Source organism: Gilliamella sp. W8123, assembly GCF_016101085.1.
GTDB lineage: Bacteria > Pseudomonadota > Gammaproteobacteria > Enterobacterales > Orbaceae > Gilliamella > Gilliamella apis.
Genome location: NZ_JACFRE010000001.1, coordinates 230,686 through 288,356, shown reverse-complemented (window position 1 = coordinate 288,356; position 57,671 = coordinate 230,686). Strand labels below are relative to the sequence as shown.

Sequence of the window (57,671 nt, the reverse complement as noted above, 5' to 3'; positions counted from 1 at the left end):
CTAGAAATAGATCCATCTTATGCTTTTGGTTATTTGAATCGTGCAATTACTTTATATCGTACAGGACATTATCAAGCTGCACAGCTTGATGCACAAAAATTCTATCAATATGACGTCAACGAACCTGTTCGCGTTTTATGGCTTTATTTGATTGAAAAAGAAATAGATAAACAAGCTGCCTTAACTCAGTTACAAAATCGTTACGATAAACTAAGCGATAAAATGAGTTATGGTGGTGATATCATTGCATTTTATTTAGGTAATATTAGTGAATCTAAATTAATGCAAAACCTTCAACAAGGTGTTGAAAATGACCGGCAATTAGCCGAACGCCTATGTGAAGCGTACTTTTATTTAGGTAAATATTACCAAGGTAAAGGTAACAATGAGCGTGCCAAAATATTATTTAAATATGCTTTAGCTAATAATATTTATAACTTTGTTGAACATCAACAGGCACTCTACGAAATTAAGTTACTTGAAGAAAAGTAACAAGGGTCATGCCAGTTTTAAAAGTGAAAATATTGTTATAGCGTAGTTCTGATTTGCCCATAATATTCTCAATTATTTTTATGCTATCTATCTTTTGTATTAAATAAAGTAATTATTTAAGCAACAGTTATGCATGTTTGATTGTGTGATTATTGGCAGTTAGTTATTGGGGTGAGTTGTAAATTTTCAATTTAGTGAGCTGGCATAAATTTATATAGTGTTTTATTTAGGTAATGTAATATTTTATGAGCAATATTGTAATCCTCATAAATTATCTTGATTAGTAATTATCAGGTGTGTTGCTAACTTAAAAGTAAGCCTATATATCCAATTTGCAAGCGAGTTTACATGACAACAGAAATATCTTTTATTGACCTTGGTTTATCTGAGGAAATCCTTAACTCATTAAATGATCTTGGTTTTACTAAACCATCGCCAATCCAAGCAGAATGCATTCCTTTACTTTTACAAGGGAACGATGTGTTGGGTATGGCACAAACGGGTAGTGGTAAAACTGCTGCTTTTTCCATTCCTTTTTTGATGAATATTGATGCTAATTTAAAAGCACCACAATTATTGGTTTTAGCACCAACTCGTGAATTGGCAATTCAAGTTGCTGATGCCTGTGCTGAATATGCAAAATATGTGAAAGGAGTAAAAGTTTTACCACTGTATGGTGGTCAACGTTATGACGTGCAATTACGTGCATTAAAACAAGGTCCACAAATTGTAGTGGGTACTCCAGGTCGATTATTAGATCATTTAAATCGTAAAACGTTAGATCTTTCAAACCTTAAAGGTTTAGTTTTAGATGAAGCCGACGAAATGTTAAGAATGGGCTTTATTGATGATGTTGAAAGTATTATGGCTACGATCCCAGAAGATCATCAAACAGCACTGTTTTCAGCAACAATGCCGGCACCAATTCGTCGTATTACTAAACGTTTTATGCATAATCCGAAAGAAGTGCAAATCAAAGGGACTAAGCAAACTGCACCAGATATCGATCAGAGTTATTGGTTAGTACGTGGTATGCGTAAAAACGAAGCAATTGTACGCTTTTTAGAAGCTGAAGATTTTGATGCAGCAATTATTTTTGTTCGTACCAAAACAGCAACATTAGATGTCGCCGAAGTATTAGAAAAAAATGGTTATAGTTGTGCTGCATTGAATGGTGATATGACTCAGCAACTTCGTGAGCAAACGCTTGATCGTTTGCGTAATGGCCGATTAGATATCCTAATTGCAACTGATGTGGCTGCTCGAGGTTTAGATGTTGAGCGTATCAGTTTAGTTATTAATTATGATATCACTCTTGATTCAGAATCTTATGTTCACCGTATTGGGCGAACTGGTCGTGCTGGTCGTGCAGGACGAGCAATTTTATTTGTTGATAGTCGTGAACGTCGTTTACTTAAGAATATTGAACAAACAATTAAAAAGCCGATTCCTGAAGTAGCATTACCATCTAAAGAGTTGCTTGAAAAACGTCGTTTAGCGAAATTTACTCAGCAAGTTCAGCAACAATTAGAAAGTGCCGATTTAGATCAATATCAAGCGTTATTAGAGCAAATCCAAGCAGATAGTGGCGCAGATCTTGAAACGATTGCAACAGCATTATTGAGATTAGCTCAGAGTGATCGTCCGTTGATTCTTCCGCCTGATCCGGTATTTAAACCATCAAGAGAATTTCGTGATCGTGATAATCGAAATGGTGAACGTCGCTTACGTGGTGATAATCGTGAATCATCAAAACGTCGTGAACGCCGAGATGTGGGTGAAATGGATATGTATCGTATCGAAATTGGTAAAGAAAACGGTGTTGAAGTGCGTCATATTGTTGGTGCAATTGCTAATGAAGCCGATATTAGTAGTCGCTATATTGGTAATATCAAACTTTATGAAACTTATTCAACCGTTGAGTTACCAAAAGGCATGCCGAAAGATATCCTTAAGCATTTTGAACGGGTTAGAGTACTTAATCAACCAATGAAAATGAGCTTGGTAGCAGGTAAGCCATCTGAAGCTAAACGTGGACGTAAAAGTAGTAAACCAGAATCTAATGATAAAGGTTTTGCGAAAAAACGTGGCCGTCCTAGTGCACCTAAGTTCTAATACTTTTTAGGTTAGATTCTTAAGAACCTCTGCCAAATGGCAGGGGTTTTTTATTGCTTATCTTTTAGATTGTTACCTGCATTTTTTGGCAAGGTAATAAAGTCAATCATTGCTAACAAGGTCATTCCAGCTACCATTAATAGTGCTAAGCTAAAATCTTCCACCATTAAACCCGTTTGGCTATGGCCATTATAGCTAGATGCAATAAATAGAAATAAAGCACTTAACACAATGCCGAGTACGTTATTTAGCTGCTGGAAAATGGTAGATAAAATGTTAGCGCTCTGTATTTCTGTTTTATCAATTTCTGAAAAACTAAGCGTGGTGATGGTAGTAAATTGAATAGAACGAGCACCACCGGAAAAGAATAGAACTAATATAATCCAGATGATAGGTGTTTGTGGCGTGAAAAGGGCACATAACACAAAACTTGAAGATAATAACAGTCCATTGATAATCAGAATTTTGCGGAAGCCAAACTTATGAATTAAAGGTGTATTTACTGTTTTAAGCAGGATATTGCCGGCAAATAATGATAGCAGTAGTGAACCTGCAGTTAACGGTGACCAACCAAAACCGACTTGAAACATTAGCGGTAAGATAAACGGAGCACTATTTAAGCCAATACGTATTAATGAACCACCAAAAAAGGTCATTCTAAATGTGCGTTTAGAAAAAGCATATAGACTAATTAATGGATGTTGAGTATGAGCTAAATGATAGTAGGCAAAGATTAATATTAGGCTACCAACCAAAGATACTGTTACGCCTATCCAGAGACTACTATTTGAATGAGAAATCATTTCAAGCCCATAAACAAATAGTAGTAGGCCTAAACCACAAGTGATAAATCCAACACTGTCAAATGTACGTTTTTCAGGTAATTCTTTGGGTAATAATCGATGAGCGTAAAATAGGGCGATAAAACCTAATGGAATATTAAGAAGAAATATCCAGTGCCATGTTAGATATTGAGCAAAGAAGCCACCAATAATCGGTCCCATTAATGGCGCAATTAAGCCTGGCCAAACTAAAATAGAAATAGTGCTGACTAAATGTTGTTTTTCCGTTCGACTTAATACCACCGTTCTGCCTACCGGTACCATTAATGATCCACCTAAACCTTGAATTAATCTTGCGATGGTAAACATGGTCAGATTAGTCGATATGGCACACAATATTGATGCTAACATAAATAAAATAATCGAAATCGAAAAGACTCGATAGGCGGTGAAACGGTTGGCGATCCAGCCACTGGCCGGTAAACCAATTGTAAGTGCTAGCATATAGGCGCTAATCCCAATAGATAAATCTTGAGGATTGGTTAGAAATGACTTTGCCATAGCTGGAATTGCCGTGGTGATCACTGTAGCATCTAGATTTTCCATGAAAAACGTTGCAGCGACTAAAATCGCCATTTTTCGGACGTGACTATTCTGTTGCATCATGTAATTTGATTAATTCGGAAAAATAACAATAAAACTTTAATATACGCCAAAAATTTGTGTTGTGGTAAAGGTTTTTAACATTTTGCCCTTAATAGTGATTAAGAGTATACTAATGCCATATTAATCGGTAAAACAGAGGTAGAGGTACACAATGACAGATTCTTTAAATAAATGTAAAGCTAACGAAACACCAGTATGTTGTTGCGTTGATGTAGGTACAATTATAGACAATGAAGATTGTAGTGCAGAATATGAGCATGTTTTTACATCTGAATCAGAAGCAAATGCCAAATTAGCTACATTAACTCAAGCTGCAAAAGCTGTTGAAACAGAGCCTTGTGAAATTAACAGCAGCATCGATAAAGTTGAAAATGGCTATAAATTAACGGCCAAATTTACTTTCTGTTGTGGCGCTGAATGTATGATTTTCCAATTGAAATTACGTTAATCATTCTTTTATGAAAGTTTGTATTATGAGACATGGTGAGGCAGGTTTTGCTGCTTCATCTGATGCAAGTCGTACTTTAACTAATTATGGTTTAAAACAAGCCTGTCAGGCTGGACTATGGCTTAATCAACATAATTTTAAATTTGATTTAGGGTTAGTTAGTCCTTATTTAAGAGCCCAACAGACTTTCACTGAATTATCCTCACACTGCCGAGTTTCTCAATTCGAAACTGATAATCTTTTGGTGCCTGGCGGTAGCCCTTCTCATATTGCTGATTTATTAATGACACTACCCGATCGTGGTATCGAAAATGTGATTATTGTTTCGCATCTACCTCTAGTTGGTTATTTGGTTAATGAGTTATGTCCAGATGTTTCACCGCCAATGTTTCCTACAGCTGCTATTGCTTGTGTTGATTTATCCGCCAATACGGCAGGAAAGCTAGAATGGTTTCATGTAGTGGAATAAAAAAGCTTAACTTATTTGATTTACCTTTAACTGGTCGAACGCTAATCGAAGCGTCAGCAGGAACAGGTAAAACCTATTCGCTCGCATTTATTTATCTGCGATTATTATTGGGGATTGGTAAAAACAGTTATCCCACACCTCTTGATGTTAATCAGATTTTAGTGGTGACCTTTACTAAAGCCGCTACTCAAGAACTGCGATCTCGTATCAGGCAAAATATTCAAGAATTACGATTAGGGTTGTTACAAGGTCATCATGATGATCCAATTTATCAACAATTAATTGATTTAGTTGATGATAGCAACCAAGCAATACAGAAATTAACCCAAGCACAACAATCAATGGATGATGCGGCGATTTATACGATTCATGGTTTTTGTCAACGTATATTGACTAGTCATGCTTTCGAATCAGGTGTACTGTTTGAACAAACATTGATAACTGATGAACAAGATCTAAAGTTACAAGTTGTGCAAGATTTTTGGCGTAACTATTTTGTTCCTCTCGATAAAGCATTAGCCTACCTGATTCTTGACTATTGGCAGGATCCAGAAAGATTGCTATCCGACATCAGACCTTATTTAAATTTTGAATTTGATGAGCAGCAAGAAGAATATATTGATATCAGTGGCAAGATTCAGCAATTTTATCAAAAATATTTTCAGCAGATCAGTCTGATCAAAAAACAGTGGTTAGATTCAATTGCCGATCTGCCAGAAATAATTGCTCAATCAGGCGTTAATAAACAATCCTATAGTAGCCGTAATTTACCTAATTGGTTGGCTAAAGTTACTGCTTGGGCGCAGATGCCAATCCGTTCATTTAAACTGCCTAGTGAGTTAACTAAATTTAGTCAGTCGATTTTAATTGAAAAAACTAAGCAAGGTAAAAATCCTCCGACTCATGCCGTTTTTGAGAGTATTGAAGCGCTATGTAATAGTTCTATTGATTTACGCGGCGAAGTTCTAATGGATATCGTTAGAATCATTCAAAAGCGTATTTATATTCAGAAGGTAAAACGTGGTGAAATGAGTTTTGATGATCTCTTAAGCCAGTTGAACCGAGCTTTGCGCGCTAGAAATGGAAATCGATTAGCTGAGAGTATTGCGAAAAAATACTGTGTAGCGCTGATTGATGAATTTCAAGATACCGATCCGGTGCAGTATAAAATTTTTGATCGTATCTATAATCGTTATCCGAAAGAGACTGGGTTACTGTTTATTGGAGATCCTAAACAAGCGATTTATAGCTTCCGTGGTGCAGATATTTTTACTTATCTAAAAGCAAAATCATCAACTGGTGAAAATAATTTTACTATGCAGGTTAACCACCGTTCTTCATCATTGATGGTGAATGCAGTTAATTCGTTATTTAATCATCATGATAATCCGTTTATTTTTGAAAATATTCCATTTTTACCAATGGAAAGTGCCGAACGTAATCAACAAAAAGGTTTGATTATCAATAATCAAGAGGTTAATGCTTTAGCGGCATACTTATTACCTGATGAAGTTAGCACAAAAACCGATTATCAAGAGCATATCGCCAACTGCTGTGCTAAGCAGATTGTGACGTGGTTGATGGATCCGACCATTTTATTGAAGGATAAAGATGGTCAACGACCAATTACAACTGCTGATATTGCCATTTTAGTCCGTACCGGATACGAAGCAGAGATCATCCAACAAAAGTTAACCTGTGTTGGGGTTAAAAGCGTTTATTTATCTAATCGGAGTAGTGTCTTTCTAGCTAAAGAGGCACAGGAGGTCCTGTGTTTGTTACAAGCAGTGCTTATGCCAGAAAATGAAACCGCTTTGCGCTTAGCTTTAATGACGACACTGTTAGGACAAACCATGACCGAACTTGAGCAAATAACTGATGATCAAGATAAATGGGAAGGTTTGATAGAGGAGTTTAAACAGTATCAGATTATCTGGCAATATTATGGTGTGTTAGTCATGTTGCGCCGGATGATGAAAAAACGTCAGTTAGCTGAAAATATATTAGCTAGCCCAAATGGTGAACGGACTTTAACTAATTTGATGCATCTAGGTGAATTATTGCAAGAAGCGGCCGACGAACTTGATAGCCCACATGCTTTGGTTCGTTGGTTATCAAGGCAAATTGTCAGTCCTGATGCAAATTTAGAAAATCATGAACAACGATTGGAAAGTGATGAAAATTTAGTAAAAATTATCACTATTCATAAATCTAAAGGTTTAGAGTTTCCTATTGTTTGGTTACCATTTGCTGCTCAATTTCGAAATTCAGATAGTCAGTTTTATCATGACAAAAATAATGACTATCAACCAACTTATGCTTGGCTATTAACCGATGAAATAAAACAACAGATTGAAGATGAACGTTTAGCCGAAGATTTACGTTTACTTTATGTTGCTATGACACGTTCAATCTTTCATTGTAGCGTTGGTTTAGCATCATTAAAAAACAGTCAGTCTGCGATTGATTATTTATTAAAAGGTGACTTGCGTTCAATTGCTAAATTTGCTGATTTGGTTGAATTACAATTACCTATTTTAGGTGAGCTGTATAATGCTGAATTAGCTGCCAATCTTTCACTTACCGCCAATGTATTTAAACGTAAATTATCTAATAGTTGGCGTGTAACCAGTTATACCGAATTACAAAAGCATAATAATATGGTTGGTCTTAATTCAACTATGCTTAGTGATTGGCGTGAAAATAATCTCGAATCCGCCGATTCATTATCAACTGAAGAGCAATATGATATCCATCATTTTCCAAAAGGTGCATATGTTGGTACATTGTTGCATTCCATTATGGAAAATTTAACACCAACTAATGCCGAGGATTTGTGCGCTAGTACGATTAAAAAATTGAGTTTACCACCGCATTGGTTAACAGTGCTAATTGATTGGTTACAACAGGTTTTAGCAACGAACCTAAATAAAAGACAAGATCAAGATGGGCCGTTATTAGCCGATGTTTTAAATAGCCAATGTATTAATGAATTACAATTTTATTTTCCCATTCGCAGTGCTGTGACCAGTAAACAATTAGATAGTTTATGTAAAGAGTATGATGATTTATCCAAACAATGTCCTCCTTTAGATTTTGAAACTGTACAAGGCATGTTAAAAGGATTTATCGATTTAGTGTTTGAGTACCAGGGTAAATATTATATTGTAGATTATAAATCAAATTGGTTAGGTGATGGGGTAGAGGCTTATACCGAGTCAGCATTAAATCAAGTTATGTGTGAGCATCGTTATGAGCTGCAGTATCAAATTTATTGCTTAGCCCTGCATCGATTTTTACGCAGCCGTTTAGCAGATTATCGATATGAAACGCATTTTGGTGGTGTTTATTATCTATTTTTACGGGGACTTCCTAAACAAGGGATCTTTTATCATCTACCAAAGCAACAGTTTATAGAGAAACTCGATAAATTATTTGATGGGAAAGATTTAACTTAATCAACTAGGCACAAATACTTGTGATTTTGCGATATCTGGACAACATAATGGCAAAGAAAATCAAATTAGTTTTGGTGTGCAAACTGAAGTTTGGTTTTAGGTAGTCTTATTTGGGTAAATAGGTCAATGTCGAAAACTGTTATTATAAAGTTTTCGACATTTCTTAGGGCCTTGTTCGTTTTAAGTTTAATATTAATTAGCGAATATTATTAACTGAGTATCGTTTAGTTAACGTTGGAATAAATACATTAATTAAGTTAGCTGGTGGAGGTTCTCCTTTTGCTAATTGTAATGCAAGTTCAGCTGCTTGTTCGGCCATTGTGTGTAATGGATAACGAATAGTTGTTAGCTTTGGATGTAAATATCTAGCAATTAAAAGATCATCAAAGCCAATGATCGAAATATCATCCGGAATTTTTATATCATTATCGTATAATACTGACATAGCACCAGCAGCCATTGAATCATTGTAACAGGCAATCGCCGTAATTTGTCGATTTCGTTCTAAAAGAGACATCATTGCTTGTTCTCCTCCTTCTTCATTAGGAGAACCGAAGGCAATAAAATTATCATTAATATCAATGTGATGCTCGATTAATGCATCTTTATAGCCTTGTAATCTATCTGCTGAGTCAGAGATGCTGTGATTGGAACATAAATATCCAATATTAGTATGACCATGCTGAATTAAATGTTTAACGGCTAGGTAGGAACCATAACGACTATCAAGAGCAATACAGCGTTTTTCAAAACCTTCCAATATTCGATTAATTAGAACCATACCAGGAATTTGCTGCATCAGCTTTATTAATTGATAATCCTCTAGCATTTTTGCATGCACAACTAAAGAAGAACAACGATGTTCTATAAGATTAGTTATAGCATTATATTCTTGTTTTTTATTGTGGTAACCATTACCAATCAGCAAAAAATGGCCGTTTTTCGCTGCAACTTTTTCAACAGTACTAATCATCGCGCCAGAAAATGGATCGGATAGGTCTGCCACCACAATGCCAATAGTCTTAGAGTTTTGTTGGGATAACGCTCGGGCGTTAGCATCAGGGTAATAATTTAATTTTTCCATGGATTTTTTTACTGTTTCACGTGTTTTATTACTGACATTGTCAGCGTTATTAATTACCCGTGATACCGTTGCAACGGAAACCTTTGCTAATTTTGCAACATCTTTTATTGTCGCCATAAAAAATCCTTTTAACTTTTTTTAACTTATTGCCAATATAGAGTTTTAGATTATTGATCGGTTAGAATAAATAGCTCGTAAATTGGCTGAAAACCTAAGATTCAAATATTACTATTACATTTGCTATTGTTGTTGCCCGTAATATTCTGAATATCAACTTAACTGGTTATAATAGAACAAAATTTTTAGTTTGCCAATAAGCTCATTTTTATATGAATCGTTTCAGTAAAAATATATTAATGATGAAGATTGAAAATATTTAGCTGTAAAATTTAACGAAAAAAGTAAACATTTTGGTTTGTTACTACTTCTATTCACATGGCGTAACTGGGGGGTAGTTCTTGTAAATAAATATTCATTAACCAATGGTGTTGGATAATAAATTGCATAGCATAATGATTGACTATTAACTCTATATTTTGCTGAATCCTAAAATTTTAATCTATCCTAGTACATCAGTAACCATATTAGTGACGCCAAATTTACCTTTTTAAAAATCAGTTTGTTATATGAATGTTGTGACGATAAATATAACTACTTTTTGATGCTGATTTGCTACCGAATAATTTATATTACTAGGCTTCCATCAATATTTAATTGGATACGCTTGCTATTTAAAAAGAACATTATTTCAGTGTTAATTAGTGAATTAAGTACCGTTACTATCAGTACAAGTATCGTATTTACACTCATTAATTGTAATTGATTACTTAATGAATGATGTTTAGAACAGGTTTAAATGGTTAAATTGATTCTTATATTAAGGTTATTTAAGATAGTTAGATATATTTATAATTATATTTTTTTGATATTAATGTGATGATTTTTTTGATTTATTAACAATTATTGGATTATTGTTTTTTGATTTATATTTTTAATGAATGTAATCGGTTTCATTTACTATTGATAAAATTTGAGATTATCAAATTTTTATTATAAATGGTTGTGCGAAAAGGCTACTTTTTGTGTTATCATGTTTTTATTGTGGGTAAAAATTTAAAATATCATGAAAAAACAGAATATTATTACTTTACTTTCTTTTATTGCTGTAGCTTTTAGTGCAAATGCAGTTGATAAATATGTTACTGAAAATGTTGATATTTATCTACGCCGAGGCCCTAGCTCTCAATATGCTTATTCAAACGCAGTTAAAGCCGGTCAAAAAGTAATTGAACTTGAAAAAAGTGCTGATGGTAAATATACACGAATACAGCTTCCTAATGGTAGTTCAGCTTGGATTGAGTCTAATAAATTAAAAGATCAACCTAGTTTTAAAGAGCTTGTACCATTATTAGAAGCACAACTTGCTGAGTATAAAGATAAAGTTGATAATGCAGAAAAAAATCAACAAAATGCCATCCAAGATTATGCCGAAAAACTACAAAAAGCTGAACAATCGATTGAAAGCTTACAAGCTAAGAATAATGAGTTAGAACAACTTAATAAACAGCAAGAGATGAAGCTTGAGTCTATGTTAAATCAAGTTGATGATAAGCGCCGTGATCTGATTGTAACTTGGTTTACTTATGGTGGATTAGTTGCTGGTGGTGGTTTCCTTCTAGGTCTTATTTTGCCGGCTATTATGCCTGGCCGTCGTAAAAAAGATCGTTGGATGCGTTAAATGAGTAAAATCTATCTTGTTGGCGGTTCAGTTAGAGATAGATTGTTACATCTCCCTGTTGTTGATCGAGACTGGGTTGTGGTTGGTGCAACCCCAGATGAACTTTTAGCATTAGGTTATCAACAGGTTGGTAAAGATTTTCCTGTTTTTTTACATCCCAAAACTAAAGAAGAGTATGCTCTAGCTCGAACAGAGCGGAAATCAGGTAAAGGCTATACAGGCTTTATTTGTGACTTTAGTAAAGATATTACTTTAGAGCAAGATCTTATTCGACGAGATCTTACTATAAATGCGATTGCCATGGATCAAGAAGGCAATATAGTCGATCCTTATCATGGTGTTAATGATATTAAGCTTAAATTATTACGCCATGTTTCTCCTGCATTCAGAGAAGATCCCCTACGAGTTTTGCGAGTGGCCCGTTTCGCTGCCCGTTATCACCATTTAGGTTTCAGAATTGTTGCTGAAACGAATAATTTAATGAAAGAGATGGTCTCTGCTGGTGAAATAAATACCCTTACAGCAGAACGGGTATGGAAAGAGACTGAAAAAGCGCTAGCGACTGAGGATCCGCAAGTTTATTTTCAAGTACTGGAACAATGTGGTGCTTTAGCGTTATTATTTCCATCACTCAAACTTTCCAGCACTATTACTGATGCATTAAAAAAATCGACTTTACTGACGAATGATCTGACCGTGCGCTTTGCAGTCTTGTGTGGTGAATTTGTATCCAAAACTGAGCTAGAAAAACTTTGTTTACAAATTAAAGCCCCCAATCAATATACGAAATTAGCAATTATGGTGCAGCAATTTCATAATAGTGTTACTAACGTGATACAATTAACTGCGGAACAAATTATCGAATTGTTCAATAAAATAGATGTATGGCGCAACCCAGCCCATCTTAATCAATTGATAATTGCTAGCCAATCTTATGCTAAAACGGAATTATTTCCTCAAGCTCAATACCTTGAACAAGCATATAAATTAGCTCAAGCAGTCGATGTTCAAAATATAATTGCTGAAGGTTATACTGGAAAGTTAATTCATAATGAGTTACAAAAAAGGCGAATTGAAGTGATATTAAACGGTATTTGATTGCATCTTAATCAATCGTCACTTTTTTTTAAAATATCTAAAAAAAAGGGTTGACGATTTGCCGTAACACAAGCATAATGCGCCTCGCAGTGTTGGTTATGACGTTGCGAATGAAATGGCTACGTAGCTCAGCTGGTTAGAGCACATCACTCATAATGATGGGGTCACAGGTTCGAATCCCGTCGTAGCCACCATTAAGATTAGTTTGTACTTTTACCGAAAGTATACAGTGCGGGTGTGGCGAAATTGGTAGACGCACCAGATTTAGGTTCTGGCGCCGCAAGGTGTGTGAGTTCAAGTCTCTCCACCCGCACCATTTTAATCTTAATGTCTATCCTTTATTGGGGTATAGCCAAGCGGTAAGGCAGCGGGTTTTGATCCCGCCACGCCCAGGTTCGAATCCTGGTACCCCAGCCATTCCAATCTGCTCATATTTTTATATCCGACTTTTAGTCTATTTTTATATTGGAACTTTTCCTCTATAATCAATTCTATAAAATATGCGGAATTAGTATATTTATCAGATATCTAATCTCCATTCATATTGGGGTATAGCCAAGCGGTAAGGCAGCGGGTTTTGATCCCGCCATGCCCAGGTTCGAATCCTGGTACCCCAGCCATTTAATTTTCAAACATTATCTATGTATCACTCTTTTGAGTGAATTGATTAATGTCAATTGATAGTCATAGTTAAAAAAATCAGCCACTAGTTATTTTTTGGATTAAGTTTATTTATATTATTTAATATATAAATGATGAGTTGCTTTTAACAGTAAATACTAAAGTGGATTATCTGCTTTTTAAAAGCGAAATTAAAATTATTTTAGCTATAATAACAATGAAAATTGCGTTATATCATCTTATAACGCAATTTATGAATATATTTTCTATTTCAGCACACAAACAAAATATAATTCATTATCTTTCAACTGCCATTCAATAGCCCCTTTTGTTGAACCTACTGCATATTGGTTATTACTATCTCTTTCGTCTGAAGTCCAATATAAATGTCCTTTAGGGAAATGGTTACCGGGATAGGTGTGATGATAATAGTTTTCTTCGTTAGTTACATCACCCCATTCAGCTAAAAGATTGTTTCCAACCTGACGATAATAGTGATTTGTTGTAATGGCTAGGCAATTATCTGAGTTATTATCAGATTGGCAAGCACCGCCACTAGTTATAAGACCTTGGTCACTGTTGGTTAAATCTTCAATAGATGGAACGATATAGTTTCCCTGACAAACACTTCTACTTTGATTATAAGGATAAAAATCTTGGCTGGGTGCGGAGAACCATTTCTTAATAGTAAACGAATAAATATCTTCACCGTTGGATTTTATAGAAAATGTAGGATTTGCTTCAGTGGCTTCTCCTAGCAATTTAACTTGAACAGCCGTGTTAGCCAGGTGGCTATCTACATCATTATCACTAATTGTGTTTATTTGAACATTTACTCCTTTTGAACTATTTGATGATGTTATTGTCGATAAATCAAAAGGTGCACCAGCTATAAACATGAGAAATCGTGCTTGATCAAATCCAGTAGTTGGAAAACCACCAGCACTGACTTTATTGACGAAGCCAGAATCAACTATGTATTGATTGTTATCACCCCAAGTTAAATGAGCCCAGTCACCAGTGTAATCTCGATTTTCGAAAGGGAATGAATATACAATTGATGGTCGATTTGCACAAACGGTAGGTTTGATCGCATTGTAAATCAAAAAGTCACTTTTAGGCGTAGAATAAATTGTATAATTTGGCATGCCATATTCAGAAACTAAAGCGATAGTGCCTGAAATTCTGATATATGGGTTCCACCCCAACCGTGCTAGCTCACAAAAGGTTCTATTTCTATCTGGCTCCAATAACAAATAGGATATATTGGCAGCTCGATAGAACCAATCTATTTTAAAACCGCCATCAGGTGGGGTTATTGTAGTTATAACATCGCCGTCATCATCAGAGACGTTCTGGCTATCAATTGGATTAGTAGGTGAAAATGGCATTATTATAGGTTCAAAACCATAATCAGACTTTAACATAGTTAACAATTGATTTGGTGTGGTTGTATTAGGATCAACTTGAGGGAAATTTATGGACTTTATTGTGTCGTTTAAACTATTTAATTCAGAGTTTATTGTAGTTTGTAATTTTACTCCAAAATAGTGAAAGTTTTGTTGATTATATTCTCGAGATCCATTTATGCCTATCGCATCTGGGTTAATAAAATAGGGAGCGGAACCATGAATAACCTCTACTGTTTTTGTATCCAATGCCAAAGCTAATCCGCTCATTAAAAACACTGAAATTAAAAAGAATATGATAAATCGTGTTAAGCATTGAAATTGAGAACACAGAATAAAATTAAATCCTTTCAATAACATCATCTTACCTTACCTTTTAATTCTTAAATTTAAATAAAAAAGATATATTTATTGTGTTTAAATTATGCTGATACTTATTACTACAAACTTAAATCGTGAAAAGCTTAATTCTTGGATAAAAATCTTTTTTATGAATTGCATTGTTAGGTAGAGCTTGAAACTAAAAGTTAATTTTTGTAAAAAATCCATGTGTAAAAATATGATATTTAACACATGGATAATTATGTAGTGGATCGTTATTTATATAAATTTACATAAACTGTTTGAGCGGTGCCGGCACGATTGGCAGAGACTTCTTTGACATAATAGAAATGAGCATCATTAGCGATAGCATATTTTTGTGCAGCAGCACTAATTTCGCTAGTATCATTAAATGTGCCATGGAACACAATAGTTTGATAAGGTTTCATCACTTTGAATGCATCACTAGTGATTTCATAAGCATCTTGACCTGCAATGGCTTTAGAGATAATAAAGTCACGGACTGGTGCATCTTTTTTAAATAAAGCAACATCAATTTCCTGCTCATTATTTTTAACATCATCGGCAGTAATTGAATACACATAAAATGCATAAGCATTTTTTTCCGCAGCTATTTTACTTGCTGAATCCATTATTTCAGCGGTATTGTTATAGCTACCTTTGTATTTAACTATTTCAAATGGTAAATAATAAAGTGCTTTAGATCGAGGATAAAGCACAATGCCATTATGGGTAGCTTCATCTTTGCTGACAGCAATTGGCGCATTTGATAAATAAATATCAGCATAAACAGTAGCACGATCGGTTGAAGTACCAGTAGCTGGTTGTTCAATACCAGTGATATGATAATATTTTGCTCCAGCTTCATCAGCAGCTTTAGATATATCATCTGCTGCATTTTGTGCTTGTAAATAGCTACCAGTTACTGAAATTTCTTTATAAGGAATGAGGTTATTACTTTCCTCAGCTGTTAATGGTAATGCCGCATAAATATTGGCAACAGGTAGAGATAATAGTAAAGCTAATGCAATAGATGATTTATTAAAACGTTTCATAATAATGTCCTTCATATTTATGTTATAAAAATTAAAAAACAATTTGTAACGCTTATTTTATGGGGGTATTGCATGAGAGTTTTGAAAAACGAATAACGCTCTCGAAATAAATCTTTTACTAATTCTTTCAGACAGCTAGATAAAACAGGGTAGAAATGATAGAAATGAGAAATAACCGATTAATAGTATATATTAATCAAAATATTTGTGTAGGTACCACTTGGTTTTTTTTGAAAAAATTTTTCTTAAAGCATTTTATGTTAAAGTCAGAACTGAAGCATATTTAATTTAACTGTAATTTATAATTGAGTATTACTTTTGATGGTACTTATAAAACTATTAATAATTTGTGCAGTCAATCCCCAAATAACAAAATTATCATATTGATAAAAATGAACATTATGTTGAGATTTTTGTTGCCAATTTGCGGTTCGATTAGGTACCAATTCAAATGGAAAATTGTCATCAGGCTTGAAACCGACTAACATGTTAGCTTGTTTCGGTGGATGGTTAATAAACCAGTCAAGTGGAACCGTAAAAACAGATTCAACTTCATCTTGATTAAGTAGCAAGTTATCTAAAGATTCAATTTTTGCGACAAATGGATAAATCATCATACCTAACGAAGCAATAAATTTCGGCAATTGCCCCAAAATAGTTATTTGATCAATGGTAATGCCTAATTCTTCAAAGGTTTCACGTTTAGCTGTATATTCAGGGCTATCATCAGTTACTTCAACTCGACCACCAGGAAAACAAATATCCCCGGGTTGCCATTTAAGTTTCTTTGAACGTACTTGAAAAAGTAGGTGTAATTGATTTTTGATAGAGATAATGGGTATTAATACTGCTGCTTTATTAATGGTGTGAAATTGTTTTTTGGTTTTTTTTAAAGATTGTGATATTTTTTCGATTGTGGTCATAATATTTATTTCGTTTTATTTTTAGGTTTACATTCTTTTTACGTTATAATATAAAATTATTGGAGAAATTGTTCGTCAATAGTACATCTGTTTCACCTGAATAATACTATGCAATACGATATTAATAACATAAAAAAAGAACTTGATGATCTTGCTATTCTGAAACATGAGCGAGCTCGAAGTGGAATGCCTTTGGAATTCCAACGAGTTTTTACCTTGTTACCAGTGCTTTTTCATTTTCATCATCCAGATCTTCCCGGTTATCAAAATATAGATACCCCATCAGGTATTGCATACTATCAACCTTCAAATGAGATTATTGAACAACTACAACATTGTTTCAATTTTAACAACGCTACACAGACAAAATATTCTGACATATCTGCACTATATTCAATGGGGAGTACCTGCTCTATAGGACAGGCGGTTACCTCTGATCTTGATATATGGGTTTGTATCGAAAATAATTTATCTACAGTTAAAAAGCAAGCTTTAATAACGAAGTGTCGATTGATTGAAGAGTGGGCTGAGGAACTAGGTGTAAAACTTACATTATTTGTCGTTGATGTCGATCGATTTATCAACCAACATCATGAATGTTTGATGGGTGAAAACTGTGGTTCAGCACAACATATTTTATTGCTGGAAGAGTTCTATCGTTCCGCCAATCTTTTAGCTGGTAAACGACTACTATGGTTTGCAGTTCCAGCTGATTTTACTATTAATGATGTTACTTACCCAACTTATGAAAAATGTGTTCAAGCATTAGTGGTCGCTAATATAATCAAACGTGAAGAATGGATCGATTTTGGACCACTCACTGGATTGTCTGCCGAAGAGTATTTTGGCGCAAGTTTATGGCAACTCTATAAAAGTATTGATTCGCCATTTAAAGCTGTATTAAAAACATTACTACTTGAAGCTTATTCTTCTATCTATCCTGAAAATAGACCAATTGCTTATGAAATGCGCGAGTATATTCAAAAAGGTGAAATTCACGTTCATCATTATCTTGATTCATACTCTATGTTATTAGATCGGATTTCTAATTATCTAATTGAAATTAGAGATTTTCAACGTCTTGAATTGGTAAGGCATTGTTTTTATTTAAAAGTAAATGAAAAATTATCAGATAGTGATCAACCATCGTCATGGCGTCGTAAAATATTAAATGAATTAGTACAACAATGGGGATGGAAGCATAAGTTATTGGTAAAATTGGACGCCAGTAAAACATGGAAAATAGAACAAGTACGTGAAATACACGAAATATTGCTCCATACCATGATGACAGGTTATCGTAATTTACTCAATTTTGGTCGTCGTAATAACTTAGATTCACTTATTAGTCCACAAGACTTGGCTATACTGACTCGTAAATTATATGCCTCTTTTGAAGTTCTACCGGGTAAAATTTCAACATTAAAACTTAATATTTCGGATAATCTGCAAGAAGATGTATTAACTTTTATCCATGTCAAAGAAGATCGTATCAATCGAGCCGGTTGGTATGTTTACAATCAAACACCTAAACTAAATTCTATTATTGGTCACCAATACTTAGAATATAGTAAATACTTGGTTAAATTAGTTGGTTGGTGTTACTTTAATGGTTTAATTTCTGATTCAACCAATTTTTATTATTACGATGGTGATGAGCGAGATAATCAAAAAATAACCAAGCTCATCGAAGATCTGAAAAATTATTTTCCGATAGATGTACCTACCGCAACGGAGGAACAGTTATATGGGCCTTGCGAAATACGCCATTTGGCGATTATCTTGAATTTAGAAGATGATCCAACTATTAATTTAGAACTTGAGGATGAAATTAGTACTAATGTTTTAAATTATGGCAAGCAAGAGGTAAGTTTAGTTGGTTCTATAGATTTACTTTATCGTAACTCATGGAATGAAATTCGGGTATTACATTTTAGTGGTTCTTTATGTGTGCTGGAAGCCATAAAAGCGTTACTTAATCGTATGCATAAAGATGCTGATTTACCTAATTCGGTCGAAATTTTTTGTTATAGTAAACATCTTAGTCATGAAGTCTGTAAACAAATGAAAAAACTGATGGATGACTGTGTTGATTTACGATTGACGACTACTAAAAATAACTTAACCCAAGTCAAACCACTTAGAATAGATGGTGCTTCATGGTATCTATTTTTTGAACGATTTGGCGTTTCATTTCATCAATTCGAAAATGCTATTGATTTTTATGGAGCGGTATCGAATAATAAAGTTCAAGGTAGGCCGTTAAATATCTTAGATGAAAGTAATGAATTACCTAAAGAGATAGATAGCGTCGCTTATGAAGGTATTATTCAATTCTTCTTTGAAGATACCACTACAGGATTTGATTTATATATTTTAAATGAACATAATCAAATAGAAATATACCGTAATTGTAATGGTACTAAAGAAAATATGGTTAAAGATATCAATGATTTTTATGTATTATCTGATGACCGTTTTACTTTCACTACCAGTAGTTCAGTTAATTTTAATTTACCGCAATTTTATCAAATCACATATAACGATGCGGGCGAGCGCGAAATCTTCTTATTGAATTAATTATCTAAAAAATTTTTTATCTAAAAATTTAATAAAATCATTGTCTTTTAGTATATAAATAATTAAAAATGAAAATGATTGATTAAAAAAATGAAATTTCTATTAAAATAATGGGAACTTTTTTTAAATTTACGAATCTAACTGTTAGAGTGCACAGTTTTGGGCCAACTAATAGTTATTAACATAATGAGGAATGGCCTTTAATGGGGGAGCAAATAACAGACCAAGTTTTAGTTGATCGCGTTTTAAACGGAGATAAAAATGCGTTTAATTTACTTGTCGTTCGTTATCAAAATAAGCTAGCTCATTTGGTATCACGTTATGTTTTACCTTCTGAGGTCCCTGATGTTGTGCAAGAAACCTTTATCAAAGCTTATCGTTCGTTAAGCTCTTTTAAAGGGGAAAGTATTTTTTATACTTGGTTGTACCGAATTGCGGTTAATACAGCAAAAAATTATTTAATTTCGCAAGGTCGACGACCGCCATCTTCGGATATTGATGCTAGTGAAGCTGAAAGTTACGAAGGTGCCGACTCATTGAGAGATGTCGATAACCCAGAAAGTTTAGTTCTTTCTAAAGAAGTTGAAAAAGTTGTATTTGAAGCAATTGAAGCATTAACTGATGATTTGAGAACTGCTATCACATTACGTGAAATTGACGGTCTAAGTTATGAGGAAATTGCCGAAATTATGGGAACACCGGTTGGAACAGTTAGATCACGTATTTTTAGAGCTCGTGATGCTATTGATGAAAAAATTAAACCTTTAATTGGTTAAATAAATTAAGTAGCAAGAAATTTAAGGTATCTACTATGCAAATAGAACAGAAACAGCAACTTTCATTATTAATGGACGGTGAGTTAACTGATCAACACTTTGTTGAGATGGTTAGCCATGATGAAAGTTTGCAATCCTGCTGGCATCGTTATCATATTGCAAGAGACGCAATGCGAGGAGAATTGCACGGTAGTTCATTAACATTAGATATTACCAATCAAGTTGCTATGGCGATTGCTGATGATGACTTATATCCACAATTAACTGAGCAGCCATCCCAAAGTGAAATTTCAATTCCAAAAGCCGAAAATTTATTCTGGATTCGAATGAAAGATATTATGGCTAAAGTTAGTCAAATTGGATTAGCTGCTTGTGTTACCTTAGCTATTATTGCTGGAGTCCAATATCATCAAGGTCAATCAGATGATGTTAGTGGTGCGCCTACGCTAAATACTATCCCTATGGGGGTAAACGTTGCGCCTGTTGGTGGTATACAACAACATAATGATCAGCAACTTCTTGAAAAAAGACAATATGATAAGATTAGGTTGTTGGTTCAAGATTATGAATTACAAAAAAGGTTAAATGCCCGTTAACTAAAAATGAATTTTCTTTATTCTTTGATAAAATTTATGTTAAAACAGAGTAATAATTTTTTTATTACTCTGTTTTTTATATTTTTTTCCGCATCTGTTATGGCGGAAGAAACGCATGATGCTTTGAGTTTACTCAATAAAATGACCAAAGCTGTGCAGACGCGTGACTATCAAATTCATTTTATTGCGCAAGATAAAGATCAATATGCAACTACCTTTGAATATAATCATTTAGGTGCTGACAAAAAAGAAAATATCAATGCTCAACTGCTTTATCTTGAAGGTCCAGCTAAAGAGATAATTTTACATAATAATACCACTAGTTATTTTCAACCTGATAGTCCTTCTTTTTCGATTTCAAGTTCCCGCATTACAGAGGCTTTTCCTGACGTTATTTATAATGATTTTAATTCATTAGCTAATATTTATGACTTTATTTTATTAGGTAAGACTAGAACGGCTAATCGAGGTGCTCAATTAGTCAAAGTCATTGCTAAAGATAAAGATCGTTATAGTTATGTTATATGGATCGATGATGAAAATTTTTTACCACTACGCATTGATTTGTTAGATGAAGATAATGATATTATTAATCAATTAAAAGTGGTTGATCTTGATAGAGATTTTGATGCAAAAAAATTTAAAAATTATATTGATAATCGAACCTATCCAATTTTATTATCAATTGATAAACAGAATAATCTTCTTGATGCTTGGCGTTTAGCATGGTTACCTAAAGGGTTTAAAGAGATTGCTGCTTATAATGTTAACTTTTATAGTTCTGATATAGCGACTAAGCTGTTTTCTGATGGTGTATTTTCATTTACTGTAAATGTTTCTTTAGAGCAGGCCAGTCAATTAAATCAAATTATTCAGCAAGGTGGCCGAACGATTTTCTCAACTAACATGGGTAATAAAAATATCATAATTATTGGTAATTTACCTCAAGTAACAATAGAAAAAATTGCACAAAATATTGTTGAGAAATCACAGGAAAACTCTCGATAACACTATGCTTACTCACTATTAATGTGTAGAATGTCTGCTTTCAAATTCGTGATTATTTGACTTGTTATTTATAGCCGATAACATTAATGATAATTAACAGTACATAACTAAAATATAACTTATTGATATGAATAAAAATATCCGCAATTTTTCAATTATTGCTCATATTGACCATGGTAAATCAACGCTTTCTGATCGTATTATCCAAATTTGTGGTGGACTTTCTGATCGCGAAATGGAAGCTCAAGTTCTAGACTCGATGGATTTGGAACGTGAACGAGGGATTACGATTAAAGCTCAAAGTGTTACTTTAGATTTTCATGCTAAAGATGGCCAAACATATCAGCTGAATTTTATTGATACTCCTGGGCATGTTGACTTCTCTTATGAAGTATCACGTTCGTTAGCAGCATGTGAAGGAGCATTATTGGTAGTCGATGCTGGACAAGGTGTTGAAGCGCAAACACTTGCCAATTGTTATACGGCACTTGATATGGATCTAGAAGTTGTACCAGTACTTAATAAAATCGATTTACCTGCGGCTGAACCTGAACGAGTGGCAGAAGAGATTGAAGACATTGTTGGTATAGATGCCAGCAATGCAGTCAGATGTTCAGCTAAAACCGGTGTTGGCGTGGTTGATGTACTTGAACAACTTGTTCATGATATTCCTGCTCCCGAAGGTGATTCCAATGCACCATTACAAGCGCTAATTATTGACTCATGGTTTGATAACTACCTAGGTGTTGTATCACTAATTCGTATTAAAAATGGTGAACTGCGCAAAGGTGAGAAAATCAAAGTTATGAGTACCGGAATGACTTATAATGTTGATCGTTTAGGTATCTTTACACCAAAACAAGTTGATAAAGACTGTTTACATTGCGGTGAAGTAGGTTGGGTGGTGTGTGCTATTAAAGATATTTTAGGTGCACCAGTCGGTGATACCTTAACATCAGCTAGAGCACCTGCTGAGAAAGCATTACCGGGTTTTAAGAAAGTAAAACCACAAGTCTATGCAGGTTTATTTCCAACTAGCTCAGATGATTACGAAGCATTTCGTGATGCATTAGGTAAATTAAGTCTTAATGATGCTTCACTTTTTTATGAGCCAGAAAATTCAGGCGCATTAGGATTTGGTTTCCGTTGCGGTTTCCTTGGCTTGTTGCATATGGAAATCATTCAAGAACGGTTAGAACGCGAATATAACCTTGATCTTATTACTACAGCTCCAACGGTAGTTTATGAGGTTTTAACTACTCAAAATGAGATCATTTATGTTGATAGCCCTGCTAAACTACCGGCCGTAAACAATATTCAAGAACTACGTGAGCCGATAGCTGAATGTAACATTTTAGTACCACAAACTTACTTAGGTAATGTAATAACATTATGTGCTGAAAAACGTGGTGTACAAGTTAATATGGTTTATCATGGCAATCAAGTTGCATTAACTTATGAAATACCAATGACCGAAGTTGTATTGGATTTCTTTGATAAACTTAAATCGACTTCACGTGGCTATGCATCTTTAGATTATAGTTTTAAGCGTTTCCAAGTTGCTGATATGGTAAGACTTGATGTATTAATCAATGGTGAACGAGTTGATGCATTAGCGCTTATCACGCACAAAGATAATGCACCTTACCGTGGCCGAGAACTAGTGGAAAAGATGAAAGATCTTATCCCTCGTCAACAGTTTGATATAGCAATTCAAGCGGCAATTGGTAATCATGTAATAGCACGTTCTACAGTAAAACAATTACGTAAAAACGTATTAGCCAAATGTTATGGCGGTGACGTTAGTCGTAAAAAGAAACTTTTACAGAAGCAAAAAGAGGGTAAAAAACGTATGAAGCAAGTAGGTAATGTTGAACTACCTCAAGAAGCGTTTTTAGCAATTTTGCATGTAGGAAAAGATTAATCAGTTAAAGAGGAAAACAAATGGCTGGAACATTTGCCATCATATTAACATTAGCAACTTTTATTACCGCTATCTTCTGGTTTTTAGAAAAATTTAGATGGAAACCAGCTAGACAACGTAAAGTAGAAGAAGTGCGTAAAGCCCATAATGGTGAGGTTGATGGGCGAGTCCTTGCTGAGGTTGGAAAACCAAAAGGTTGGGTTGAAAGCTTAGCATCTTTTTTTCCGGTTTTGTTCGTGGTTTTTGTTATTCGTTCATTTATCTATGAACCCTTTCAGATTCCTTCAGGATCGATGATGCAAACTTTATTAATTGGTGATTTTATTGCGGTTGAAAAATTTTCTTATGGCTTAAAAAATCCAATTAACAATAAAGTACTAATTGCTACAGGAAAACCCCAAAGAGGGGATGTTGCTGTATTTAAGCATCCTAACATACCGCAAATGGATCTAATTAAACGTGTGGTTGGTTTACCTGGTGATAAGATTGTTTATCTGGTTAATGAAAAGAAAATAGTTATTTATCCTGCTTGTCAAACAACGGATAGTAATTGTGTTGGTCAACGATCTGAGCCATTAGATTTGCACTATACTCAACCACAGCCAAGCAATTGGAAACAAGTACACGAAAAAGATAAATCTAACCCAAGTTTTTATACCTTGGAACAATATAAGGACAAAGGTATTGTTGATTCTCAATCCATAAGAACGTTTGATATAAAAATTCAACAAGAAACGTTGGGTAACAAGTCGCATGATATTTTAACCACGTCAGGAATAGAGGAAGATCCGAGTTATTATTATCATCAAAAAGGTCAACCTGTTGCTACTTGGGTAGTACCACAAGGTAATTACTTTATGATGGGCGATAATCGTGATAATAGTGGTGATAGCCGATATTTTGGTTTTGTTCCCGAAGAAAACTTTGTTGGTCGTGCAACCGCTATTTGGATTAGCTTTGAAAAACAACCTGATGAATGGCCTACAGGAATTCGATTCAGCCGTATCGGTGGGCTCCATTAACTGTGATAACTATGAAAAATTTGAATCAAATACAACAATCGATTGGTTATCAGTTTAAAGATACATCTTTACTACAACTCGCACTGACTCATCGCAGTGCGAATAAAATGCACAATGAGCGGCTAGAGTTTTTAGGTGATTCAATCCTTAGTTTTGTTATTGCTGATGAGCTTTATCATCGATTTAGTAAGCAAGATGAAGGTGATCTTAGCCAAATGAGAGCAAGTTTAGTTTGTGGTCAAACTCTTGCTGAAATGGGCAAAGAGTTTAAATTAGGTGATTATCTTATTTTAGGTCAAGGCGAATTAAAAAGTGGTGGTTATCGCCGTGAGTCGATTATTTCTGATGCCGTGGAAGCTATCATCGGTGCTGTTTATTTAGATAGCGATATTGAAAATATTCGTCAGTTAATTTTAGCTTGGTATACAACTCGTTTAAATGAAATTAAACCCGGCATTAAGCAAAAAGATGCTAAAACACGATTACAGGAATATTTGCAAGGTATTCGACATGAACGACCATGCTATTTAATTCTTGAAGTTACTGGTGATAATCATGAGCAAGAGTTTCTCATTCAATGTAAAATTGACAATGATGATCATCAATATTTAGGACGAGGTTTAAGCCGTCGTAAGGCTGAACAAGCCGCAGCTCAAGAAGCACTAAACCAATTAGGTATAAAATGACAGAATCAAAACAACATTGTGGATTTGTTGCCATCGTCGGTAGACCGAATGTCGGCAAATCAACTTTATTAAATCAACTACTTGGCCAAAAAGTATCAATCACTTCACGCAAGGCACAAACTACACGCCACCGTATTGTAGGTATTGATACTCAAGGTGATGATCAGATTATCTATATTGATACTCCCGGTCTTCATATTGAAGAAAAAAGAGCAATTAACCGTTTAATGAATCGTGCAGCTAGCAGTTCAATTGGCGATGTTGAATTGGTTATCTTTGTTGTTGAAGGTACACACTGGACTGATGATGATGAAATGGTTGCAGGCAAACTTAAAGATTGTAAAGCGCCTGTATTACTGGTGATTAATAAAATTGATAATGTGACAGATAAAACCGAGCTATTGCCTCATATTCAAGAAATCAGCCAAAAAATCAAATTCTTGGATGTTGTGCCCATTAGTGCTGAAAAAGGTGAAGGCGTTGATATCATCAAAGACATTGTAAAAAAACATTTACCTGTTGGTGAACATCATTTCCCCGAAGATTATATTACTGATCGTTCTCAACGGTTTATGGCTTCAGAAATCATCCGTGAAAAACTAATGCGCTTTTTAGGTGATGAACTACCTTATTCTGTCACGGTTGAAATAGAACAATTTAAAGTCGATGAACGTACCGGCATGTACCGTATCAATGGGTTAATTTTGGTTGAACGTGATGGTCAAAAGAAAATGGTCATTGGTAATAAAGGTGAAAAAATCAAAAAAATTGGCATAGAAGCACGTAAAGATATGCAATTATTTTTTGATAATAAAGTTCATTTAGAATTATGGGTAAAAGTTAAAGCTGGCTGGGCTGATGATGAGCGAGCTCTTCGAAGCTTAGGCTATAGTGACGATTAATCCAAATCCTTTTGTATAAATATCAGGCAAAGATTTTGCCTGATGATTACTTTCTAATTTATCAACTCCTGTTCCGATTTATTTTTCAAAAGTTAATGCTAAACATCTACTCTGGTTTTATATATAATAGCCTTTCACTGACTTGGATTTAGAATTTTAATTTCGGAGCTTTTTCATGCAGCAGTTTCGTCCTATCCGTCGTGCTCTACTTAGTGTTTCTGATAAAACAGGAATTATTGAATTTGCCAAAGCTTTATCAGATCGTAATGTAGAACTCCTTTCCACTGGTGGTACCGCCAAACTATTAATCGACAACCATATTCCTGTTACTGAAGTATCTAATTATACAGGTTTTCCTGAAATGATGGATGGTCGAGTTAAAACCTTACATCCTAAAATACATGGTGGTATTTTAGGCCGTCGAGGTGTTGATGATGACGTTATGCAACAACATAAGATCGACCCAATTGATATGGTCGTTGTGAACTTATACCCTTTTGCAAAAACTGTTGCTGATCCAAACTGTAGTTTAGAAGATGCGATAGAAAATATCGATATTGGTGGGCCAACTATGGTACGTTCTGCCGCCAAAAATAATAAAGATGTTGCGATTGTGGTTGATTGTCAGGACTATAACACAATCATTGATATGTTGGATAACCAACAAAATTGCCTTTCTTTTAAATATCGTTTTAGTCTAGCAATAAAAGCTTTTGAACATACTGCTCAATATGACGGTATGATTGCTAACTATTTTGGTAAACTTGTCCCACCATATTATGGCGATACTGATAAGCCTGCTGGAGAGTTTCCTCGAACTTTAAATCTACAGTTTATTAAAAAACAAGATATGCGATATGGTGAAAATGCTCATCAACAAGCTGCATTTTATGTTGAAGAACAGCTTGAGCAAGCCTCTATTGCAACTGCTAAACAGTTACAAGGTAAGGAATTATCTTATAATAATATTGCCGATACTGATGCCGCATTGGAATGTGTAAAATCCTTTGATGAACCTGCTTGCGTAATTGTTAAACACGCCAATCCATGTGGTGTTGCAGTGAGTGATAATATTTTAACTGCATATTTAAATGCTTTTAAAACTGACCCAACCTCTGCATTTGGTGGCATTATTGCTTTTAATCGACCTTTAGATGCTAAGACCGCTCAAACTATTGTCGATAAACAATTTGTTGAAGTGATTATTGCACCTTCAATTGACCAAGATGCTTTAGCTATCACACAAACTAAAAAGAATGTTCGTGTACTTGAATGTGGTAGTTGGTCAAATAATTCTACAACTAGTTTAGATTTTAAACGTGTTAATGGTGGGGTTCTTGTACAAGAAAGAGATTTAGGTATGGTTACTAAAGATCAGTTAAAAGTTGTTACCAAACGTCAACCAACTGAAAAAGAACTATCCGATGCACTATTTTGCTGGAAGGTAGCAAAATTTGTTAAATCTAACGCCATTGTTTATGCCAAAGATAATATGACAATTGGTATTGGTGCAGGGCAAATGAGCCGTGTTTATTCAGCGAAAATTGCCGGTATTAAAGCAAAAGATGAGAACCTAGAAGTTGCTGGTTCAGTAGTTGCTTCTGATGCATTCTTTCCATTTAGAGATGGCGTAGATGCAGCCGCTGCGGTGGGCGTTACTTGCGTTATTCAACCGGGTGGATCGATTCGTGATGATGAAGTGATTCAAGCCGCAAACGAGCATAATATTGCGATGATTTTTACCAATATGCGTCATTTTAGGCATTAATCTTTAAAAGTATTGAAAGGACCTTGTATGAAAGTTTTAGTTATCGGTAATGGTGGGCGTGAACATGCCTTAGCATGGAAAGCAGCACAATCACCATTAGTGACCAAAGTATTTGTTGCGCCGGGTAATGCAGGTACCGCACTTGAAGCAGATTTAGAAAACATCAATATAAAAGCAACCGACATTGCCGGACTATTAAATTTTGCACAGGAGCAACAAATAGACTTAACCATAGTCGGACCAGAAGCGCCATTAGTAATCGGTATTGTTGACAGTTTTCAAAAAGCTGGATTGAAAATTTTTGGCCCATCTAAAGCTGCTGCACAGTTAGAGGGATCAAAAGCTTTTACTAAAGATTTCTTAGCTCGTCACAATATCCCAACGGCTGAATACCAGAATTTTACCGAGATTGAGCCTGCTATTGCATATATTCGCCAAAAAGGTGCACCAATTGTAATAAAAGCCGATGGGTTAGCTGCTGGCAAAGGCGTAATTGTCGCTATGACGCTAAAAGAGGCTGAAGATGCTGTACATGATATGTTGGCTGGTAATGCTTTTGGTGATGCCGGTCATCGAGTTGTCATTGAAGAGTTTCTTGATGGTGAGGAAGCCAGTTTTATTGTTATGGTCGATGGTGAACATGTTGAACCAATGGCAACCAGTCAAGATCATAAACGAGTGGGGGATGGTGATACAGGTCTTAATACTGGTGGAATGGGTGCATATTCACCAGCGCCAGTGGTAACTGATGATGTATTTACTAAAGTGATGGAACAAATCATCTATCCAACAGTTAATGGCATGGCGCAGGAAGGTAATGTATATGTTGGTTTCCTTTATGCCGGTTTAATGATTGATAAACAAGGTAATCCAAAAGTTATTGAATTTAACTGTCGATTTGGTGATCCTGAAACTCAACCTATCATGATGCGAATGCAATCTGATCTAGTTGAACTCTGTTTAGCTGCTGTAGAGGGTAAATTAAACACAGTTAAATCACAATGGGATCCAAGACCTGCTTTAGGGGTAGTTCTTGCTGCAGGTGGATATCCTGGTGATTACAATACTAAAGATGTCATTTTAGGCTTATCTTCTGAAACTAATCAAAATTGTAAAATCTTTCATGCCGGAACTAGCTTAGAAAATGGACAAGTATATACTAATGGTGGGCGAGTTCTTTGTGTCACTGCATTAGGTAACTCGGTATCAGATGCTCAACAATATGCCTATGAACAACTTAAAAATATCTATTGGCATGGTTGTTACTATCGTCATGATATTGGTTACCGAGCTATTGAAAGAGAAAAAAAATAGTTAGAAGACTAATGAATAAAATAGCGCTGTATAGCGCTATTTTTTTATCTGTTAATAAGAAGTTAAAAAAGTTGAGGAGAGGGGTTTTTAACCCAAAAAGTTAAGTATAGTTTCTTCATGGCACTGATAGAGCCCCAAAAACTTTTCCTAAAAAATATTTTGGGGATATTGTGAGTGAATGTATAAATAAACTATATTCTTTTGATAACAATTGAGGTATTAATACCACCAAAAGCAAAATTATTAGTTTGAAAGTATTCGATATCTAAATTTCGCCCAGCCCCGACAATATAATCAAGATCTCCGCATTGCGGATCCACATGATTTAAGTTGATAGTTGGGTTAAACCAACCTGAATGCATCATTTCTAATGTTAACCATGCTTCTATTGCACCACAAGCACCAAGGGTATGACCAAAATAACTTTTTAATGATGATATTGGTGTTTTATTACCATAAATATTTGCAACTGCGTTACTTTCAGCTACATCTCCTCGTGCGGTGGCAGTGCCGTGTGCACTAATGTAACCAATTTGGTTGGCATCTAATCCTGCATCTTTTAATGATTGTTCGATACAATACTGGATTGTTTCTTGTCTTGGCTGAGTAATATGACTGGCGTCACAGTTAGTTTTGAAGCCAATAATTTCACCATAAATTTTCGCTCCGCGAGCTTTGGCATGTTCATATTCTTCCAAAACTAATGCTCCTGCACCTTCACCAATAACTAAACCATCGCGATCGCGATCATACGGCCGTGGTGATAGTTTAGGCGTGTCGTTAAGTTGACTAGTAGCAAATAGAGTATCAAAGACTGCTGCTTCCGATGGACATAATTCTTCGGCACCACCAGCTACCATTATTTTTTGCATACCGTATTTTATTGCCTCGTAAGCATAGCCAATCGCTTGGCTGCCAGATGTACAAGCACTTGATGTTGTGATCAATCTACCTTTCAAACCAAAAAATAAGCCAGTATTAACAGCAGTAGTATGCGGCATCATTTGAATATAGGTTGTTGCAGTGATGTTATTGGTATGTTTTTCATTTAACATAGTTGCAAATGATGCAACTGGTTGAGTACTACCTGTTGATGATCCAAATGCGATGCCAGTATTACCATTAGTGAGTTCGGGGTCATCTAACAATCCTGCTTTTTCTAAGGCAATTTCAGTTGCCTTGGTTGAGAGTAGAGAAACTCTGCCCATAGAACGGGTTTTTTTTCTTGTATAGTGTTCAGGCAATACAAAATTATCAATAGGAGCACCAAGCTTGGTATGTAATCCGTCATAGATTTCCCATTCAGGCATGTATCGAACAGCATTGTCTAATTGTTTTAATTTGTGTTCAATTTCGGTCCATTCGCAACCAAATGCAGTAATGCCACCAACTCCTGTTATGACTACTCGTTTTGTCATACCATTCCTCCATTTATTGAAATGACTTGCCGTGTTATATACCCAGCATTGTCTGACATTAAATAACTTGCAAGTCCTGCAACTTCGTCAACGTGACCCATTCTTTTCAGTGGAATCATGTTCATTGCTTCTTTTAAAGCTATTGGTTCCATATCCAATATCCCTGTATCAATTAAACCTGGTGCAATGCAATTAACAGTAATTTTTCGTTTAGCTAGTTCAAGGGCTAACGCTTTGGTTGCACCAATTACACCTGCTTTGGCAGCACTGTAATTAACTTGCCCTCGATTGCCAACGATACCTGAAACTGATGATATAACAATAATTCTTCCTCCATCACGTAATCCAATCATGGGCATAATACATGGGTGTAAAACATTGTAAAAACTATTAAGATCGGTATGAATTACCGATTTCCAATCATCTTGAGTTAGAGCAGGAAAAGCTCCATCTCGAATAATTCCAGCATTATTCACAACACCGTAATAAGCACCATGCAGTTCAATATCGGCTTCAATTACTTGTTGGCATTGTTCTGTGTTGCTGATATCAAATTGTATGAGTCTGCTTTTTTGACCTGTTTGTTCGATGAATTTTTGCGTTTCAAGCGCACCTTGTTCATCACTATGGTAGTGTATAACAATATCAAAACCATCTAATGATAATTTGCAAGCAATTGCTTTACCAATTCCTTTACTTGCTCCAGTGACAAGTATTGTTCGATTCATTATCCTTATCCTCCTAGTCGCTGGGAACCAAAAAGTTGAGCCAATTCGCTTTGATCGGGTTCATAAACATTTAGTTTGCCAGATGCAACACATTGTTGATTGATAGTAATGTGGCAATCAAAATTAGCCAATTTTGCATCAAAAAGAACTAAATTGGCGGTTATTATTAATTCACTATTAAGAGCAAATGCTGGTAATGTGGTTTTTATTGCTCTGCCACCTAGTAACATACCCAATTGTGGTGAGTGATTTTTTTTTGTGTCATGATATCCATTCCAAACACCAATGGTTTGGGCCATTAATTCGATAGCAAAAAAGTTGGGTAGTTGATCATCATCATTTAAAAATGGGGAGAGCATGCCATCTTTAGTCACTTTCACACTACAGATACTTTGTTTATCGTCAACTAAATGAACTTTATCGATCATGATCATTGGCGTTTTGTGTGGTAAATAGAAACTTGCTGATTGATATTGCATTATACTTTTCCAATAATAAGTGATGAATTATTGCCACCAAAAGCAAAAGAGTTTGACATTATAATTGGTGTTTGTAGCATCATTTTTTCTGTAACTATATTGATTTTATCTAGATTCATGTCATAGGGTGATATCGAAAAATCTTGCTGTGGTAAATAAATATTTTGGTTAAGTAACAAATAGCCTATGGCCAATTCAGTAATTGCTGCACTACCTAATGTATGCCCAGTTAGATGTTTAGTTGAACTGCAATAAGGCAAGTTTTGATTAAATAAACGATAAACCGCCTTACTTTCAGCTAGGTCATTAAGAATTGTTGCTGTGCCATGTAAATTGAGATAGCCAATTTGATCTGGTGTTAAGTTAGCATTGTGTAATGCCATTTCCATTGCAGCTTGTGCTCCAAATCCTTCCGGATGAGGGGATGAAATATGATAAGCATCCGAGGATTCTCCAGTGCCTAATAGTACAATATCGCTCGATTCTTCTTTGGTTAATAAGATTATGCCACTAGCTTCACCAATGTTTATGCCGTTGCGATCTTGAGCGAAAGGCATGCAAGGGTTATCTGATAGTGCTTCAAGTGCATTAAAGCCATTAAGTGGCATTCTGCTTAAGCTGTCAGCACCTCCAACAATCGCTGCATCAACTAAACCTAATTCAATCAATCGTTGTCCACTCATTACAGCTTTAGCACTAGATGTACAAGCGGTTGAAATGCTGTAACTAGGACCTTTTAAATTTAGTAGTTCTGTTAAAAATCTAGATGGATCCCCTAATTCTTGTTGATGGTAATGAAAATTTGGCTGACAATGCTGTGTTTTTAGATAGTGCTTAATATTGTTGTCACCTTCATGTATTCCCGAAGTACTTGTACCCATTATGACCGCTATTCGTTTGGCACCATATTTTTCGATAGCTTGTTGTATCGGTTGATTAATTTGCAAATATGCCGCATAGAGTAATTGATTATTTCTTGTTGAATATTGCACTAGATGCTCAGGAATAGAGGGTAAATCATCAGTAACTTTCCCTAACCAAGTTTTTTGGCCATTCAATAACCATCCTTCTTCTTTTGTTAAGCAATGTTTAGCACAATAATTTTTTAATAAATTATTAGCGATTTGTTGTTTATTGTTTCCTAAAGTGTTTATAGCGCCAAGCGCAGCAATATAAATCATCTATTATTGTTCCATACTTTGAATTGCAATTTGATAACCAAATACAGCATGTTCAATTTTAATTGGTTTTCGTATAACAGCTGCGGGCTGTTTATTATAGGTGATATTAATAATAGTTTCGTGTTGGCCATTAATAAGGGTTCTAGATAAATCGCTATCAATGAGTTGCCAATCAGTAGGTAATACTAGTTGCCATGCAGCTGTCGGCAAAATGCTCAACATGATGTCCGATAATACTTGTTCTGGTGGAGGTAGTTGTTGGATAAATATATGTTGTTTCGCTTTGATTTCACTGCCATTGTATTGAATTTCAAACAGACGAATACCGATAGTTGAAAGTCCCATTACGGTTAACTGATTATTTTTGATGTCAACAATTGTGATAATTGAGTTTTCTTTATTATTGTATTTGAATGTTAACAATTGTTGATCATGATATTTTTGATTGATATCTAATTTTGGTAAGTTAACTTTAGTTTCTTTGGTCAACCAAGCTTCTGATTTAGGTTGAGATGAGCAAGCTGAAATCAATAGACTTAATAATAACAAAGTTAAATTTAAATATTTCTTCATCCTTTTATACCTAATATTTCATTATTTGTTTTATTTATTATTGATAACTAATGGAGCAAATAAAAAAGCAGTAAAAATGCCACTGGTTAATACCAATCCAAACCCCTTGATTGCGACAGTATGGCTTATTATTAATAGGCCAAAAGATAATATTGTGGTGAACGCAGCCATAAAAACTGCTAATAACGCACTTTGAGTTTGGCTTTTATCATTACTAAGAAATAAACTATAGTCGATACCAATACCAATAACAAGAATTAGTGCTAACATTGAGAATAAATTAAGAGTTTGATTAGTTATGCCATGCATAGCTAATGCTATTCCAATTGATAATAATGTTGGTAATGTGCTTTTTAATGCTGCTTTTATACCATATTTACGATGATAAAATATAAAGCACAAGCAAATAATGGTTACAGCACCAGCAATAAGTTGGGATAAGTGTATTCTATAGAAGGCAAACATAGTGTTAAATTCATCTCGGCGATCAAGCCAATGAATACCTTGATCAACGTCAGATAATTTTCTAATTTCATTAATATTTTTAATACCACTTATTGGAATTAATGTAGCACTTTGTCCTGATTGTAAAGTTAACCAAAGTAATTTTCTACCTTGACTAAGTTCACTTTGTTGCCATTGCTCTGGTGTAATAATCGCTTGTTTCTTATTAAGGTCAGGTAACTTAGTTTTAATTCCCATTTGCGTTAATGAGGATAAAATTTCTGGACTGTATTGTTTTACTAATTCAATATTTTGTTGTTGTTTCTGTATCGAAGGTAAATTTATACTTTGATATTGTTCAAAATAACCTGCCATTTTTGTTTGATCAAGTTTGCGTGAAAATTGTTCAAGTCGTTGTAAGGTTTGTTCGGCAGTATCACCAAACACGATAAACCATTTTTGATCAGTTGTCTGATGGGTGATACTGATAATTTTTTGTTCTTGTTGTTGTAATTGTGCTGGTAATGCTTGTAGTTTTCCAATATCGTCATCAACTTTTAAATTAATTAAGCCATAACCAATAAATAATAAGGCAATGGATACCATTAACCATTGTATCTGTTTATGTTGCCATAAATTTAACCAGCGATTTAATAATTTATAACCAACATGTTCACGGACAGGCAATTTGTTAACTAGTAATGGATACCAGCATATAACGGTTAAAAAAGCACCTATCAAGCCAAATACTGCAAATATGGATAGCTGTTTTAAACCAGGAAAAGGTGCAATTAGTAAAATAATATAAGCAATAAAACTTGTACATAATGCTAAAGTTAGTGTTGATATTAGTTTTTTTAAACTGGCATAAGGTGATTCTTGATTCCCATGTAACAGTCGTTCTGTTAAGTAGTGAAGTGAATAATCAACGGTTATACCTATGACACTAGTGCTCATAACTAGTGTCATAATATGAATTTCACCAAATAGAGTTAAAACCGCAATTAAACCACAAATTAAACCAATAAAAATTGACAGTAAAGATAGAATTATCGGCCTTATGGATCGAAATATGCTAATAATTAATATTACAATACCGATAATAGATAGACTACCAATTGTGGTGATATCATCTTTAGCTTCACTACTGGCATAATCGCTATAGAACAGCACACCTCTTTTTAAAATTTCAACACTTGGCCATTGTTCATGTAATTGTTTGGTAAGATCATTTAACTGAGAGGTGATCTGATGTGATTGACTCATATTAAATGATGAATCATTTAACTCAGCGTAAATCATATACCATTGATTGCTTAGGTTGTCTTGTCCAGACAACCAATTATTTTGGATAGTTAATCCACCTGAGTTTGCTAGTTGATTCAATTGTGATGAGCGTGTTAGTAAAAGCGGATCATTTTCTAATTCAGTCGCACTTATCCCGCTAAAAGGAGAATATAATTGGCTTTGAATCCAATTTAGTTGCGTATGATTTTTTAATCTTCCTTGGGTTTTCGTATCGAGCAATTGGTAGCGATATTTGAATGCAAACTCTCCCCACTTTGTTTGAAATTGTTCGTCGAAATAACCATTTACTTCACCGATAAAAGATTGCTTTTTTAAAGTTTGATACCACCAATTTACAGGTTCTAATTCATTATTTTCCGGCTTAATTAACCAGACTAACTGTTTGTCCAATCGATTTTGGAAGCCGTCAATGAGTTCAGTTGGAACATTGTTGGTTTGTTCTTTTGGCAATAAAGATAAAACACTACTATTGATTTTACTGCTAACTAAAAGATTATATGCAGTAAAAATCAGACAGATCACTATTATTAACCATAGAATTGCTCTTCTTGTTAATATTAATCGATTATCGGAATAACAATTGTTCATTTTGACTTAATTTCATTGTTTTATGATTTGCGAATGTCAGCTCTGTTTTATCATTTTGCATATCATTAATGGTAACTTTTTCCAAATAAGATTTACCATTGAGAATTATCTGTTTGAAAATTTTGTTTAAAGGCGCTAATTTTGGTTGTAGTGTTACGGTCCAATATTTATTTTGTTCGGTTAGCGTTATATCAAAATTACTTTCAAGCATATCTTTATCGGCAGTGAAAATTGCTGTTAAGAGATGGTTAAATTGAAAAAGTTGTGGCTGTTTTTCAGCAGTTATAATTTCTGGATCTTGGCCTTCTATTCGTTGTTCCATCCGTTGTTGATTCATTTTTAATGTCATCGCAAAAGGTGTCTTTTGTTGCCACCATAATCCTAATTCTTTGGATATGATCATTTTTCCTGTTGAATGAATGGGTGCAGTTAAACCATTAATATAGCGATCTTGAACAAAATCAGCACGAACAACTTGGTTTTTACTAAATAACTGTTGTAAATCAGTTAACGTTATTGCACTGGATATAGTTGAAAAGGTTAATAGTAGTGCCGAGAATAAAATAGTAAGGTATTTTTTCATTTGATTAATCCAAAACATTGCAAAAATATGTCAGGTGTGACAAAGGTCATTTCTTGATTAGCAGCCGATACAGCAACTTGAATTGTGTAGCCTGATGTCGTTTTTTTACCTGTTTTTTTGTCTTTTATTAGGTAGCTTATTTTTATTCTATGCTCATATTCTTCAAGTTTGGCATTAATTTCTAAAGTTTGTTCAGCTAGCGCTGGTGCGGTATATTTGATTTTGGCATCAACAATAGGCCATAGATAACCAGAATCAATCATTTCTTTATAACCATAGTTAAATTTTCTAAATAAGGCTTCGCGAGCTTTTTCGAAAAATTTAAGATAATTACCATGCCAAACAACACCCATAGCATCAGTATCATGAAAAGATGGGGTATAGTCGATTGTGATATAGCAGTTGTTAAAATTATTCATCTTTATTTCTAAGTGTTTCAGGTGGATTAAATTGCCAAAAATCGAAAAAATTGAACCAATCAAGTGGTGATTGTAGACAATAATATTCTAGCCTATTAGCGTAAAACTGTACGGTTTGTTCAAGTTCTTCTTGTCTGTTTTTTCTTGATAGTTTTAACTCATCAGTAAAGTGTTCAAGGTATATTTGGAATCGCCCGTTTGGTTTTAATCCCCAGCAAAAGTAAACAGGAAATTTTAATGCAGAAGATAATACAAACGGTCCTTTAGGAAAGGGAGCAGGTTTACCAAGAAAGTTTGCCCAAATAATTGAGTTTTCGGGTACTCTCTGATATGGATTAACCGAAGTCCTATCTGCAATGATAGCGACCCATTCACCAGCTTCTAGTTTTTGCTGAAGTAATATGGCTGTATCTGCACCTAAAGTTGCGACTTCAATTAAATTAATAATCGAAGCTTCATTAACTTGTTTTAATACTTGATTAAATCGTACTGCATTACGTTTATGAACTAGGGCATTAATTTTCACATTATGTGATATTTCAGCTAGTGCTCGACACATTTCAATATCACCTAGATGGGAACAAATTAATATAATGCCTTTTTGTTCCGAAACTAACTTTAAAAATTCGTTTTTATTCGGTGCATAAATGTCATCAAGTTTTATATCACCTTGCCAGCTGGCAAGTTTGTCTAAGAGTGATTCACCAAAATGTTGAAAATGTTGGAAAGAAGTTAATTTTTTCTTCTCTATTAAAGGAACATTTTGATATTGTTTAAGAATTTTTTCTAAATATATTTTGGATGCTTGCCGTTGTTTTTTTCCAGTTAACCAGAAATAACTAATTACCGGGAACATGATTATTTGAGCCGCTCGACGACCTAATAGGCGATATAACATTAAAATTAATTTAATACCAAATAGACCTTTGCGTTCTTCAGTTTGTGACCAGTGCGTACTTTTATTTTTCTTCAATCGGTTATGTTTTATTAATTTTGGTATTCGTGGCAACATGCCAAAAAAAAGTCGTGTATGCATCCAACTAATTAATAGGTTATCTTTGCAGGCTTTAAAGTGAGAAACTCCATCAATGGGATAAGTCACATGAGTTGGTACAAAAACTGAATCGATGCCTTGCCAATATAATCGAACCATGATGTCGGTATCAAAGTCCATTTTTTTACCAATTTGGTATTGTTTTATCAGTTTACATGTTGGTTTTAAAGGATAAATACGAAATCCGCACATACTGTCTTTTATATTAAAAGATAAGGTTTCTATCCATACCCAAAAATGGGTTATATACCTTGCAATGAGGCGATGTTTTGGCACTGAATCATCATAGACAGGACAACCAGATATCAATGCATTCGGGTTTAATTTAGATTGTTCGATAAGTTGCCTTACAATTTTACTATCATGTTGACCATCTGCATCAATCTGTATGGCATAATCAAAATTTTGATTAAATGCATGGTTAAATCCACACATCACAGCCGCACCTTTACCTTTATTTGAAGATAATCGAACTAGATTTACCCATGGGTACTGATTACTGATTTCAATTAGTTTTTGTGCTTGTTCATATGCACTACCATCATCAATTAAAAAGCAAGGAATCTGGTATTGCTCAATATTTTTGAGTACATTGGCTAATGCATCACTATGATTATAACAAGGGATAATAAAACAATAACTATCAGACAAGTGCGGTGCTGCTACTGACATAGGGTAAGCTTTCCTGTGCTTGCTATCTTATTGTTATTGTACTTGGTAATAAAACTATAAGTAAATTTTAGTTTTTGGGTATCTTTATCCCAAATTAAGGTTAATTTTAGATGATCATTGGGTAATATCGGTGATTGAAATTTTACTACTTCAATAGATGATATTGATAAATTAGAATTGAATAGCTTTTGGGCATAACTAATAACCCAATTAAGCTGTGTCACCCCAGGCAATACTGGTTGTGTAGGGAAATGCCCTTGAAACCAAAAAAGATCTGATGGTATGGTCATTTCAATATTAGCTTCTGTTTCAGTTTTTATAATGTTTATTTCTGTGGCTAACTCTTTTTTCATATCTTATCTGTTGCATCAAATAATGCTTTTAAGTCAGTATAAGTGCATTTACCCTGTGAATTTTTCGGAAAATTTTCAATAAAACGCCATTTTTTGGGCGTTTCAACTAATGATAATGTATCTTTTATTAAATGTCGAAAATATTGTGTAAGTTTAAAGTGGTTAAAGTTATCTATCTCTTTACTGTTGGTTGAGTCTATTTTGATAATGGCGCCTAAAATAGTTCGATTATTTTGTTCTAATGGAATAACAATTACTTCTTCAACTACTGCTAGTTTATTTATTTGCTTTTCTATAAATGTAAGGGATAGGCGCTGTTCGGCAATCTTGACTATTTTATCTATGCGACCTTTTAAATAGAATTTCGTATCATCTATTTTTTGTAATTTATCGCTTAGTAATTCAGCTTGCTGCAGTAATGGTGATATCAATAGTGGTTGATGATCTGAGGTGTATTTTATTTGAATTGGATAAAAAAGTTCCCAAGGCGTATTTAACGATTTTTGCTTTCTTTTTGCTATAATTCCTGTTTCACTTGAACCATAAATTTCACAAGGTAATACGTTGAAATTTTGTAAGCAAAATTGAGCATTGTCGAAACTCAGTTTTCCGCCAGAAGAAAACACATTTTCACACTTAATAATCGGTAATTTATTATCTAAATTTTTAACAATTGATGGCGTTGTAATGTAAGTTATTTTTTTTGATTGGTAAGTTGCTAATTGTTCTTGATAGAGTATTGTTTCGCATACAAAAGGTATTTTACAACTTAACGATAACATTATTTTAAAAGTTAACCCATACATATGTTCATGTGACACAGAAGCAACAAATAGATCATTGGTTGGTCTGCCTAAATTATTTATTAATATCGCAATTTCATTTTCAAGTTGAGAAATTGATTTCTCAATTGGTTTGGGTAATCCAGTTGAACCTGAGGTAAATAATGTCAATGATGTTTGTTTAAAGTTTGGATTGATTGTACTAATTTTCTCATCTAGTTGAGGCTGATTGATATCAATGATTGGTAGCGTAGTTGGTAAATTAATATTTGCGATATCGATATCAGTTAATATTGCCTGATAATAGTGTTGTAACTCAATATAGTTAGGATTTAGTAGCAGTGGATGTTTTCCTGAATATAGGAGAGCGAAAAGTCCTGCAACAAAATTAAAACTGTCATCCATGAATAAAACCCAGTTTTTTTCTGGATGTTTTCTGATTTTGCTGATAATAGTATTGGTTAGTTTTTTTAAATCACCAACTGTTAGTGGTTGGTGTTTTCTGTATGCTATTATTTCATAATCAGGGCGTAATAATTGCTCCGATAATAAAACTAATGTTTTAGTTTTTGACGAACAATCCATTCTCCCCCCATTAATAGTCCAGTAAAGATATAACTTATTAATCCGTTATATATTGTCCACCAATACATATCATTAATGAAACATGTAATTAGTGCAATTGAACCATTTAATATAAAAAGTAAACACCAACAAATAGTTACTTTTCTTGTATATTTAATTGTACTCGGTGTTAAATTACCTTCTTTTAATCTGGCAAATTTTTCAATAATATTTTGTGGTTGATATAATGAGTAGCCAAAAAAGATTAAGAATAGTAGGTTAGTTGCTACAGGGTAATAAAGTAAGAATTGAAATTCGTTAAATATCCAACTAATTAATGCTAATAACAACCCAAAGCACGTTACAACTTTAGCTAACCAACCTATATTTGAAAATAAATTGGGTAATGTAATTAGTCTCAATATTAACAATGTAACAATACATAAAATAGCAATATTGATTACTTGATATTTGAAAGATAAGTAAATAACTAAAGGGTAGCAAAACAGGATAACCCCTGTTATTGCTTTTATTATTAACTTTACCTTATTCATTATGCTATTTGGTATTCATTAAATTGTCTACTGCATCAACAACGTCTTGAACGGTTCTAACTGCTTTAAATGTTTCTGGATCGACTTTTTTACCAATCTTTTTTTGTAAATGTACGACTAAATCTACAGCATCAATACTGTCTAAGTCTAATTCTTCAAAAAGTTTAGATTCTGGCTTAATCTGATCGGCAGGTAATTCAAAAAGTTGCACTAGTGCAGATTGAACTTGTTGAAAAATTTGTTGCTTATCCATTAAAAAACTTCCTTATTACTGTTGAGAACTAATTAAATCAGCTAAAGTTGCAACTGAGTAAAATGCTTTTTTGGTTTCTTCACTTTCAGATGATAAAACAATACCATATTGATTTTTGATCGCAAGACCTAGTTCTAGTGCGTCTATTGAATCTAAACCTAATCCATCTCCAAATAGTGGAGCTTGGGTATCAATATCTTCAGGTGTGATATCTTCTAAATTAAGAACATCAATTATTAATGCCTTTATATCATGATGTAGAGTTTCCATTTTATTTCCTTTGTATCTGTTATTCTTTTAATTGTTCTAGGGTTAACAATGATGCAAGATGTCTTGTCAGTTTTCTTGCGGCAATAGTGGTATTTTGGTCTAAAAAGTCTTCAATTTTAATCTTTTCACCGACATTGATATTGAAAACTGCCTTTCTTTTAGGAATGTCATACCATTTTTGTTGTTTTATCAACCAAGGTGGATTGCATTGAATATGTATGATTCGAATATCTGCATGGCAACGTAATGCTATGTTTGCAGCACCTCTTTGTAATGTTATAGGGTTATTGGGTATGCTTCTTGTTCCTTCTGGGAAAATCAAAATTTTACCCTTGTTAGACAAGATTTCGTTGCATTGTGGTAGTATCCTGCTTGATTCTCCATTAAGAATATAACCTGCCGTTTTAATAATGCGACTGATGAAAATATTATTAAGTAAAGCTCCTTTAACCAAGCAATCACATCTACGCATAACGGATACCAGCAATACCACATCTAATAAAGAGGGATGATTTGCAATGATTAAACATCCTTCATCGTGTTTTAATTTTTCAATTCCTGTAAATTGATAATTAAAAATACCTAGATATTTTATTATCCACAAAAATACTTTAAAACTTATACTAATGCTATATTGAGCAATTATTGTTCTTTTTTGTTTATTCCATACGAATAACCTCAATAAACTAAACCAGATTATCGAAAGAACGATTAACCCATAAAGACCAAATATAATAAAACCCAATGCAGTTGCGAATAATCGCCACCACTGATTTAAGGTATATGGTTTTCGTTTTTTTATGTATTGAGAGTCCATTGCCAATCTTGAGATAAACCTTTTATGATGAATTGTTGCTGTTTATTTAAAAATGCATTTAAAAAAGCTAACGATTGAGGATAGTCGATTTGATTTGATTGAGATGTTTTTTCAATACTTTGACAAGTAAATTGATTACCTTTAGTTAAAATATATCCTACCGCATAGTAAGGAATTAATTGGTGAACAATTGTTTGATAAGATTGAGGTATCATACCATCAAAATCAATTAATAGTACTTTTTTATCTTTTTGAAGTAATATCGGTAGTGCTTCTAACAAACTTTGCTGAAAACTATCATCATTTGCACTAAGTGAAGTGACGGGCACTTTTTGTTTGGCAATAATCGTGAATAATCCTGATGCTGTATTATGTACTGATAATGCGAAGTCAGTTGGTGAAATATCAACATTTTGATTTAATGCTGTAAGTATTTTATATGTTCTTTCAAGTTCACCATGCCTACTTGAGAATATTGCTAAGTCAAGTTTGTTATTTTCAATAAGCTCCAAACCAACTTCAACTGCTAGGCGTGATGAAATACTCATCCTCCTGGCTTGCATCATAGGTAGTTTATTGAGTTTGGGTAGTGGTAAATCCCAATTGTGGTTAATCTGTTTTGACCATAATTGCCAGTCAGATTTAGAAGATAAACCCGCAGATAAAGCAAACCAATTTTCGATTGAAAAAGAAAATTTCATAGTAATGTTTTTAATTAATTCTTTACTTAGTTACTTTTTGTAATATTATTAAATCAATAATTCTTGAGAAACATCAAATTTAATTTATACAATACAGTAAAACAATAAAAAGGCAAGAGATTGACAGAACAAGAAAACAGCAAGTATGGATTTAATAAAGAAATTTATACTGCATTAGAAGCAATTACAGAAGCCCAAAAAATTGCCTTTGCACCAATTTTATTCCAAGCAATCATCGCTATGAAAAATCATGGGATTTTATCTCAAATTGATCAGGCTGGAAAAAATGGTATTAACTTAGATGACCTAACTAAAAAAGTTTCTTTATCTTCTTACGCAATTGAACTACTGTTAGATGTTGCACTTTGCATACGTGTCATTTATCAACAAGATTCAAACTATATTTTAGGTAAAATAGGTCATTTTTTATTACATGACAAAATGACAGAAATTAACCTCAATTTTTCCCAAGATATTTGCTATCAAAGCATGTTTTTTCTTCAAGAAGCGCTTGAAAAGGGTGAACCAAGCGGCTTGAAAATTTTTGGTGAGGGAAAAACGATTTATCCAATATTACAATCATTACCAAAACAAGCTAAAAAAAGTTGGTTCGAGTTCGATCATTTTTATTCGGATCACTCTTTTCCTGCTGCTTTGCCTTATATTATTCAATTAAAACCAAAACATATTTATGATATTGGTGGAAACACAGGTAAATGGGCGATTTTTTGTGCTAAGCATTTAGAGAAAACTCAAGTAACAATCTTAGATTTACCTGAACAAATAGCTGTCGCTAACGAAAACATCAAACAAGCAGGTTATGATGATCGTATTGATGGTGTCTCTGTTAATTTATTGGATGCTCAAATTTTACCCAATCAAGCAGATGTATGGTGGATGAGTCAGTTTCTAGATTGCTTTAGTTTGGATCAAATTACCCAGATATTAAAATTAATCCATCGTAGTATGCATGATGATGCTACAGTCTGTATTATGGATCTTTTTTGGGATCGTCAAAATTTTGAAGCAGGAGCTTTAAGCTTAAATGCTTCCTCTCTCTATTTTACCTGTTTAGCTAACGGTAATAGTCGTTTTTATCATTCTAAAGTGTTTTATCAATGTTTAAATGAAGCTGGTTTTCACGTTGAGAAAGATATTGATGGACTTGGATTTGGTCATACTTTACTTATATGTAAAAAACGTTAATAAAAATAATCTTAAAGGAGTAAACAATGAAATTTTTTAAATATATTGCTGCATTTTTCTTAGTTTCACTATTATTTGGTTGTGCCGGTAAATATCAAGCACCACACAATATCACTACCCCTGTTAGTGGTTTAACTAAAGAACAGGTTAAACAAGCTATTTTAGATAGTGGAACAAAAGGTAAAGCAGCATTCGGTACTTGGAAAATGGAAGTCTTAAATAGCAATACAATTAGAGGTCATTTATTCAACCGTAAATTTGAAATTGTAGTTGATATCCCTTATTCTGCAACAAGTTACTCAATCAATTACGTGTCTGTTAGTCCAAACTTGCAAGATAGTAAAGGAAAAGTACATCGTAATTACAATCGTTGGGTAAATAATCTTGATGTTAAAATTAGAGAAAGTCTTTTCAGAGCTAAATAAAAATTTAATCTAAAAATAATTTTTATTTTCAAAGAAAGAACCACTAAGCCCAAAATTTGTTTGGGCTTTTTTATGTTCAATTCATTGTTGATATTATATTTTTCTATTTAATATTTTAGACAATATAATGTTATTTACTGACAATAATATTAATCGTTAAAATTAACTATCTATTCTTGGTATTGAAGTTTAAAATATATCCATATTCATAAATTAGTATGAGTATTATTCAAGTTCCAATCTTTTCTTTTCTATCTTTTTCTATTTCATAAATCTTAGCACTTGAGGACAATTATTATGTTTCAATGGCTTTCAAATTGGATTTTAGATGGACTTAAGCATTCACCCGAAATACTTTTATTTCTCTCTTTAAGCTTAGGGTATTTGATTGGTGGTATTCGAATCGGCAAATTTCAGTTAGGTGGTGTTGCTGGTTCATTATTGGTAGCAGTGGCATTAAGTGTATTTGGTGTTACTGTCGATGCTGGCGTTAAAGCTGTGCTTTTCGCTCTATTTATTTATGCAGTCGGGTTCGAAAGTGGACCACAATTCTTCCGTTCATTAGGAGTTAAAACTCTACGTGAAATCTTTTTAGCGTTATTTATTGCTGCTGCCGGTTTTGTAACGGTAGTGGTGTTAGCCAAATTATTCCATTTAGATAAAGGTCTTGCTGCTGGTTTAGCCGCAGGAGGATTAACCCAATCAGCCATTATGGGTACAGCATCAGATGCGTTAACTCAGTTAGGTTTAAGCCCAGAAGAGTTAAGCCGATTACAAGGTAATGTAACCATTGGTTATGCGGTGACTTATATCTTTGGTTCACTGGGCGCGATTATTGTCTGCGTTAACATTTTGCCGAAAATTATGGGGCGAGAAATTAACGACGATGCAATTAAGGCCGAAGCAGAACAATTACATGGCTCACTTTTATTAGGTAGTGGTCAAAACTTTGCTTTATCTGATGTAACTGGTCGCTTATATCGTATTACTAATAAGGTTAATCAAACCGTTGAAAGTTTAGAAAAGGTGATTAATGGTATTAGTATTGAGCGAATCAAACGTGGCAATCGTATTATTGAAGCTGCACCTGAAACCTTATTAAAAGCCAAAGATATTATTTTGGTTGTTGGTCATCGGGATGCCATGATTGCTGCAGCTGATTTATTGGGTGAAGAAGTGAATTCAGCACAGGGTATGGATGTGGTGATGAATACCCAAGATGTTGAAATGCGTAATACTCGATATGTCGGTCAAAATTTAACGCAAGTGCTTTCATCTGACGAAGTGATGAAGTTAAAGCATGGTATTTATTTAATTGCTGTTCATCGTGATGGACAACCATTGCCATTAAACAATGATATGGTATTTAAATTAGGTGATGTCATTACTATTTATGGTACCGATGGTGATTTAAGGCGTGTAGTGGATAGAATTGGTGCGCCGATTACCAAAAGTGAAAAAACTGATTGGATATTCCATGGATTAGGTCTTGTTGTTGGACTTATAATTGGTCTTATTGTGATCCGAGTCAGTGATATTCCAATCACTTTAGGTGCAGGTGGTGGTGCATTATTATCAGGTTTATTGTTTGGTTGGTATCGCTCTTTACATCAAACTGTTGGAAATATTCCAACTGGAGCAGTGCAATTACTTAAAGACTTTGGTCTAGCTGGCTTCGTAGCCGTGGTTGGGCTAAGCTCAGGTTTACAAGCCATTAATACAATTAAAGATCAAGGTCTTTCATTATTCTTAATCGGTGTTGTGGTGACTTTATTGCCGATGTTACTTGGCATTTATTTTGGTAAGTATGTGCTAGGTTATAAAAATTCGGCGGTATTTGCCGGGGCTTTAGCTGGCTCTCGTAGTGCGAATCCTGCTTTTGGTGAAGTACTTAATAAAGCGGGTAACTCAACTCCTACCAATTCTTTTGCTATTACCTATGCTTTAGCTAATGTTTTCCTAACGTTATTAGGACCATTAGTTGTTGCTTTTGTTTAATTGACATCTCAAATTAAGGATACATGGTTATGAAAAGTAATAATGAATATGCAAAATATGCGAATTTAAGTCCTTTTGAATTGAAAGATAATTTAATTAAACTAGCACAAAGCCATACTGACCGTGTGATGTTAAATGCTGGGCGTGGTAATCCTAATTTTTTGGCAACATGGCCACGACAAGCATTTTTTCAACTTGGTGTTTTTGCGTTACAAGAATCCGAAATGTCTTTTTCATATATGAATGAAGGTGTCGGTGGTATGCCAATTAAGGCTGGTTTAACTGGTCGTTTTGAACATTTTGTTCGTCAAAATTATCAAACTCCGGGTGTGTCATTTTTAGGTAAAGCATTTTCTTATATTCGCGATCAGCTTGGCCTAGATGAAAATGCATTTTTACAAGAGATGGTGGAAGGTATTTTAGGTTGTAATTATCCTGTGCCAGATAGAATGTTACGCTTTAGTGAAGAGGTAGTTAAAGCATATGTGCTTACACAAATGGGAGCACAATATCTTGGTCGTGATGATCTGGATCTGTTTGCCGTTGAAGGCGGTACAGCAGCAATGGCTTATATTTTCAATTCTATGAAAGAAAATAACTTAATCCAAAAAGGTGACAAAATTGCCATTGGCGCACCTATTTTTACACCATATTTAGAAATTCCAGAGCTTAATGATTATCAATTAGTAGAGGTATTAGTTAATTCTGATCCTGATGCCAATTGGCAATATCCAGAAGCTGAATTACGTAAATTAGAAGATCCTGCTATTAAAGCTTTTTATTTAGTAAATCCATCTAATCCTCCATCAGTAAAAATTGATGATAAAAGCTTGCAGATCATTGCTGATATTGTGAAAAAACGTCCGGATTTAATTATTTTAACTGATGATGTTTATGGCACATTTGCTGATAACTTCCAATCCTTGTTCGCTATTTGTCCAAAAAATACCATTTTAGTTTATTCATTTTCTAAATACTTTGGGGCAACTGGTTGGCGTTTAGGTGTTATTGCAACAGCACGTGATAATATATTCGATAAAAAAATTAAGGCATTACCAAGCAAAACGAGACAGATTTTAGATAAACGCTATAGTTCTATTGTAACTGATCCTGAAAATCTAAAATTTATTGACCGTTTAGTGGCCGACAGCCGTGCAGTGGCGTTAAATCATACTGCTGGGCTTTCAACTCCACAACAAGTACAAATGGTGTTATTTGCATTGTGTGAGATGATGGATACCGATCAAAGTTATAAAGCAGCATTAAAATCATTGATCCGTCGTCGAGCGGCTTCGTTATATCAACATTTAGGACTTGCGCATCATACTGATGAAAATAGTGTTGATTACTATACCTTAATTGATCTAGAACATATTTGTCGTGAGCTTTATGATGACAAATTTGCTAAATGGATCCTAAAAAATAAGAATCCATCTGAGATGTTATTTAGAATTGCCGATGAAGCAGGGGTTGTTTTATTACCTGGTAAAGGATTTGCTGTACAGCATCCTTCGGCTCGAGCTTCATTAGCCAACTTAAATGAATATCAATATGCAGCGATTGGCTTATCAATGCGTAAACTTGCTCAAGAGTATTATGCTGAGTATCAAGGTAAAGCGAAGAAAAAATAGTTAATCACTTAGATTTATTCATCTGTCTACATATCAAGCCCTAGTTTAACTAGGGTTTTTTATTTTATATATCATTTAACTTGATTATAAATTTTAGTTATTCCTTCTGAATAAAATCAAGTTAATTTAATAATATTGATTTTTTTTAAACAGTAATTTGACAGCTTATTTTCCAATCTATATGATCGCAAATGAAAATCATTATCAATTTTAGTATATTCGGATGAAAAAGATAACTGCAAAATTTAGTTTATTTAGCTTGTGCTTTATGTCCTCATCTTCTCGATATAGAACTTATCAACAACCACGACAAGTAGGTATTTCTGGACAAATAAATTATTGATAAATCAGTTAACTATTATATGTACGAAAGGTTTAAGTTTGTTTTATTTTTTACTACTAAAAAATAGTATTAATGAAAATATTATGACCACAAAATAGGTACTGCAAAAGGAAAATTAGTAAATGAATGACAAAGCAACAATTAAATTACCTAAAAATGTATGGTTATTATTTGTAAGTCTTTATATTACAGAATATGTTGGTATTGGCTTTTTAACTATCGCCTTAGCTTTAATCCTAAGAAAAGATGGCATGGAGTTAGACCAGTTAAGTCTTATTCCTTTAATGATGTTACCAATTGGTTTAAAAATTTTATGGGCACCTGTTATTGATAAATATTTAAAAAGACGGATATCTCATTATCGCAATTGGTTATTTATCTCTTTAACGCTAATGTTAGTATGTTTAATATTTATAGCTTTTTTAGATCCTATAAAACAGTTTTATATTATTTTACCCATCATCTTTATTTTTTCGACCATGACTGCAACTCAAGAATTAGCCATATCGGGATTAGCCTGTAATATTTTTTTAATTCAGCAACGTTATCTAATTTCAAGTATCAAAACCAGTGGTTCTATGATAGGTAATATTTTAGGCGGCGGAGTAATTTTACTACTTTATGCCTATATTGGTTGGATGGGTTGTTTATTATTAATTGCTATTTTAATTGGATTTACATTAATTCAACTTTTCTTTTTTGAAGAGTACCGTTACTGTCAAAATAAGCCAACATATGAAAATATGGATCCTCAATATTGGAAAGATCTGATTATCATCTGGAAAGGTAGAATTAATTGGTTAATTATTTTGATACTTATGCCGTTTAGTTTCCTACCGGCTTATAATCTATTATCACCAATACTTGTCGATGATGGTTGGGCATTATCAGATATTGCTATTTTATTAAAAGTATTTGGATCCATTGTTAGCTTAGTGGCTGTTATATTAGTTGCAAAAATCCTCAAGCAATTATCTAGGAAACAAAGTTTAACCTATTCATTACTTTTTCAGGCGTTTGCTTTACTTGCATTCATCCCGATCTCGTTAGGTTATGTTAATATTTTTAATGTCTATTTAGCCTGTTTTCTTTACTTCTTTAGTTTACCTTTAATGTCTATTGCGATTACTGCCATCATAATGGACAACTCAGATAGTTCACAGGCACGTTCTACTGCCTGTAACGCTCAATCAGCACCAAGTTTTATATGTGGATTTATCGTGATATCACTAAGTTATTATCTTGCAAAAAAATTTGGTTATTTTCCAGTTGTAATCGGTTCAATAGTATTGGCATTTTTAAATGCATTCTATGCAAGCCGAACAATGGGAAAATAGGATCAGAATAGGTAGATAGGATAACTTTAAAGTGTAATTAGATGGATAATTAAATTAGTATGCTTATTGCTCAAGATATTGAATACCAAATTCAAGATACCCTTGTTGTTAATCATGTAACGACTCAATTTCAACCTGGGCTTGTCTATGGTATTGTTGGTCATAACGGCTCTGGCAAATCGACATTTATTAAATTATTAGCCAAGCAAATTGCCGCAACATCTGGTGTTATCACATTAGATGAAAAAGAACTCACTCACTATTCACATAAACAGCTTGCGAGAATACTAAGTTATTTACCTCAATATTTGCCTACTGACATTAATTTGCCGGTTAAAGAACTGGTTAAATTAGGGCGATTTGCATGGCATGGCATAATTGAACGTTATACGGAAAAAGATTTTAAAATTGTTGATCAAGCATTAATACAAACAAATACTGCACATCTTAAAGAACGTTTTTTGAGCTCATTGTCAGGAGGAGAACGTCAACGAGTTTGGTTATCCATGTGTTTAGCACAGCAAAGTCAATATCTTTTACTTGATGAACCTCTTTCAGCGTTAGATATTAATTATCAAATTGAAGTAATGAAATTACTTCAACAGCTGGCCAAAAAGAATCAAATAACGACTATTATTGTGCTTCATGATATTAATTTGGCTAGTGAGTTTTGTGACCAGTTATTAGCTTTTAAACAAGGTCAATTAATTTATGATTTACCGACAAAACAGATGATTACGCCATCGATTTTACGGGAAATTTATGGTGTTCATTTTGAGATCATTGATCATCCTACTCGAAGTCATAAGGTTGCTTTAGCATGAAGTTCAAAATAACCTTAATTAGCTTTGTTATTGTAAGCTCTATTTTATGGATAATACATTTACCTGATAGTAATCAGGATTATGCACAATTTGATAACCCAACTAGAATTATCACTACGGATTGGACTATTGCAGAAACATTATTAGCTCTACAAGCACCTTTAGTGGGAGTAGGTGATACAAAAGAGTATGCCACGTGGGTAGGTGAACCTGTCTTAAATGATAATATTGTTGATTTAGGATTAAGATCACAACCTAATTTAGAAGTAATTGCTAATTTAAAACCCACTCTATTGATAAATTCAACTTGGACACAAAATCTGATCCCCAAAAATATTATTCCGATAAAGTTAGCTGCAATTGATTTTTACACAAATGAAGGTACAAGTTGGTCGCACATCGTACAAACAACAGAAAAATTAGCGCAACTAGTCAACAAAACCAATCAGGCTCAGATATTGATAAGCCAGACCGAAAAACAGTTTATCGATAATATCCAACGCTTAAAGACAATACCAAAGCAGTCCTATGCAGTTGTGCAATTTATTGACTCTCATCAATTACGTATCTATGGCGCCAATAGTTTATACGGTGTGGTATTAACTAAATTGAATTTAGATAATGCATGGCAACATTCGACAAATGCATGGGGATTTAGTCAAATTAGTTTAATCGACTTAACGACATTACCCAAAAATACGAGTCTTATTATTGTTAAACCTTATCCAGCTAATGTTAATCAGCAATTAGAAAAAAATTCATTATGGCAAAAGTTGCCATTTAGTCAGCAGGGAAATTATTATATTTTACCCTCCGTGTGGGGATTTGGAGCGTTACCTTCAATGCAACGGTTTAGTTCTTCATTAACCAACGCTTTAACTAAGCAAACAGTGAATACATGGTGATTGTATGTCGGCATTGAAGAAAATCATCTTAATTAATTTATCTCTTTTTTTACTTGCTATGATAGCAATCGTTTGGATTATTGTGCATGAGTTACATCAGCCTTTTTTGCAAGTTGATTTAATTCAAGTAAGTGTATTAAAACGTATAATTCTTGTCGATAACTGGTTACCTCGCTTTACTATGGCTTTATTGGTTGGTGGGGCATTAGGTATTAGTACCATCACTCTACAGCAAGTTACTTATAATCCCTTAGCCTCTGATTCAACGTTAGCTGTAAGTAGCGGTGCTTATATTGCCCTACTGGGCACTCATCTATTTATACCATCATTATTACTTTGGTTAAGTAGTGCAATGATTGCATTCTTTGGTGGACTCGCCAGTTTGCTGCTTGTGTTTATGATGTCTTATCGTAATCAATTTTTACCAATCAGGATGCTACTGTCAGGTTTGATATTAAATTTATATTTGGGAGCATTAGCCACAGCATTAGTTATATTCCATCCTGAAGCGGCTAAAAACATTTTTGCTTGGCAAGCTGGCTCATTAATTCAAGATAGTTGGCATGATGTCAAACAGATAGTTATTGTCTCTTTGATTGCATTTGCCATCTTGATTTTATTATTGCGCTCATTTGAAGTTATGCAATTAGGTGAAACTCAAGCAAAAAGCTTAGGTGTACCGGTAGTGGTGATCCGTGTTGTCTGTATTTTGTTTGTCGCTTATTTATGTGCTACAACACTAAGTTTAGTTGGGATGATTGGATTTATCGGCTTAGCCGCAGTTACCATGATTAATCAATTGCAGTTAACCAAAGCCTGGCATAAGCTTCTCTTTTCATATACAACAGCAGGATTAATTTTATTATTAACAGATTGTCTTTTAGTTATTATCCAGTTCTATTGTTCGTTTTATTTGCCTGTCGGCACAGTCAGTGCATTTATTGGAACACCTTTATTGCTTTATTTAATTTTCAAAGCGTTACCTACAACAATTAGTATATCAAATAATAACTCTTTAACTCGATGTGATTTATTAACGCCCATAAAAACAAGGGGACACTGGATATTAGCGATATTAATAATCTTAATATTATTATGGTCTAGTTTAACAATCAGTAATACACAATACGGTTTTATATCGACTGGTTGGAATCATTCTCTTTTAAACATTAAATTACCAAGAATTATCACTGCCATTTCGGCTGGAATCATGTTAAGCATGTGTGGTTTTTTACTGCAATGCATGACCCATAATTCTCTGGCTAGCCCTGATTTGTTAGGTATTAGCTCAGGTGCAGCTATTGCTATTATTGTCACAGTTATGGCGATGGGGTATGACATCATGCCATTTTGGTTGCCGGGATTATTGGGTGCTCTACTGACCTTTTTATTTATTATTGCAATTAATATTAAAAATAAATTCCAACCAGAAAAAGTGATTTTAACGGGGATAGCTTTTGCAGCTTTTTTAACGGCTCTGATTCAATTATTTTTAGTTACTGGCGATCCGCGTATTCAATATTTATTAATATGGTTATCGGGATCAACATACAGTAGTGGGCTACTAAGTAGTGTGGTGATATTTTTAGTAGCATTATTCATTTTATTTATCTTATTGATATTTTCACGACCAATAAGCTTGTTGGAATTGCCAGAAAATATGAGCAATGCATTAGGTATGAATAGCAATATTGCTCGTTTTTTATTAATTGTCGTTTCGACCATTTTAATTACTTTAGCCACATTACAAATTGGACCACTTAGTTTCATTGGTCTACTTGCGCCATTAATGACTCGGATTATTGGTTTTCATTTCATCCGTAACCAATTACTCATGTCATCGCTAATTGGAAGCATATTAATGATCGCTGCTGATTGGTTAGGTCGTAATATTATGTTTCCTTATGAAATTCCGACAGGAGTTATGGCGTCACTGATTGGTGGGTCTTGCTTTATCTATCTAATAAGGCGTTCTTGATAATGTCGGCTTTTTTGCAAACTTTTAAACCATATAGTCATACTATTTTTGCTATTAGTCATGATAACAATATTTTGAGCATGCTGATGGCATTATTGAGGAGTTCAATGATCAATTTCACGAGCTCAGTTCATAACCAAAAAGGAGAAAACTATGAGTTATTCAACTCATTTTAAACCTAAAAAACGCATTTTAGTTTGTTCTATATTATCTGTTTTACCTATCATCGCATATGCTGAAACAACTGATACAATGGAAGTTGTTGGTTCAATGGCCAAAACAGGCACGGTCAAATTTTATGATACTCAATCGACAGATTCTATTGATGAAAAGCAGATTAAAGATAAAGACTATAAAAAAGTCGACGAAGCACTATCTTATACTTCTGGCGTATTAAATAGTTCATATGGTCATGATGGCCGCACAAATTGGTTAAAAATTAGAGGATTAGATGTTTCATTTACTTTAGACGGTATGCCTCAATTTACTTATAGTTATTTTGGTTCAACACCTGAAATTTTCGGACTGGAAAAAATAGAAGTATTAAAGGGCGCAAGTTCTCAACTATATGGTTCATCTAAACCTGGCGGTACCGTCAATATGATATCCAAACGTCCCAAAAAGGCTCCAGCTGGTGAAGTTAATGTGTTTTATGGAACACATGCACAAGTAGGAATAAATGGAGATTATAGTGGTATATTAACTGATGATGTACGATATCGATTAGTGGGTGCCTATCGAGATGAAAATGGACAACAAACCAAAACTGGATTAAAGCATTATTATTTTGCACCGAGTTTAACATGGGACATAAATGAACTAACTTCTTTAACTTTATTATCAAGTTTCCAACGTGATTTTGGCATTCCTGAAAATGGATTTTTCCCTGCTTATGGCACGCTATTTCATTCTAAATATGGGAAAGTGGCAAGGGATACTTATTACGGTGATAAAGATTTTGATAATTTTAATCGTAAATCAGAAACGGTTGGTTATGAATTTAGACATCAATTCAATAATGGACTTGTTTTTACGCAAAACTATAAATATGCTCATCAAGATTTAGATTTATCAGGTGTTTATGGTATGGATTTCACACCAACAGTTGATGGAAAAAATTATTCACGTTTTGCATATTCTCAAATAGGTATTAACAATACTCATACAATTGATAATCGCCTTTCTAAAGATTTTGAATATGGAAATTGGCGAGACACATTATTAATTGGAATTGATTATTTAAATACTAATATGAGTGGAAATAATTTTAGTGGCAGCGCTAGTACAGTGAATCGTTTTAAACCAAGATTAACTCATTCAAATATTACAGGTAGTTATTCGCCTTTTAAATTAAAAGCACAAGAATTAGGTGCATATGTACAAAATCAACTGACTTTTGATAATAAACTTATTTTCAATCAAGGTATCCGTCATAGCAAAATAAAAAATGATGGATACTGGAGTGGTTCTGATTTTAATCGTGATTATAACCATAATGCCTATAATGCTGGTTTAATGTATATTTTCGATAACAATATTGCACCTTATATAAATTATTCAGAATCATTTTTGCCAGTGTATGGCTATGATAGTGTCAACAAAACAATGTATCGACCTTATGAAGCAAAACAGTGGGAAGTAGGGGGTAAGTATGAGCCTGATTGGTTAAATGGTACATTTACTCTGGCCTATTTTGATATTAAATCTCAGAATTCATTTGTTTCTAATGGTACAGGGCAAGCATCACAAACATTAGAAGCACGCAGTAAAGGTGTAGAGTTACAAATAAAGGCTGATATTACTAAAAGTATAGATATGGATTTTGCTTATACTTATACTCATGCTAAAACAGATCAAACAGCTTCATTGACAACACGTAGTTCATTAATTCCAAAACATTCTGCTTCAGCTTGGGTAAATTATAAATTTGATGGTCAGCTTGATGGATTAACTGTTGGATCAGGGCTTCGTTATATTGGTAAAACTGTTGATGAATTCTATTATCCAAATGAAAGTGTACCTAGTTATACTTTATGGGATGCAATGGTTAAATATCAGTTTAATAAATCATGGTCAGTACAAGTTAATGCAACTAATTTAACCGACAAAAAATATGTATCAGGTTGTAGTTATTGGTGTTATTACGGTGCGGAACGCAGTGTGGTAGGAACGCTTAACTATAAATGGTAGTTATCAACTATAAACTAACAAAATGCAAACAATTGTTTGCATTTTTTATACTATTTAAAAAAATATCATTAAAATAAAACAGTTAGAAAATTCATCTTTGTTGGTTTACATTTGAACAATTTAAAATGAAATTATCTTTCTATATTATGGTTTGACTTTTGGTCCATAGCCCCAATCTAGAATGTATGGTTTATAATTAATATCTTGTTCATTATACTTTATAGAAGAGTCCATACCTTCCTCTTCATCTTCCTCTGACGGAATTTTACCAACAAAATCATTCAAATCACCTACTTTAGGTATTGTAGCAAATTCTTCAATAGTGACTAATTTATCATTTTTGACGTAAGTGATCTTCCAAATGTAATTTGTAGGATCTTCACCATGATAGAAAGTATCAGCAAATTTTTCTACCGGGATTAATAATGTAGGTAATTCACCACATAGATCAGTTTCGTCGACACAAAACTCAACTAAAACTACACGATAAATATTGTTACCGACGATATATCTCGCAACCGCTTCTCTGGAATAATCGTTTTTATCAGAATAATTATTAACAATAAATACAAAGCGACCATCATCAATATCTGCTGAGTAAGTTAAATATTCTATTCCATCATTTAAAACTTCCTTCTGTTTTTTAAATATGGATATGTTTTCAGTAGTTGGGTTGGCAAATAATGGGGCTGCAAACAACAAAGATAATATAGTGATTTTTTTTAATAGTTCTTTCATGTGTTCTATTCCTATATTTTTATATGCAACAAATAATCTAAGTATGCATTTCAGTAAAGATTGTTGTTTATTGTATTTTAATTTTGTTATTGTACAAATATTTGGCGTTCAATATTGCCAATAAAATTGGTAGATAAGAGTTAAAAACAGATATTTTTCATAAAAACTCTAATATAAATAATCTTCTAATAAATAGATGCTAAAAGCAATGTTTCCCTTTAAAAAAACTCACTTTTTTGTTGGTTTTTGATAAACTAATTATCAATAAACTATATAATCTTAAAAGATATCATATGTAGCATTGGTTCTATTTTAGTATTTGTTTAAATTTTTTATTTAGGAAAAACCGTGCGAGCTTTTTTTCAGCAATCAAATTTTACTGATGGAGCACTAGCTTTAGCGCTTTCGCCTGCTTTGACGCCAACAGGTATTGTTCATCATCCGGTATTTTTTTCTGGTTTTTCGCTTTACCCGCAAATTATTGCAAGAGGCTTGCTTGTATTAGCAGACATTACTTCTACGAACTATTGCCAGTATAAGCCTGAGTTTCAAAAAGATCCGGTACTTTCAGCGCAAGGTGATCGTGTAAGAGCAGAGTGTTTTTCTGCCTGTAATGGGGTATATGCACGTTTAGATTTATTAAGAGAAGGCCTTGATGGAGAGATTTATCGAGGTACTACTAATGTTGATATTGGTATTGGTTTAAGACAAGCGCTTGCTAAGGTTAATAGTAAAGATAGACTTCATTTAAATATAGGTGATCAAGGGTTAGCAACACGGCATATAGAGGATAAAGGCAATCATCTCAATGGGTTAGATAAAATCATTTTACAACGGCCTGTTCAAATGCCTAATCGGTGGATAAGAGCTTTAGGCAATATCGCTGAAATTCATAAAAACATGAAGCCAGTTTTCACAATAAAAGGACCTCAAGCACAAATGTTTGTGAGTACTCTACCTAATATAACGAGTAAAAATCAATCTGGTTGGCTTGTATTATCGCGTTCAGGTATTAAATTAATGTCTAGAAGCGATACGCATAGTGTTTATATATCTGGCTTGCATCGTCTCAATGCACT

Annotated in this window: 49 protein-coding genes and 4 tRNA genes (2 of these 53 only partly in view); 31 read left to right on the top strand and 22 right to left on the bottom strand. The window is 33.8% G+C overall.

Features of this window, described 5'->3' with window-relative positions; translation table 11 throughout:
* Both nlpI and H3T56_RS01300 read left to right on the top strand, forming a co-directional pair.
* On the top strand, positions 1 to 492 hold the 3' portion of the coding sequence (gene nlpI, locus H3T56_RS01305; RefSeq protein WP_086357091.1) for a lipoprotein NlpI. It extends 360 nt beyond the left edge of the window; 492 of the gene's 852 nt are visible here — the last part of the coding sequence; its start codon lies off the left edge, out of view; its stop codon occupies positions 490 to 492.
* 348 nt (positions 493 to 840) lie between these two features.
* Complete coding sequence (locus tag H3T56_RS01300; RefSeq protein ID WP_198191828.1) at positions 841 to 2,607, top strand: DEAD/DEAH family ATP-dependent RNA helicase; 1,767 nt, start codon at positions 841 to 843, stop codon at positions 2,605 to 2,607.
* A gap of 50 nt (positions 2,608 to 2,657) precedes the next feature.
* Here H3T56_RS01300 and H3T56_RS01295 read toward each other — a convergent pair whose 3' ends face one another.
* Positions 2,658 to 4,055, bottom strand: coding sequence for an MFS transporter (locus H3T56_RS01295; protein WP_198191827.1), 1,398 nt, complete (start codon positions 4,053 to 4,055; stop codon positions 2,658 to 2,660).
* A gap of 151 nt (positions 4,056 to 4,206) precedes the next feature.
* Here H3T56_RS01295 and H3T56_RS01290 point away from each other — a divergent pair, with 151 nt between their 5' ends.
* The 3 genes from H3T56_RS01290 to recB are packed head-to-tail and all read left to right on the top strand — an operon-like array spanning position 4,207 to position 8,430.
* A complete protein-coding gene (locus H3T56_RS01290) occupies positions 4,207 to 4,503 on the top strand; it encodes a YfcZ/YiiS family protein (RefSeq protein ID WP_065578589.1) in 297 nt (98 codons plus the stop codon).
* 25 nt (positions 4,504 to 4,528) lie between these two features.
* Positions 4,529 to 4,972, top strand: a complete 444-nt coding sequence (sixA, locus tag H3T56_RS01285; RefSeq protein WP_198191826.1) for a phosphohistidine phosphatase SixA — start codon at positions 4,529 to 4,531, stop codon at positions 4,970 to 4,972.
* Positions 4,951 to 8,430, top strand: coding sequence for an exodeoxyribonuclease V subunit beta (gene recB / locus H3T56_RS01280; protein WP_198191825.1), 3,480 nt, complete (start codon positions 4,951 to 4,953; stop codon positions 8,428 to 8,430). Before sixA ends, recB begins: the two co-directional genes overlap by 22 nt.
* Before the next feature lie 196 nt (positions 8,431 to 8,626).
* On the opposite strand, the gene H3T56_RS01275 is transcribed toward recB, so the two are convergent.
* Positions 8,627 to 9,631 (bottom strand): substrate-binding domain-containing protein, encoded by a 1,005-nt coding sequence (locus H3T56_RS01275; RefSeq protein WP_198191824.1) that lies wholly within the window; start codon positions 9,629 to 9,631, stop codon positions 8,627 to 8,629.
* Positions 9,632 to 10,637: 1,006 nt separating this feature from the next.
* Between H3T56_RS01275 and H3T56_RS01270 the strand changes: the two genes are divergently transcribed.
* From H3T56_RS01270 to H3T56_RS01245, 6 genes are all read left to right on the top strand, one after another.
* Positions 10,638 to 11,252, top strand: coding sequence for a TIGR04211 family SH3 domain-containing protein (locus tag H3T56_RS01270; RefSeq protein ID WP_065578593.1), 615 nt, complete (start codon positions 10,638 to 10,640; stop codon positions 11,250 to 11,252).
* Positions 11,253 to 12,350 (top strand): multifunctional CCA tRNA nucleotidyl transferase/2'3'-cyclic phosphodiesterase/2'nucleotidase/phosphatase, encoded by a 1,098-nt coding sequence (locus tag H3T56_RS01265; RefSeq protein WP_198191823.1) that lies wholly within the window; start codon positions 11,253 to 11,255, stop codon positions 12,348 to 12,350.
* A 117-nt stretch (positions 12,351 to 12,467) separates the two neighbouring features.
* Positions 12,468 to 12,544, top strand: a tRNA-Met gene (locus H3T56_RS01260).
* Between the two features lie 37 nt (positions 12,545 to 12,581).
* Positions 12,582 to 12,666: transfer RNA gene (locus tag H3T56_RS01255), tRNA-Leu, on the top strand.
* Between the two features lie 26 nt (positions 12,667 to 12,692).
* Positions 12,693 to 12,767, top strand: a tRNA-Gln gene (locus tag H3T56_RS01250).
* A 128-nt stretch (positions 12,768 to 12,895) separates the two neighbouring features.
* Positions 12,896 to 12,970: transfer RNA gene (locus H3T56_RS01245), tRNA-Gln, on the top strand.
* Positions 12,971 to 13,237: 267 nt separating this feature from the next.
* Here H3T56_RS01245 and H3T56_RS01240 read toward each other — a convergent pair.
* The 3 genes from H3T56_RS01240 to H3T56_RS01230 form a co-directional block, all read right to left on the bottom strand.
* Positions 13,238 to 14,650, bottom strand: coding sequence for a hypothetical protein (locus H3T56_RS01240; protein WP_198191822.1), 1,413 nt, complete (start codon positions 14,648 to 14,650; stop codon positions 13,238 to 13,240).
* Between the two features lie 326 nt (positions 14,651 to 14,976).
* Positions 14,977 to 15,777, bottom strand: a complete 801-nt coding sequence (locus tag H3T56_RS01235) for a YdgH/BhsA/McbA-like domain containing protein (protein ID WP_165755094.1) — start codon at positions 15,775 to 15,777, stop codon at positions 14,977 to 14,979.
* Positions 15,778 to 16,076: 299 nt separating this feature from the next.
* Positions 16,077 to 16,700 (bottom strand): CoA pyrophosphatase, encoded by a 624-nt coding sequence (locus H3T56_RS01230; RefSeq protein ID WP_198191821.1) that lies wholly within the window; start codon positions 16,698 to 16,700, stop codon positions 16,077 to 16,079.
* Positions 16,701 to 16,808: 108 nt separating this feature from the next.
* On the opposite strand from H3T56_RS01230, the gene H3T56_RS01225 reads away from it, so the two are divergent.
* The 10 genes from H3T56_RS01225 (at position 16,809) to purD (ending at position 29,276) form a co-directional block, all read left to right on the top strand.
* The gene (locus tag H3T56_RS01225; protein ID WP_086360897.1) at positions 16,809 to 19,280 is read left to right on the top strand and encodes a class I adenylate cyclase; all 2,472 of its coding nucleotides are present in this window, start codon (positions 16,809 to 16,811) and stop codon (positions 19,278 to 19,280) included.
* Positions 19,281 to 19,483: 203 nt separating this feature from the next.
* The gene (gene rpoE, locus H3T56_RS01220) at positions 19,484 to 20,056 is read left to right on the top strand and encodes an RNA polymerase sigma factor RpoE (RefSeq protein WP_198191820.1); all 573 of its coding nucleotides are present in this window, start codon (positions 19,484 to 19,486) and stop codon (positions 20,054 to 20,056) included.
* Positions 20,057 to 20,091: 35 nt separating this feature from the next.
* Positions 20,092 to 20,652 carry an RseA family anti-sigma factor gene (locus H3T56_RS01215; RefSeq protein WP_065578600.1) on the top strand — a complete coding sequence of 187 codons (561 nt, stop codon included), beginning with the start codon at positions 20,092 to 20,094 and terminating at the stop codon, positions 20,650 to 20,652.
* Positions 20,653 to 20,751: 99 nt separating this feature from the next.
* On the top strand, positions 20,752 to 21,660 hold the full coding sequence (locus H3T56_RS01210; protein ID WP_198191819.1) for a MucB/RseB C-terminal domain-containing protein: 909 nt from the start codon (positions 20,752 to 20,754) through the stop codon (positions 21,658 to 21,660).
* A 127-nt stretch (positions 21,661 to 21,787) separates the two neighbouring features.
* The gene (gene lepA / locus H3T56_RS01205; protein ID WP_065578602.1) at positions 21,788 to 23,584 is read left to right on the top strand and encodes a translation elongation factor 4; all 1,797 of its coding nucleotides are present in this window, start codon (positions 21,788 to 21,790) and stop codon (positions 23,582 to 23,584) included.
* Between the two features lie 20 nt (positions 23,585 to 23,604).
* The gene (gene lepB, locus H3T56_RS01200; RefSeq protein WP_065578603.1) at positions 23,605 to 24,606 is read left to right on the top strand and encodes a signal peptidase I; all 1,002 of its coding nucleotides are present in this window, start codon (positions 23,605 to 23,607) and stop codon (positions 24,604 to 24,606) included.
* 11 nt (positions 24,607 to 24,617) lie between these two features.
* Positions 24,618 to 25,292 (top strand): ribonuclease III, encoded by a 675-nt coding sequence (rnc, locus tag H3T56_RS01195; RefSeq protein ID WP_065578604.1) that lies wholly within the window; start codon positions 24,618 to 24,620, stop codon positions 25,290 to 25,292.
* Entirely contained in the window at positions 25,289 to 26,194 is a 906-nt protein-coding gene (era, locus tag H3T56_RS01190) for a GTPase Era (RefSeq protein ID WP_065578605.1), read from the top strand. The genes rnc and era overlap by 4 nt, the downstream gene beginning before the upstream one ends.
* A gap of 175 nt (positions 26,195 to 26,369) precedes the next feature.
* Positions 26,370 to 27,962, top strand: coding sequence for a bifunctional phosphoribosylaminoimidazolecarboxamide formyltransferase/IMP cyclohydrolase (gene purH, locus H3T56_RS01185; protein ID WP_198191818.1), 1,593 nt, complete (start codon positions 26,370 to 26,372; stop codon positions 27,960 to 27,962).
* Between the two features lie 27 nt (positions 27,963 to 27,989).
* The gene (gene purD, locus H3T56_RS01180) at positions 27,990 to 29,276 is read left to right on the top strand and encodes a phosphoribosylamine--glycine ligase (protein WP_198191817.1); all 1,287 of its coding nucleotides are present in this window, start codon (positions 27,990 to 27,992) and stop codon (positions 29,274 to 29,276) included.
* Positions 29,277 to 29,467: 191 nt separating this feature from the next.
* Here the strand turns inward: purD and H3T56_RS01175 are convergent, their stop codons facing one another.
* The 16 genes from H3T56_RS01175 to H3T56_RS01100 are packed head-to-tail and all read right to left on the bottom strand — an operon-like array spanning position 29,468 to position 43,017.
* Positions 29,468 to 30,694: a beta-ketoacyl-ACP synthase gene (locus H3T56_RS01175; RefSeq protein ID WP_110453145.1), complete on the bottom strand. Its 1,227-nt coding sequence runs from the start codon at positions 30,692 to 30,694 to the stop codon at positions 29,468 to 29,470.
* On the bottom strand, positions 30,691 to 31,422 hold the full coding sequence (locus H3T56_RS01170; protein ID WP_198191816.1) for a 3-ketoacyl-ACP reductase FabG2: 732 nt from the start codon (positions 31,420 to 31,422) through the stop codon (positions 30,691 to 30,693). Before H3T56_RS01170 ends, H3T56_RS01175 begins: the two co-directional genes overlap by 4 nt.
* Before the next feature lie 5 nt (positions 31,423 to 31,427).
* A complete protein-coding gene (locus H3T56_RS01165; RefSeq protein WP_198191815.1) occupies positions 31,428 to 31,901 on the bottom strand; it encodes a 3-hydroxy-fatty acyl-ACP dehydratase in 474 nt (157 codons plus the stop codon).
* Positions 31,901 to 33,082, bottom strand: coding sequence for a beta-ketoacyl-[acyl-carrier-protein] synthase family protein (locus tag H3T56_RS01160; protein ID WP_198191814.1), 1,182 nt, complete (start codon positions 33,080 to 33,082; stop codon positions 31,901 to 31,903). Before H3T56_RS01160 ends, H3T56_RS01165 begins: the two co-directional genes overlap by 1 nt.
* Positions 33,083 to 33,085: 3 nt before the next feature.
* Positions 33,086 to 33,655, bottom strand: a complete 570-nt coding sequence (locus H3T56_RS01155) for a DUF3261 domain-containing protein (RefSeq protein ID WP_198191813.1) — start codon at positions 33,653 to 33,655, stop codon at positions 33,086 to 33,088.
* A gap of 30 nt (positions 33,656 to 33,685) precedes the next feature.
* Positions 33,686 to 35,995: an MMPL family transporter gene (locus tag H3T56_RS01150; RefSeq protein WP_198191812.1), complete on the bottom strand. Its 2,310-nt coding sequence runs from the start codon at positions 35,993 to 35,995 to the stop codon at positions 33,686 to 33,688.
* The gene (locus tag H3T56_RS01145) at positions 35,973 to 36,578 is read right to left on the bottom strand and encodes an outer membrane lipoprotein carrier protein LolA (RefSeq protein WP_165755097.1); all 606 of its coding nucleotides are present in this window, start codon (positions 36,576 to 36,578) and stop codon (positions 35,973 to 35,975) included. Before H3T56_RS01145 ends, H3T56_RS01150 begins: the two co-directional genes overlap by 23 nt.
* On the bottom strand, positions 36,575 to 36,997 hold the full coding sequence (locus H3T56_RS01140) for a thioesterase family protein (RefSeq protein WP_086320580.1): 423 nt from the start codon (positions 36,995 to 36,997) through the stop codon (positions 36,575 to 36,577). The genes H3T56_RS01145 and H3T56_RS01140 overlap by 4 nt, the downstream gene beginning before the upstream one ends.
* Entirely contained in the window at positions 36,990 to 38,723 is a 1,734-nt protein-coding gene (locus H3T56_RS01135; protein WP_086357078.1) for a glycosyltransferase, read from the bottom strand. The genes H3T56_RS01140 and H3T56_RS01135 overlap by 8 nt, the downstream gene beginning before the upstream one ends.
* The gene (locus tag H3T56_RS01130) at positions 38,714 to 39,076 is read right to left on the bottom strand and encodes a hypothetical protein (RefSeq protein ID WP_065651747.1); all 363 of its coding nucleotides are present in this window, start codon (positions 39,074 to 39,076) and stop codon (positions 38,714 to 38,716) included. The genes H3T56_RS01135 and H3T56_RS01130 overlap by 10 nt, the downstream gene beginning before the upstream one ends.
* On the bottom strand, positions 39,073 to 40,443 hold the full coding sequence (locus tag H3T56_RS01125; RefSeq protein ID WP_198191811.1) for an AMP-binding protein: 1,371 nt from the start codon (positions 40,441 to 40,443) through the stop codon (positions 39,073 to 39,075). The genes H3T56_RS01130 and H3T56_RS01125 overlap by 4 nt, the downstream gene beginning before the upstream one ends.
* Positions 40,413 to 40,976 (bottom strand): hypothetical protein, encoded by a 564-nt coding sequence (locus tag H3T56_RS01120; protein ID WP_034904284.1) that lies wholly within the window; start codon positions 40,974 to 40,976, stop codon positions 40,413 to 40,415. The genes H3T56_RS01125 and H3T56_RS01120 overlap by 31 nt, the downstream gene beginning before the upstream one ends.
* 4 nt (positions 40,977 to 40,980) lie before the next feature.
* Entirely contained in the window at positions 40,981 to 41,229 is a 249-nt protein-coding gene (locus tag H3T56_RS01115) for an acyl carrier protein (protein WP_034904287.1), read from the bottom strand.
* 15 nt (positions 41,230 to 41,244) lie between these two features.
* On the bottom strand, positions 41,245 to 41,499 hold the full coding sequence (locus H3T56_RS01110) for a phosphopantetheine-binding protein (protein ID WP_065578618.1): 255 nt from the start codon (positions 41,497 to 41,499) through the stop codon (positions 41,245 to 41,247).
* 19 nt (positions 41,500 to 41,518) lie between these two features.
* Positions 41,519 to 42,316, bottom strand: coding sequence for a lysophospholipid acyltransferase family protein (locus tag H3T56_RS01105; RefSeq protein WP_065578619.1), 798 nt, complete (start codon positions 42,314 to 42,316; stop codon positions 41,519 to 41,521).
* The gene (locus H3T56_RS01100; RefSeq protein ID WP_065578620.1) at positions 42,298 to 43,017 is read right to left on the bottom strand and encodes a beta-ketoacyl synthase chain length factor; all 720 of its coding nucleotides are present in this window, start codon (positions 43,015 to 43,017) and stop codon (positions 42,298 to 42,300) included. Before H3T56_RS01100 ends, H3T56_RS01105 begins: the two co-directional genes overlap by 19 nt.
* Positions 43,018 to 43,137: 120 nt before the next feature.
* Here H3T56_RS01100 and H3T56_RS01095 point away from each other — a divergent pair, with 120 nt between their 5' ends.
* The 9 genes from H3T56_RS01095 (at position 43,138) to H3T56_RS01055 (ending at position 55,854) form a co-directional block, all read left to right on the top strand.
* Positions 43,138 to 44,223 carry a class I SAM-dependent methyltransferase gene (locus H3T56_RS01095; protein WP_232351377.1) on the top strand — a complete coding sequence of 362 codons (1,086 nt, stop codon included), beginning with the start codon at positions 43,138 to 43,140 and terminating at the stop codon, positions 44,221 to 44,223.
* A gap of 26 nt (positions 44,224 to 44,249) precedes the next feature.
* Positions 44,250 to 44,648, top strand: a complete 399-nt coding sequence (locus tag H3T56_RS01090) for a hypothetical protein (RefSeq protein WP_034904273.1) — start codon at positions 44,250 to 44,252, stop codon at positions 44,646 to 44,648.
* Between the two features lie 297 nt (positions 44,649 to 44,945).
* Positions 44,946 to 46,646, top strand: coding sequence for an aspartate-alanine antiporter (gene aspT, locus H3T56_RS01085; protein ID WP_198191810.1), 1,701 nt, complete (start codon positions 44,946 to 44,948; stop codon positions 46,644 to 46,646).
* A 29-nt stretch (positions 46,647 to 46,675) separates the two neighbouring features.
* A complete protein-coding gene (locus tag H3T56_RS01080; protein ID WP_198191809.1) occupies positions 46,676 to 48,277 on the top strand; it encodes a bifunctional aspartate transaminase/aspartate 4-decarboxylase in 1,602 nt (533 codons plus the stop codon).
* Between the two features lie 465 nt (positions 48,278 to 48,742).
* Positions 48,743 to 49,957 carry an MFS transporter gene (locus H3T56_RS01075; RefSeq protein ID WP_198191808.1) on the top strand — a complete coding sequence of 405 codons (1,215 nt, stop codon included), beginning with the start codon at positions 48,743 to 48,745 and terminating at the stop codon, positions 49,955 to 49,957.
* Between the two features lie 59 nt (positions 49,958 to 50,016).
* On the top strand, positions 50,017 to 50,781 hold the full coding sequence (locus tag H3T56_RS01070) for an ABC transporter ATP-binding protein (protein ID WP_086320574.1): 765 nt from the start codon (positions 50,017 to 50,019) through the stop codon (positions 50,779 to 50,781).
* Positions 50,778 to 51,686, top strand: a complete 909-nt coding sequence (locus tag H3T56_RS01065) for an iron-siderophore ABC transporter substrate-binding protein (RefSeq protein WP_198191807.1) — start codon at positions 50,778 to 50,780, stop codon at positions 51,684 to 51,686. Before H3T56_RS01070 ends, H3T56_RS01065 begins: the two co-directional genes overlap by 4 nt.
* 4 nt (positions 51,687 to 51,690) lie before the next feature.
* Complete coding sequence (gene fhuB, locus H3T56_RS01060; protein WP_198191806.1) at positions 51,691 to 53,664, top strand: Fe(3+)-hydroxamate ABC transporter permease FhuB; 1,974 nt, start codon at positions 51,691 to 51,693, stop codon at positions 53,662 to 53,664.
* A 153-nt stretch (positions 53,665 to 53,817) separates the two neighbouring features.
* Entirely contained in the window at positions 53,818 to 55,854 is a 2,037-nt protein-coding gene (locus H3T56_RS01055; protein WP_198191805.1) for a TonB-dependent siderophore receptor, read from the top strand.
* A 144-nt stretch (positions 55,855 to 55,998) separates the two neighbouring features.
* On the opposite strand, the gene H3T56_RS01050 is transcribed toward H3T56_RS01055, so the two are convergent.
* Positions 55,999 to 56,592: a hypothetical protein gene (locus tag H3T56_RS01050; protein WP_198191804.1), complete on the bottom strand. Its 594-nt coding sequence runs from the start codon at positions 56,590 to 56,592 to the stop codon at positions 55,999 to 56,001.
* A gap of 348 nt (positions 56,593 to 56,940) precedes the next feature.
* On the opposite strand from H3T56_RS01050, the gene H3T56_RS11710 reads away from it, so the two are divergent.
* Positions 56,941 to 57,671, top strand: partial view of an SWIM zinc finger family protein gene (locus H3T56_RS11710; RefSeq protein WP_198191803.1) — the 5' portion only. 625 nt of this gene lie beyond the right edge of the window; 731 of the gene's 1,356 nt are visible here — the first part of the coding sequence; it begins with the start codon at positions 56,941 to 56,943; its stop codon lies off the right edge, out of view.

Excerpts from the sequence above, each read along its gene's own strand:
- H3T56_RS01270 (WP_065578593.1), top strand. The coding sequence starts at position 10,638 with ATGAAAAAACAGAATATTATTACTTTACTTTCTTTTATTGCTGTAGCT.
- H3T56_RS01300 (WP_198191828.1), top strand. The coding sequence starts at position 841 with ATGACAACAGAAATATCTTTTATTGACCTTGGTTTATCTGAGGAAATC.
- purH (WP_198191818.1), top strand. The coding sequence starts at position 26,370 with ATGCAGCAGTTTCGTCCTATCCGTCGTGCTCTACTTAGTGTTTCTGAT.
- H3T56_RS01075 (WP_198191808.1), top strand. The coding sequence starts at position 48,743 with ATGAATGACAAAGCAACAATTAAATTACCTAAAAATGTATGGTTATTA.
- lepA (WP_065578602.1), top strand. The coding sequence starts at position 21,788 with ATGAATAAAAATATCCGCAATTTTTCAATTATTGCTCATATTGACCAT.
- H3T56_RS01150 (WP_198191812.1), bottom strand. The coding sequence starts at position 35,995 with ATGAACAATTGTTATTCCGATAATCGATTAATATTAACAAGAAGAGCA.
- H3T56_RS01225 (WP_086360897.1), top strand. The coding sequence starts at position 16,809 with ATGCAATACGATATTAATAACATAAAAAAAGAACTTGATGATCTTGCT.
- H3T56_RS01175 (WP_110453145.1), bottom strand. The coding sequence starts at position 30,694 with ATGACAAAACGAGTAGTCATAACAGGAGTTGGTGGCATTACTGCATTT.
- H3T56_RS01120 (WP_034904284.1), bottom strand. The coding sequence starts at position 40,976 with ATGAATAAGGTAAAGTTAATAATAAAAGCAATAACAGGGGTTATCCTG.
- H3T56_RS01265 (WP_198191823.1), top strand. The coding sequence starts at position 11,253 with ATGAGTAAAATCTATCTTGTTGGCGGTTCAGTTAGAGATAGATTGTTA.
- fhuB (WP_198191806.1), top strand. The coding sequence starts at position 51,691 with ATGTCGGCATTGAAGAAAATCATCTTAATTAATTTATCTCTTTTTTTA.
- H3T56_RS01125 (WP_198191811.1), bottom strand. The coding sequence starts at position 40,443 with ATGGATTGTTCGTCAAAAACTAAAACATTAGTTTTATTATCGGAGCAA.
- recB (WP_198191825.1), top strand. The coding sequence starts at position 4,951 with ATGGTTTCATGTAGTGGAATAAAAAAGCTTAACTTATTTGATTTACCT.
- rpoE (WP_198191820.1), top strand. The coding sequence starts at position 19,484 with ATGGGGGAGCAAATAACAGACCAAGTTTTAGTTGATCGCGTTTTAAAC.
- aspT (WP_198191810.1), top strand. The coding sequence starts at position 44,946 with ATGTTTCAATGGCTTTCAAATTGGATTTTAGATGGACTTAAGCATTCA.
- H3T56_RS01235 (WP_165755094.1), bottom strand. The coding sequence starts at position 15,777 with ATGAAACGTTTTAATAAATCATCTATTGCATTAGCTTTACTATTATCT.
- H3T56_RS01130 (WP_065651747.1), bottom strand. The coding sequence starts at position 39,076 with ATGAAAAAAGAGTTAGCCACAGAAATAAACATTATAAAAACTGAAACA.
- H3T56_RS01230 (WP_198191821.1), bottom strand. The coding sequence starts at position 16,700 with ATGACCACAATCGAAAAAATATCACAATCTTTAAAAAAAACCAAAAAA.
- H3T56_RS01295 (WP_198191827.1), bottom strand. The coding sequence starts at position 4,055 with ATGATGCAACAGAATAGTCACGTCCGAAAAATGGCGATTTTAGTCGCT.
- H3T56_RS01170 (WP_198191816.1), bottom strand. The coding sequence starts at position 31,422 with ATGAATCGAACAATACTTGTCACTGGAGCAAGTAAAGGAATTGGTAAA.
- H3T56_RS01290 (WP_065578589.1), top strand. The coding sequence starts at position 4,207 with ATGACAGATTCTTTAAATAAATGTAAAGCTAACGAAACACCAGTATGT.
- H3T56_RS01160 (WP_198191814.1), bottom strand. The coding sequence starts at position 33,082 with ATGATTTATATTGCTGCGCTTGGCGCTATAAACACTTTAGGAAACAAT.
- H3T56_RS01080 (WP_198191809.1), top strand. The coding sequence starts at position 46,676 with ATGAAAAGTAATAATGAATATGCAAAATATGCGAATTTAAGTCCTTTT.
- H3T56_RS01275 (WP_198191824.1), bottom strand. The coding sequence starts at position 9,631 with ATGGCGACAATAAAAGATGTTGCAAAATTAGCAAAGGTTTCCGTTGCA.
- H3T56_RS01055 (WP_198191805.1), top strand. The coding sequence starts at position 53,818 with ATGAGTTATTCAACTCATTTTAAACCTAAAAAACGCATTTTAGTTTGT.
- H3T56_RS01065 (WP_198191807.1), top strand. The coding sequence starts at position 50,778 with ATGAAGTTCAAAATAACCTTAATTAGCTTTGTTATTGTAAGCTCTATT.
- sixA (WP_198191826.1), top strand. The coding sequence starts at position 4,529 with ATGAGACATGGTGAGGCAGGTTTTGCTGCTTCATCTGATGCAAGTCGT.
- H3T56_RS01155 (WP_198191813.1), bottom strand. The coding sequence starts at position 33,655 with ATGAAGAAATATTTAAATTTAACTTTGTTATTATTAAGTCTATTGATT.
- H3T56_RS01165 (WP_198191815.1), bottom strand. The coding sequence starts at position 31,901 with ATGCAATATCAATCAGCAAGTTTCTATTTACCACACAAAACGCCAATG.
- H3T56_RS01050 (WP_198191804.1), bottom strand. The coding sequence starts at position 56,592 with ATGAAAGAACTATTAAAAAAAATCACTATATTATCTTTGTTGTTTGCA.
- H3T56_RS01100 (WP_065578620.1), bottom strand. The coding sequence starts at position 43,017 with ATGAAATTTTCTTTTTCAATCGAAAATTGGTTTGCTTTATCTGCGGGT.
- H3T56_RS01110 (WP_065578618.1), bottom strand. The coding sequence starts at position 41,499 with ATGGAAACTCTACATCATGATATAAAGGCATTAATAATTGATGTTCTT.
- H3T56_RS01115 (WP_034904287.1), bottom strand. The coding sequence starts at position 41,229 with ATGGATAAGCAACAAATTTTTCAACAAGTTCAATCTGCACTAGTGCAA.
- H3T56_RS01140 (WP_086320580.1), bottom strand. The coding sequence starts at position 36,997 with ATGAATAATTTTAACAACTGCTATATCACAATCGACTATACCCCATCT.
- era (WP_065578605.1), top strand. The coding sequence starts at position 25,289 with ATGACAGAATCAAAACAACATTGTGGATTTGTTGCCATCGTCGGTAGA.
- H3T56_RS01090 (WP_034904273.1), top strand. The coding sequence starts at position 44,250 with ATGAAATTTTTTAAATATATTGCTGCATTTTTCTTAGTTTCACTATTA.
- H3T56_RS01240 (WP_198191822.1), bottom strand. The coding sequence starts at position 14,650 with ATGAGCGGATTAGCTTTGGCATTGGATACAAAAACAGTAGAGGTTATT.
- H3T56_RS01145 (WP_165755097.1), bottom strand. The coding sequence starts at position 36,578 with ATGAAAAAATACCTTACTATTTTATTCTCGGCACTACTATTAACCTTT.
- H3T56_RS01135 (WP_086357078.1), bottom strand. The coding sequence starts at position 38,723 with ATGTCAGTAGCAGCACCGCACTTGTCTGATAGTTATTGTTTTATTATC.
- H3T56_RS01215 (WP_065578600.1), top strand. The coding sequence starts at position 20,092 with ATGCAAATAGAACAGAAACAGCAACTTTCATTATTAATGGACGGTGAG.
- purD (WP_198191817.1), top strand. The coding sequence starts at position 27,990 with ATGAAAGTTTTAGTTATCGGTAATGGTGGGCGTGAACATGCCTTAGCA.
- H3T56_RS01105 (WP_065578619.1), bottom strand. The coding sequence starts at position 42,316 with ATGGACTCTCAATACATAAAAAAACGAAAACCATATACCTTAAATCAG.
- H3T56_RS01210 (WP_198191819.1), top strand. The coding sequence starts at position 20,752 with ATGGCGGAAGAAACGCATGATGCTTTGAGTTTACTCAATAAAATGACC.
- rnc (WP_065578604.1), top strand. The coding sequence starts at position 24,618 with ATGAAAAATTTGAATCAAATACAACAATCGATTGGTTATCAGTTTAAA.
- lepB (WP_065578603.1), top strand. The coding sequence starts at position 23,605 with ATGGCTGGAACATTTGCCATCATATTAACATTAGCAACTTTTATTACC.
- H3T56_RS01070 (WP_086320574.1), top strand. The coding sequence starts at position 50,017 with ATGCTTATTGCTCAAGATATTGAATACCAAATTCAAGATACCCTTGTT.